We start from the raw sequence: 57,671 nt of genomic DNA, 5'->3' as shown, positions 1-57,671 counted from the left end.
CGCTTGCTCGTACTTACCCAGGTATTCATAAGTATTACCCAAGCTTCCCAAGCAAATGCCTTCCCCAGTGCGATCGCCTATTTTCCTGGTAATACTCAACCACTGGTGATAAAATTCAATCGCTCGCTGATATTTGCCCAGTGATTGGTAAGCGTTACCCAACCCAGATAAAGATTTGGCTTCTTCTAAGCGATCGCCTATTTCTTTAGCTATATCTAACCACTGTTGATAAAACTCAATTGCTAGGTGGTACTCGCCTAGCGACTGGTAAGCATTGCCCAAACTTGCTAAAGAAATGACTTCCCGATTGCGATCGCCTGTTTGTCTGGCTTTTTCTAAGCACCGCTCTTCATACTCAATGGACTCAATATTATTTAGTCCCCCGGATCTTATTACTTCTGTCATTCTCTATAGAAATTTTTGATCGATAAGCTGTCGATTATACAATTTTCTGTGGCTTTAGCACAGGATAAGTGCAACTTATGTCAAAATTGAGAAATTATTTTTCAATATCAAGCTTTCTTATATACTTTTCATACACAGCGATCGCTATGTATAAAAGGCTTTTATTTATCCTTAGTAACAAGCATACAAATATACCATACTGAAAAACTTAGCTTTCTCAAAAGATATAATAAAAACCAAATTAATCAGCAGCAGCATAATCTGGCAATACGTTGAGTTCTAAATTAACAGCACTTAAATAATTTTGATCGTTTAAAACTTGTGATGGTAATTTATTTGCATTCACAGCAGCTTTAACCAAATCTTTCGCAAGAATATTTCTATTCAAAGTTTTAAGTACTAGCGCTTCTCCGCTAGGAATCCCGTGTTGTTGCAGACCTCCTTGATAAGCAAAATTAACTAGATTCAAAGGCTGGAGGTAATTAGCAGAAGTCGAGTTCGTGGATAAATTATTAGAGTTAACAGCTATTGTTTCACTGTTGTTAGTAGTAGCTGTTTGAGCGCCAGCAATTCCAGGTACAAGAGTAAGAGAAGCAAAAATCAGTGCAGAATTTATTAAGGTAGCAAGTTTCATAAGTTATATTTAGGTAAAATGCGATCGGTGTTTCTTAGTAATAGAGTCCTCTTTATTATTAATCTCAACTTCCTTCAGTCAGGTCATCTGATCGGTTGATATATGACTCACCCAAAAGGGTGAGCTAATTGGGTGATACAAACAGCAATAGAGACTCAACTGAGTCTAGACACAACAAGGATGGTTGAAATTTTCAAGTACTTAACTGAGGCGAGTTGAACATTTATGCAATTTTTTAGGTGACTCAAATACGCTCATTCACCTAAGCCTAATCACAAGTATTTCCTCAAATGTCAGAGAAAAACACTGTGTGCTGCTTTGTTAAAGCGTCTCTACATACCTAAAATTCTCTCCTAGAAGGAAAAACTTGACACTTAAATAATTTTTTAGTATAAATGTACTATAAAAGCGCTTGATATTGCATAAAACTTTACCACTCCCGACTACGCCAATAGGAGAGTAGAAAATAAATGAAGCTATCTAAGGTAGACTTGAGCAGTTTAGTAGCGATCGCTCATTCTGATGGATATTTGCAGTTGTTGCTCGACCGAGGCAACGAACTAGAGTTTTTGGAAATTCCGGCACCGATACAAGCTTACGAAGGATTGCAAGAACTCAATGAGGTTATAGCTGAAACTACTGCACTACCCTTTGAAGAAGAACCAATTGCTATGTTACCAGTTAGCTCATCAATGGCGGCGGCTGTAGGCTACGATCCTGACGAACAGATTTTGCAAGTTGAGTTTCAAAGTGGAGCGGTTTATCAGTACTTAGGCGTAGATGAGGATACTTGGGAAGATTTACATTCCTCGGACTCAATTGGCAGCTTTTTCAATCAAGAGATTAAAGGTAGATATGATTGCGATCGTCTAGATTGTGCAGATTAATGATTAATAACTGCATGTAGGGTTTTTAATAATTCTTGCGTTGTATAAGAAACTTCTTGGCATAAGTCGGGAAAAGGGGAAGGTGGGGTTCCCTCTGGGGATAAGGGGCGTAGGGTGGTTTCATACAAACAGAGAAAAACTAAAACTGGGTTTCAAAGCCTCTCCCCCACGGGGGGAGAGGAATGGAAGTGAGGGAAAAAGCCTGGACACAAAACGAGAAATCAAGACTTATGTATTTTTCTTTTTTCGTATGAAACCACCTTGCCCTCTGGGGATAAGGGGCGGGGGAAAGGGACTGATGTTTTTTATCCCTTACCATGAGTCCCTTTAACCTTTACCCAATCTCCACCTAACAATTTTGGGTTGGCAGACCACTAGTAATGCTTTCTTCAGAGACAATAGAAAAAACCCATATAATATCAACGCAGTTATGACAACTACACTTACCTCTGCTGTTAAACCAAGAGCCGAAGATAGTTTTGCCATTACCTTTGCACCATTATCTCTGGAAGAAATCTATGCCAAATCCGACGATCCAGCCAATGGTGCTGTGGTTGTGATGAGTGGTATGGTTCGCAATCAAACCGATGGTAAACCTGTGATTGCTCTAGAGTATCAAGCTTATGAACCGATGGCGTTGCGGATATTTTATCAAATTGCTACTGATATTCGCTTATCTATGTCTGATGTGAATCGAGTCGCGATTTATCATCGTGTTGGACGTTTGCAAGTTGGGGAAATCAGCGTTTTAGTAGCTGTGGGTTCTCCTCATCGGAGTGAGGCGTTTGAAGCTTGCCAATATGCTATTGATACGCTCAAACACAATGCCCCTATATGGAAGAAAGAACATTGGCAAGATGGTTCTAGCACCTGGGTAAGTATTGGTGCGTGTGAAACATCAGGAGAAAATTGTTGATTTGACTCCTGATTCAGAAATCAGAATGGGCTACGCCCCGCTGCGCTAACAGGAGTCAGATTGACAAAATCTTGACAAGCATAGGTAAAATGCTATCCTCTTTTTCCAAATGTATTGAACTCATCGACACCACTCGCCAGAAACTTGAAAAGCGTCATAACTTCTCTACGAGACGCTGCGCGAACGTTGAATGGTGTCGATTGTTTTCACAGTAAGGGTTTCTAGCTAGAAAATCGATTGCTTATTGAGAATTACTTACTGGTTGTTGAAAATTTGAAAAGTGGTGTCGATTTTGTTGCTGTGCAAAAGTACTCTTAACAAACTCTGCAATCTCTATACGATTCCCACCGGGATCTCGGAGAAAAAACCGCACGCATCCTGGAAGTGGTCGTTGATCGGGAATAATTTCTATTCCATGCTCTTTTAGGTGTTCTTCAAAGGCGTTCAAGTTATCGACTTGGAAACAAAAATGCCGTCTAGATGCTTGGTTATTGGCGTTTTTCTCACTACTTACGTGCAGTTCAATGTCTCCCAACTTGTACCACGCTCCTGAATCATTTTTCATGACATCAGGTCTGACAATTTCAGTCAGTCCCAAAACTTTGCTGTAGAAAGATAGCATTGCTTCCTCCACTTCAAGAGGATAGGTTACTTGAATATGATGAACTGCATTAAGCTTCATAAATTTTTCTCCTAATTTGGGTTAAAGTTGGTAGCGCTACAATCACCTTTTGCTGTAATACTGGCGTATTTTTAAAGTTTTTTTGTTCAAACTCACCAAACATCTATATAACAAGCTTTCCCATACTGATGCGTTCTTCAATGAGATAGCCAAGTTTTCTATAAAACTCAACTACTTCTGCGTTGGAGACACGAACTTGGAGATTGATTTTGAGGCATCCCATCGCTATCAATACTCTCTCTGCGTGCTGCACTAGCTTGCTACCAATACCCTGTCGTTGATACTGAGGACTGACCGCAACTGTGTATAGCCAACCGCGATGCCCGTCATATCCTGCCATGATAGTCCCTACAATCACAGAGTTAATCTCAGTAACGAAAAACAACTCAGGTTGTACAGCAAGCTTCTGACTGATTACCAATTTTGGGCTGCTGTGCGACGGATTATTAGGAAACACCTCATGCCACAAAGCACTGACTAATTCAGCATCAGATTCTTGGTATGGTCTTATATTCATCTACATCTCTAAATCAAAGCACTTGCCTTTGCACATTCTTTGTGAAATACTACTCTTAAACTACGATAAATCGATATATTTTAAGTAGTATTATACAAAAATTACCATAAAACATCGCGTCCTGAAAGCAATTACAGGCTAATCCCTAAGATGACAAACACAGAAATTCGCACTGCTCAAGTTAAAGTCCCTAACGGAGATTTGCAAATTGATGCTTACTTAGCTGAACCAGCACAAAAGGGAACCTTCCCAGCCGTTATTGTGATTCAGGAAATTTTTGGGGTTAATATTCACATTCGGGAAGTTGCTGAGAAATTTGCCAAAGAGGGGTATGTGGCGATCGCACCGACTTTATTTCAACGCACCGCTCCCGGTTTTGAGGGTGGATATACTCCTGAAGATGTCCAGCAAGGAAGAGGATATAAGGAGAAGACAACAGCAGAGGAAATATTGAGTGATATTAAGGCTGCGATCGCTTACTTAAGAACTCTACCAAATGTACAAGGAGATGCGATCGGCTCTATTGGTTTCTGTTTTGGTGGTCACGTCGTTTATCTAGCTGCCACCTTACCAGATATTAAAGTTACAGCTTCCTTCTATGGTGGCGGTATTCCCAACTCAACTCCCGGCGGTGGAGAACCAACCATCACCCGCACTCCAGAGATTAAAGGCCCCATTTACGCCTTCTTTGGTCTTGACGATCAGGGAATTCCCTTAGAACATACAGAACAGATTGAGGCTGAATTGAAGAAAAATCAGATTACTCATGCTATCTTCCGTTATCCCGGTGCAGGGCATGGCTTCTTTTGCAATCATCGGGCCAGCTACAATGCCGAAGCTGCTGCTGATGCTTGGAAAAATGTTCAAGAACTATTCCAAAAGAACCTTCAGCTTCAAAAAGTCTAAATTTTTAGGTTAGGAGCAATACAACACTAGAGGCGCACATCTGTGTGCCTCTACAACTGAACATAGGCAAAATAAGTCAAAAGCAAATTAAAAAACAAAGTATCACGTCCATGATTTCCGCCTTCAAACAACCACAAGTTAAGATTTTCCAAGGTTTTTCACTATTCCTTTTACCTGGATTATTAGCAATCTCAACAACCTTAATCAGTTGCTCAGTCCAAACCCCAAATTCAGCAAATCAAACCATTGGCTTGAAAACCAAAGTTGTCCGAATGGGGTATCAAAGTTTTGGGGATATTTTCAGACTTAAAGGATTGATCGAGAAACGTCTCAAGCCTTTAGGTATTTCCGTGGAATGGGCGCAATTTGCCGCCGGGCCACAACTGATGGAAGCGATGAATGTGGGCAGGGTTGATATTGGCTCTGTAGGCGAGACTCCCCCGATATTTGCCCAAGCGGCTGGCACATCTTTAGTTTATATTGCTAGTAATAAACCCAGTACCGGGAAAGGAAGCGGAATTATCGTTCAAAAGAATTCACCGATTCGGACTTTAGCCGATCTCAAAGGTAAAAAAGTAGTTTTTCAAAAGGGTTCTGCTTCCCATTACTTATTAATAAAAGCTTTGGAAGAGGCTGGTTTAAAATATACTGATATTCAAGCTCTTAGCCTCCCTCCTTCAGAAGCCCGTGATGCTTTTATTCAAGGAAAAATTGATGCCTGGGTAACTTGGGACCCTTATTTAGCCGTGGCCCAAAAAAAGGCCAATGCTCGTGTTTTGAGAGATGCTAGTGGCATTTCTACTCAGGGCGGATATTACATGGCAGCGCGAAAATTTGCCACAGAAAACCCGAAATTAGTGCGATTAGTTCTTGAGGAGATAGATAACACAGGTCAATGGGCTGAAAAAAACCGAGCAGAAGTTGTAAAACTGACTATTCCTCACCTCAAAATTGATGAAGATATTTTAACAACAATGGTTGGAAGGCGAACTTACGGTATAAGACCAATTACGCCTGAAATTATGGACAAACAACAGAAGATTGCAGATTTGTTTGCCAAAGAAAAAGTGATACCTAAGCCAATTAATATTAAAGAAGCGATGCTGACTAGCGAACAATATGCAGCCATCACACCGGAAACCATTAGTCAGAAATAGCGCCAGGAGATAAGAAAATGGAAGTTTTTTGGTATTTGCCGACCCAGGGAGACGAGCGTTATTTAGGTACTACAATCGGCAGGCGACCAGCCACTTATCCCTATATGCAGCAAATCGCCCAAGCTGTTGATAAATTGGGCTATGGCGGGATGTTGATTGGTACCGGACAAAAACAAGATACTTGGATTGTAGCTACTTCATTAATTTCAGTTACAGAACGCTTGCGGTTTCTTGTAGCCTTTCGCCCGGCAATTATGTCGCCTTCTTTGGCGGTTAGAATGGCTGCGACTTTTGACCAGATTTCTAATGGTCGAATTATTCTGAATGTTGTCACTGGTGGCGACACCAAAGAACTTGCAAAAGATGGGATTTTCTTAGATCATGACCAGCGTTATGAACTTACAGATGAGTTTTTGACAATTTGGCGATCGCTCATGCAAGGTGAAGAAGTAACCTATAGTGGTCGCCATTTGCAAGTTCAAGGGGCAAAACTCCAATTTCCTCCCGTACAAAAGCCTTATCCCACCTTATATTTTGGCGGTTCTTCAGATGCGGCGCTCCAAGTTGCAGCAAAACATATTGATGTGTATTTAACTTGGGGTGAACCACCAGATCGAGTTGCCGAAAAGATTACAAAAGTACGGCGATTAGCAGCAGAACAAGGTAGAACAGTCCGCTTTGGGATTCGGATGCACGTCATAGTCAGGGAAACTACGCAAAAAGCTTGGGATGCGGCTAATGAACTGATTCAGTATGTCGATGATGAAACCATAGCAGCCGCACATCAGCGGTTTGCTGAGTCGGAATCAGAAGGACAACGCCGCATGGCCCAACTGCATAAAGGTAATCGCCAAAACCTAGAAATTAGCCCCAACTTATGGGCAGGTGTTGGCTTAGTACGTGGCGGCGCTGGGACTGCCTTAGTTGGAGATCCAGACACAGTTGCAGCACGAATGCTGGAATATGCCGATTTAGGAATTGATACCTTTGTTTTCTCAGGTTATCCCCATCTCGAAGAAGCTTATCGAGTTGCAGAATTATTATTTCCCAGGTTGCCATTACAAACTCCAGCGATCGCATTACCGCAGCAGGTTGCAAGTACATTCAGTGAATTTGTTACCAAAACAGATTTACTCAAACCCCAGCCAGTGTAAGCAATTCAAAATCCAAAAACTAACGTGATTTAACTCATAACACCCTAGTACAACATTGCATAAATTCGGCAAAACTCTGCGTTCCTCTGCGCTACGCCAGTTGCTACAACGCGGGGAACCCGCGCAACGCACTGGCTTAACTTTGCGTGCCTCTGCATTTAAAAACACAACGATTTTACAAAAAAAAGCATGAGTACGAAAAAACCTCAACTTAGATTAGGTGCATTCTTGCCCAGCACTGGTCATCACGTAGCGTCATGGCGACACCCCGAAGCCCAAGCTAATGCTGGTTTGAACTTTCAGCATTATAAAAAGCTGGCACAGACGGCAGAACGCGGCAAATTTGACATGATCTTCTTTGCAGATGGTGTGGCTGTGCGCGACCGCAATCAAAGCGCCGACCTTTTGAGCCGGAATGGTAAACTCGTCCACTTTGAACCTCTTACCCTGTTGTCGGCTTTGTCTGTGGTCACGGAAAACATCGGTTTGACGGCCACAGTATCAACCACCTACAACGAGCCTTATCATCTCGCCCGCAAATTTGCATCATTAGATTATCTTAGCGGTGGCCGTGCCGGTTGGAATCTCGTAACTTCTGCTACCGAAGCTGAAGCGTTGAATTTCAATCGGGAAAAGCACATGGAGCATACCCTACGTTATCAACGTGCCAAAGAGTTTGTGGATGTAGTCACGAAACTCTGGGATAGTTGGGAGGACGACGCCTTCTTACATGATAAGGAATCGGGTATTTACTTCGATCCAAATAAACTGCACGTTCCCAACCACAAAGGCGAGCATTTTTCAGTACGCGGCCCGCTGAATGTGGCGCGTCCCATCCAAGGTTATCCGGTGATCATTCAAGCTGGGTCTTCCGAGGATGGTAAGGATCTGGCTGCACAAACGGCGGAGGTAATTTTTACTGCCCAGCAGACCTTGGCAGAAGCTCAGGCATTCTATACAGATGTGAAAGGGAGACTGGCTCAATACGGGCGCTCACCTGACCATCTTAAGATTATGCCAGGTGTATTCCCAGTTATCGGCAAAACCGAGCAAGAAGCTAAAGACAGATTCGATCAGATTCAGGAGTTGATCGATCCGGTAGTCGGCTTAAATTTGCTTGGCTCAATGATCGGTGGATTTGACCTATCCGGCTATCCATTGGACGGGCCGTTGCCGGAGCTACCAGAGACTAACGGGGGTAAAAGCCGTCAGCAACTTCTGATTGACCTAGCTAACAGAGAGAATTTAACGATTCGACAGCTGTATTTGTCGATAGCTGGAGCGCGTGGGCATCGTCAGATTTTAGGCACACCAGAACAAATTGCCGATCAGCTAGAAGATTGGTTTGTCAATGGTGGGGCAGATGGCTTTAATATTATGCCGCCCTGGTTGCCGGGAGGATTGGATGAGTTTGTAGACTTGGTAATTCCTGAATTGCAACGTCGCGGTCTGTTCCGTACAGAGTATGAAGCAGGAACCCTGCGCGAAAATCTTGGTTTACCTCGTCCGGTAAATCAGTTTAGCAAAGTTGCTACTCGTGAAGCGGCGATCGCCTAACTTTTTCTAAAGCAAGTTTTGCAGCAAAAAGGCTCAAGCATTCCTGCCTGAGCCATAACTAAATTCAATTTATAGATTAGCTTCAAGAACTATATCTTTCGATCGGTAGTGGATCAGCTCAGTTAAAATTTATCACCATAGTAATGTAAGATAATTATCTGGATGATGTCTGGTTGATATCTATAACCTCAACAAAGTCTAAATTACTAAAGCTGAGAGTTGGGAAACTCCGGTGAAATTCCGGGACTGTGCCGCAGCTGTGATGGGATGACCCAAGTCAGAATGCCAACTCTCAGGATGTCCTCAAGACACACTCACCGTCTACTCCCTGCGTTGCACGGGGAAGGAGTTCTAAGTTTGGTTTCTAGATTTGCCACTTGTCCTGGCTTGTTTTATGCTACTCCTGCCGCAGATGGTATATTATCTCGCGTTAGAATACCAGGTGGAATTATTAGTAGTCAGCAGTGCCGTGCGATCGCAGATATAGCAGAACAGCACGGTGGCGGCTATCTAGATGTGACTAATCGAGCTAACCTACAAGTTCGTGAAATCCGCACCGGGATAAATGCTGAGGTTCTGAAATATCTACAAAATATGGGATTGGGTTCTGACAATACTGTTGTAGACCAAATCCGCAATATTATGACCAGTCCAACTGCTGGTATCGATCCCCAAGAATTAATCGACACTCGCCCTTTTGTCCAAGGTTGGGATGATTATATTGCTGCACATCCGGCGCTTTCGGGACTGTCGGCCAAATTTAGCGTTTGCTTTGATGGTGGTGGGATAATTCAAGTGTGCGATCGCTTGAATGATATCGCCTTTGCAGCTGTCTTACTTAACGATCAGGTTTATTTTCGTCTCTATCTCAGTGTTGGCGAGAACGGTCAACCCCCCAGCGATACGGGAATTTTGTTATCACCAGAAGACTGTTTGCCCGTCTTAGCAGCTTTAGCGGATGTCTATCTAGCTTATAGTCATCCTACGAGTAAGCGGCGGCTACGTTTGAGAGAGTTATTGAATACTTTGGGTTGTGAAAATTATCTCCAAGAAGTTGAGCAGCGTTTACCTTTTTCTTTTTTGTACAGTGAAATAAGAAAAGACCTACTCTCCGAGCAAGGCAAGCTACGGTGTACACACAAGTCTGAAACAGTTCACTCATCAGAGTTTAAGCGTAAGTTTTACCCCTCCCTAACCCTCCCCTTTCCAAGGGGAGGGAACTGTATTTCTAGTTTCCCCCCTTTCCAAGGGGGGATTAAGGGGGGTAATTCGATGTGTGTGTACACTGTAGAGGAAGGCAAAGGGGAAAAATATCAGCATATTGGCATCCATCCCCAACGTCAGCAAGGCTTATTTTACATTGGTGTTGTCTTGCCCCTTGGCCGATTGGAAAGTAGACAGATACGCGGTTTAGCAGATTTAGCAGCAAAATACGGTAGTGGAACTCTCAGGCTAACCCCTTGGCAAAATTTGCTCCTGACAGATATTCCTCAACGATGGGTTGCTGATGTCCAAAGTGAAATTGCTTTATTAGGATTAGATTGCTCTGCAACCAATATCAAGGGCGGATTAGTTGCCTGTTCAGGAAAAAAAGGTTGCGCCGCTTCTGCCACTGACACTAAAAGTCATGCGTTGGCATTGGCAGAGTATCTTAAAACTCGCGTTACTCTCGATTACCCAGTTAATATCCACTTTACTGGCTGCGAAAAATCTTGTGCCCAGCATAGCAAAAGTGATATTACTCTCCTTGGCGTCAGCATTGAGGCTGAAAATAGAACTGTGGAAGGTTATCACGTTTATGTTGGTGACAGCAATCAGAAATTCGGACGCGAACTATATCAATATGTAAATTTTGCTGAATTACCTACATTAATAGAGCGGATGCTATATGTATATAAAATTCAACGCTTAAATTCTGATAAGTCCTTTGGAGAATTTGCTAATCGATATCCAATAGCACAATTACAGCAGTTATTTAATAAATATTTAGAAAATGGAACCACAGATAAATACAGATGATTGATTCCTCCCTTTCTCTGACTCTGTGTTCTTTGCGGTTAATTAAATTAGGTATTCTTCTATTAAAAAAGAAGTATCTATACTAACTAACAAATCAATCCAAAATTTAAAATCTAAAATCCCAAATTGAATGCCCGACTATATCCGAGATGCCAACGAAATTTACCGTAATTCCTTCGCAATCATTCGGTCAGAAGCGAACCTAGATGTGCTGCCACCAGATGTAGCAAAAGTTGCTGTGCGTCTAATTCATGCCTGTGGAATGACGGATATTGTCACAGACTTGGGATATTCACCAACAGCAGTGCAATCCGCAAGAGCAGCACTGGCCGCAGGAGCGCCAATACTGTGCGATTGCCGAATGGTTGCTGATGGCGTTACCAGACGGCGGTTGTCTGCAAACAATCAAGTTATCTGTACCCTCAACGAGCCAGAAGTGCCAGAACTTTCCCAGCGTATGGGTACTACAAGGTCGGCGGCAGCTATAGAATTATGGCGATCGCACCTGGAAGGCTCAGTAATTGCAATTGGGAATGCGCCCACAGCCCTGTTCCGACTGTTAGAAATACTCGATGCAGGAGTGCCCAAACCTGCGATTATCTTGGGCTTTCCAGTGGGCTTTGTCGGTGCAGCCGAATCAAAAGCCGCACTGGCAGCAGATAGCAGGAATGTACCATTTTTAACCTTACACGGTCGGCGCGGTGGAAGTGCGATCGCGGCAGCAGCAGTTAACGCCCTGGCAACGGAGGAAGAATGAATATGCAACCTAAAGGTCGTCTTTATGGAATTGGTGTCGGCCCGGGCGATCCCGAACTATTGACCCTCAAAGCGCTGCGGTTATTACGTGCGGCTCCTGTAGTAGCTTATCAATCAGCCACAGATAAAGAAAGTATCGCTAGAGCGATCGTGGCGCAGTATCTTCCTGGCAATCAAATCGAGGTACTATTTCACCTCCCCCGCGCTTTGGAACCAGAAAAGGCAAAATCTATTTATGACCAGGAAATTGAACCAATTGCCGAGCATCTAGCAGCAGGTCGAGATGTCGTGGTACTGTGCGAGGGCGATCCATTTTTCTATGGTTCATTTATGTACCTGTTCACGCGGTTATGCGACCAATACGAAACAGAAGTTGTCCCCGGAGTTTCCTCGCTGATGACTTGTCCGGTAGCCTTGGGTGTACCTTTCACCTACTACAATGATATTCTCACAGTCTTACCCGCCCCGTTGCCAGCAGAAGAACTGACTACACATCTGCTAATGACTGATGCCGCCGCAATTATGAAGCTAGGTCGTCACTTTACCAAAGTACGAGATATCCTGCATAAATTAGGGCTAGCGTCACGAGCAAGATATATTGAGCGGGCATCAACATCACAGCAACGTATCATCCCCCTAGATGAAGTCGATCCAGCCGAGGTACCCTATTTCTCAATGATTGTAATTCCCACCAAAAATCGACTATAGACTGATCTTTCCTTTTTAGTTAAGGTATTCTTTAACTGATGATTAAGACTTGACCATAAAGAAATACTTCAATAAAAGTTGATGGCTTCTAATAGCACCTTCACTCCTGATACGATCGCTGCTGGCTTTCATGCCCTGTCTGACCCCCTACGGATTAAGGTATTAGAACTGCTGCGCTCTCAAGAACTATGCGTCTGTGACCTGTGTGAACACCTGGGAACTACTCAATCTAAACTGTCTTTTCACCTCAAAACCTTGAAAGAAGCGGGTTTAGTTCGCGCTCGTCAAGAAGGGCGCTGGATTTACTACAGCCTCAATCTACCGCAGTTTGCTGTCTTAGAGCAGTATTTAGCAGAATTCCGCCGCTTTAGCCCCATATTACCTATTCGTCCCCCCTGCGATCCTTAAATATTCATCAATTTTTTTTGTAATATTTCGTTTAATTTTAGTTTTATAGGCATTGATAAATCAATTTTTTTTGAAATGATGGAGATATACTCTTGATATAACTCACGAATTTTAGATTTTCAATTTTGGATGTTGGATTGAATAATCTGAAATTTCTGCTCGAAGCTCCTGCATTCATGTATGGGGTTAATTGTAATGAACAAAAATACTTCAAAACGCCTCTCTTTTATTGACCGTTTCCTAACCTTGTGGATTTTTTTAGCAATGGCGATCGGTGTTGGTCTAGGCTATTTCTTTCCTGGAGTAGAAGCCTTTATCAATCAGTTCCAGGTGGGAGCAACCAATATAGCGATCGCCATCGGGTTAATTTTGATGATGTATCCGCCCTTAGCCAAGGTGCGGTATGAAGAATTAGGGGATGTATTTCGCAACGGAAAAATTCTTGGTGTTTCACTAATTCAAAATTGGATCGTTGGGCCAATTTTGATGTTTGCTCTGGCAGCTATCTTCTTACATAATTACCCAGAATACATGACAGGATTGATTCTGATTGGATTAGCCCGGTGTATTGCAATGGTAGTTGTGTGGAGTGACTTGGCACGAGGCAATACAGAATATACGGCTGGCTTGGTTGCCTTTAATAGCATCTTTCAAGTCATCTTTTATAGTCCTTATGCCTGGTTTTTCATTACTGTACTGCCGCCACTGTTTGGTTTACAAGGCAGTGTTGTTAATGTCAGCATTGCTGAGATTGCCAAAAGTGTGTTTATCTATCTCGGTATTCCCTTTTTAGCTGGATTTTTCACTCGTTACTTCTTAGTAAAAGTGAAAAGCAAGCAGTGGTATCACGAGGAATTTGTGCCTAAAATCAGCCCCATCACACTGATTGCTTTATTATTTACAATCGTCGTTATGTTCAGCTTGAAAGGGAATTTGATTGTTCAGATCCCCTTCGATGTGGTGAAGATTGCAATTCCCTTGATCGTCTACTTCTTCATCATGTTTTTGGTCAGCTTTTACATGGCTTGGCGCGTTAAAACAGACTATTCTAGAGCCGCAAGTGTCGCCTTTACATCGGCAGGAAATAATTTTGAACTAGCGATCGCAGTGGCGATCGCAGTATTTGGCATTAATTCGGGTGTTGCTTTTGCCGCCGTCGTCGGGCCTCTGGTGGAAGTGCCTGTATTGATTGGTCTGGTTAATGTGGCTTTCTGGTTTGAAAAACGTTATTTTTTGCCATCTGAATCGAGAATCTTTTAAATTTAGCCAAATTATTCAAAGGAGTTGAACCATGAAACGTGTGATGTTTGTCTGCAAAAAGAATTCTGCCCGTTCCCAAATGGCGGAAGGTTTTGCTAAAACTCTTGGTAAAGGAAAGATTGCAGTGATTAGCTCTGGGTTGGAAGCAAGTCAGGTTAGACCAGAAGCGATCGCAACCATGAAAGAAATTGGTATCGACATTACCGATCAACACTCCAAACCCCTGAGTGATTTCCAAGCACAAGACTTTGATATCGTGATTTCTTTGTGTGGCTGTGGCGTAAATTTACCGCCTGAGTGGGTTGTGCGAGAAGTATTTGAAGATTGGCAGTTAGACGATCCAGCAGAACAACCAGAAATTTTTCCGAGAGTCCGCGATGAAATCAAAGAACGGGTCACTCAATTAATTGAGTCTGTAAATCAAGAAATTACACCTGCTTGATAAGCATTACAAGGATGCTTTATTTCTTGGAAATCCCTAACCAATTATCATGACGACATTTGACCATCCCCCCAGAATTTTATTTTTGTATGGCTCCCTGCGCGAGCGTTCCTATAGCCGCCTTTTGGCAGAGGAAGCCGCACGCATCATTGAAGAATTTGGAGCAGAGGTGAAGTTTTTCGATCCCCGTGAACTGCCGATTTACGGTAGCGTACTTGACACCCACACAAAGGTGCAGGAGTTGCGTCAATTAAGCTTGTGGTCAGAAGGGCAAGTTTGGTCTAGCCCAGAGTTGCACGGTCAGATTTCTGGCATTATGAAAAATCAAATTGATTGGATTCCGCTCAGTATTGGAGCCGTTCGCCCGACTCAAGGAAGAACTTTGGCTGTGATGCAAGTGAGTGGAGGATCTCAGTCTTTTAACGCTGTCAACACATTAAGAATTCTTGGACGCTGGATGCGGATGTTCGCGATCCCCAATCAATCGTCAGTCGCTAAAGCATATCAGGAGTTTAACGAAGACGGCACTATGAAAGATTCGCCCTACCGCGATCGCGTTGTCGATGTGATGGAAGAACTTTACAAATTTACCTTGCTATTGCGTGACAAAGTTGATTATCTCACAGACCGCTATAGCGAACGTAAGGAAAAAGCTGCCAAAGAGACAATCAAGATAGCTTCTCAATTTCTTGAAATTAACTTTAAAACAAATTGACTATTGAGCATCCAAAAAAAGATAACCTCCTGGCAGATTGAACCAGGAGATTGAAAAAAATTGATTCATCTTTACAAGCGTTGTAGCAGACTCAAACCGTGGCTATCAGTACCACAGGTATTGAAAAGAAAGTATTCATCAGCCAACTTTTGCACTTGTTCTGATTCCAATACGCTGGGTTTCCAAGGGTTAGGGTTATTGTAGGCGTAGAAAGTTTCCACACCATCAATGCCCTTTTCGGACGCAGCTGGAATTAAGTCAAAAAGCGATCGCTTGTAACGAGCTGGATGAGCCAGAACTGCCAATCCCCCAGCTTCATGAATAGCGGCAATCACGTTACTTGCCTGATATTCTTGCCCTGTAGTCGGCCTTCTTTGCAGATAGGGTTTCATACTAGGATGTTCTGTTGCAAAAGCGTAAGCCAAAATGTGAACTTCTATATTCAAAAGGCTGGCATTGATTTCCACGCCACTCCACAGGTGAGGAGTGGTTACATGAGGATTATTCCACTTCCAATCTTCTAACCAAGCAAGGGCCGCTTGATAGCCGAGAATACCATGATGATCGGTGATGGCTAACCCTTTTAACCCAATAGCGATCGCCTGCTCCATCAATGCACTAGGCTGCAATCTACCATCCGAGTAGACAGTGTGCATGTGAAAGTTGAATAACTTTGGACAACTATGCGCATCAATGTTACGGAATACTTGCTTTAAAAGTTCTGCCGAAGTTGTAGTACGGGTCAAATTTACAGCCATAACCCCCTCTGAAGAAAAATATTTATCCTTAACACACCAAAATGCCACATCTTTGGATGAGAAAGAACCTACACTAAAAATTAGTATCGGCTGCTACTTTCTCAGCTTTCTCAGCAAATTTTTCAATATGTTAAGACTACGTTAGCAAATCTTAATCTCAGCAGTCATGGGTGATTCGCACTACTTTATTATTAGGTAGTAGTAAATGTTACATCCAGTTTTTCATAAATGCACCTATAGCATCTGTGCTAAATGACCTAGAAAAGAAAGGTTTAGTACGGTAATTATTTCTAATAAGCCGGAAATGCAAATTGATTTTGTGTGTAAAAAATATTATTTTTCTCTGTAATTACAGCTTTTTTCTAACCAAAATGACTTTAGCATAAGCGTAGCTCACCGCAGGCATCGCATAAGTGAGCCTAAAATAGCTTCGAGAAAACTAGCGATGTCTACGACTGGCTATGCCTACGCTTGGGTTGCATTATACCCCTCGCGCAATTCCAAAAGAATCTCCCTTCAAGGTGACTCCAAGGGGTTCTATCACTACCTCGCGGGAAAGAGACGCTTCAACTCTTCCAGCGATCGCAGCCGAAAGTTGATGTTCTCTTGCAAGTAGGACAATTCTCTCTGCATCCTGCTTTGATTCTGTATAGAATGCGAATCCTGCACCGTAATTGAACACCGAAAGCATCGTCTCGGCCCCGCCCTCAAGATGACTCTCAACAAATGTAAATATCTCTGGTACTGGGAGCATTGTTTCGATAACGTACCGAAGCGGCTTCACCGACCGCATCAGCTTTTGCCAACCATGACCAGTGATATTCTCCATCGCTGTGGGACGAATTCCTTCGCCCAGCACCGCCTGTACAAGGGACGTGTAAAGATACGAAGCAGCATTCATCGCTTCCCAGAACTCTTGCCCACTCGGAAGTTTTGTTCTGTAGCCATCAGGAAGCGACTCAGCAAGCTTTCGCAGTGGGGTAAAACCGTTCTCATGGGGGCCCGAACTTTCCACCAAAACAATGGTATTTCCGGCATCCAGACGCGAGCTATCAATAGGAGCGACACCAGCCGGCATAACCCCAAAAACCGAGCCAGCGATGTCGAGCCGCCCTGGAATCATCTTGGTTTTTAGTTGAGGAGTTTCCCCTGAGAGATAGACACACCCGACTCGTTTGCAGCCTTCTACTACTCCATCAAGAAACCCATCAAGGAAAGCGGGAGTAAAAATTGTTTCAGGAGTACTCGAAGGCAGATAAAGACCGAGAAGTATAGTCTGCATACCTGAAGTTGCGGCGTCGTTCGTCAGACACGAGATGATCTTAATCCCAATGTTCCACCAGAATCGTCGAAGTTCTTCTTCGGAAAGATCGTCAGGGCGGGTATCGTCTGCGGTGCCCAGTCCTTCCGGCACAAGTGTCATCGAAAGTTCTTTAGCCCCCGCCTGTACAAACGGAGCAAGGTTGAAGCTGAAAGCGTTAGCACTTGCTCCCAAACCTGACGCGGGGACGATGCCATAAGCGCTTGCAAAGCCAAGTGTGCGTTTTGCAGCATCAATGAAGCGTCGTTTTGCAGCATCGAGAGTATCGTAATCGACTTGATCGAGAGCTTGAGCCATCAGGTTGTGTTTTAAGTTAAGAGTTAGGAGTTAGGAGTTAAAAGTTAGCAAAACTCATAACTCATAACTCCTCACTTTAAAATACCTCATCTTCAATACCACGCCACCATTCACCTAATTTCATCAAGTCTTGGTAAATATCTTCTAATTCTTTGGTATAAACATCGTTTGTCAGAGTTGCTCGACGCTCTTGCAATTTTTTGAGACGCAGTTGTACCAATACCCAAGGTTTAGAGATGCTATTCGTTGCTTCGATGTATTGCGCTAGTTCTTTGCTATCCATATATTTTATATTTTGATTTCTCCACCATCCCCCTCAACGCCTAACCAAAAACAGTCACGATATTAGTACAATGTCAAGCTAGTTTTCAGGGTTTGTAGTCAGGACTTTAGTGCTTAGAAAATAAGGACTAAAGTCCTGACTACGAACTCACTTACCCATCAATTTAAACTTGACTGACTACTGTCGTGACTGCTGACAAAGGTGTTAAGTGAATTATTTCTACTTTAAATATCTGGCACAAACTACGTAGCCGCAAATTAGCTGACTAAAAGACATCGCAACCAGTTCAAAACTGGCAAGTAATTAAGCTTTAGCCAAGTTTTCAGCAGCGAAGTCCCAGTTGACCAAGTTTTCTAGGAAATTCTTGATGAACGCTGGACGGGCGTTTTTATAGTCAATGTAGTAGGCGTGTTCCCAAACATCCAAGGTTAAGAGTGCCTTCTTACCATGAGCTAGGGGATTTTCTGCATTTGGTGTTTTGATCACCTTTAGCGTACCACCATCATCGATCAGCCAAGACCACCCACTGCCGAATTGAGTTGCAGCCGCGTTAGAGAACTCTTCCTTGAATTTGTCAAAGCTACCAAAATCTTTATCGATTTTGGCTGCGAGTTCACCTGTGGGTGTGCCACCACCTTGTGGTTTCAAAGAATTCCAGAAGAAGGTGTGGTTCCAAACTTGGGCAGCGTTGTTGAAGATTCCCACTTTAGAGGAGTCTTGGAAAGAAGTTTTAATCACTTCTTCCAGAGACTTATCAGCAAGTTCTGTACCTTCAGTGAGCTTGTTGAGGTTGTCTACATAAGCTTTGTGATGCTTGCCATAGTGATACTCGAAAGTTTCAGCTTTCATACCAAAAGGCTCTAGAGCATCTTTTTCAAAGGGTAGTGGGGGTTGTACAAATGCCATTGTGTCAAATCCTCTCTTTAGCGGTTTCTAGTTTGTAAGCTATTGCAGAAGTTTGGGAAATTAATAGCTTTTATTTTTAGAGGTTTTATGCCTTTGATTAGTGAAACATAAAACTTAACATCGTCATTCTACTACCAAAGTGAAGACGGAAACAAAGTACTTTGTTGATAAGTCAAATCGCTAGCAATTCCTGACTATAAATAAAAATGACTAATGTTTTATAACTAAAGGCTAATAACTAAATAGCATTTAGCAATTAAAACTTTAATACTTCTATCTTTAGTAAGATTAATTACGATTTTAAAAATCAGTCGAAAGCGAGATGATTTATTTTTAAAAAAATGTAGATTAAATTAATAATTGTTTACACTTGACTATAAGTATTAATTTTCAAATTAAAATAGCCAATAGTTAACTTACATCTATTTTATTTTTAAATACAGTTTTAAAGATGGTAAGTGAATAATCACTCACCACCCTTTGAAACTAAAAAACTAACAGCAAATAGTAGTAATTAACACTGAGATAAATGCTGTTGGTAATAGTTAACGATTTGTGCCGTGACTTCAGACACATCCAAACCATCAGTTTGAAGTTCGATCGCATCTGCTGCTTTCTGCAAAGGAGAAACCTTACGTGTACTATCTTTCCAGTCACGTTCGGCGATGTCGTGTTCCAACTGTTCTAAACTCACTTCAGGTTGACCTTGGGTGTTAAAGTCTTGCTGGCGGCGACGGGCGCGTTCGCTTACAGAAGCGGTTAAGAAGATTTTAACTTCGGCATCGGGAAATACGTGAGTACCGATATCTCGACCTTCAGCAACTAAACCACCTTTTTTACCCCAGCTTTGCTGTTGTTTAACCAGTGCTTGACGGACTGCGCTTTGTGCCGCGATCGCAGATACTTGAGATGTTACCTCAATGGTGCGAATTGCCTGGGTAACATCAGTACCATCAATCCAAACCTGCACGGACGATTGTAAATCCTGGGTAGGAGTCAGTTCAATTTTACACTGGTTAGTTAATTCAGCGATCGCACACTCATCGTCAATAGCAATTTTCTTTTGCAGTACTAACCAAGTGACAGCACGGTACATCGCTCCTGTATCTAAATAAACTAAATTCAGGTTTGCTGCCACTTGCCGCGCCACTGTGGATTTTCCAGCGCCGGCTGGGCCATCAATGGCGATAATGGGTTGACGATCGCGCAATATGATATTGTCAATCAAACGTGTAGCACCAAAACGAGCTGCGATCGCCAACATTCCTTCCTCCTCAACTTTTTCTAAAGACATCAACGTAGTCGGTTCAACCAATTCAATATATTCCACACAGGCCGTGCTGACCATTGCCACTTCTTGCTGTACCACTGCTATCAACTTGTTACTATTGCGATCGCCTGCAATGAATGCAGCTTGGGCTTGTCGCAAGCCACGATATAATACCGCTGCTTGCTCTTTTGCCGTTGCCGTCAAATATTGATTGCGAGAACTGAACGCCAGACCCGACGCTTCCCGTACTGTTGGACAAGCAACAATTTCTACTGGCAAATTTAAGTCAGCTACTAAGCGTTTAATAATTGCTAGTTGCTGACCATCCTTTTCACCAAAGTAGGCACGGTCAGGCTGTACCAAATTGAAAAGTTTGGTAACAATCGTAGCGACACCCTGAAAGTGACCTTGCCGAGAACGACCACACAAGCCTGTCATCATAGCAGATGGAGGGATAACTTGTGTAACCTTTGATTCTTGTATACTCTTCTGAGGAACAGCCATTTCTTCCGGAGTCGGTGCAAAAATGGCATCTACCCCAGCTTGTTCGCAAAGTTGTTGGTCTTGCTCTAAAGTGCGAGGATAGCGTTGATAATCCTCGTTAGGAGCAAATTGCAGGGGATTGACGAAAATACTCACAATCACCGTAGAATTTTCGTGCCGCGCCCGTTGGATCAAGCTTAAATGACCTTGATGCAAATTTCCCATCGTTGGCACCAGACCGACTGCCGTCTTATACCAGCCAGTCATTTCATCTAATCTCAGATCCTCAGCAACCGCAATTAGCTTGTTTTCTGAGCAGCGTTTAGTTAAATAGCAGCGTAAAGCTGCGACTGTTGTCAGCAGGCGCACAAAAATACCCCTAGTTCTTATCGATCCCTCCCCCGTTAGTTTATATCCGAAATAGAGGGAAGAGTTGATTGAACTAGGGGAATTAAGTGATACGGAACTGGGATTGGGGATTGAGGATTGGGTATTGGAGATTGGGTATTGGGGATTGAAAATACTTTTTCCTAGTCCCCAGCCCCTAATTCCCAGTCCCCAGTCCCTAGATTATTTCCCCAATACTTCAATATGCACTGGCGCTACGCCACTGCCCATCATTCCCAAAATTCGAGCCGCGCCGGCAGACACGTCAATGACTCGACCCCGAATGAATGGGCCTCGGTCATTAATCCGCAGCACTACGGAACGACCGTTGCGAGTGTTAGTTACACGAACTTGCGTACCAAAGGGTAAACTGCGATGAGCGGCAGTCATTGCTTCTGGATTAAATCTCTGACCGCTAGCAGTGCGATTACCAGAACCATCATAGCCGTAATAAGAAGCCATTCCTCTCAGGGTGGCTCGCACTACTCCGACGGCAATCTGTTGAGGCAGCTTTGGTATTGATATTTGTTGACGGACTGGTAAATTTGCAATCTCTTTTAGGGGAGATGCATTGCCTAGTAGTCTCCGCAAGCGATTGGTTGCTTGCAATGCATCTTGCGCTAGATCGTTGGTACTACCTGCTAATCGCGTACCTTCGCTGATTTCAACCAACTCTTCGCCATTAATTTTAATTACATAGCGATCGCCATCTTGTTGGAGGGGGACGCTTTTGTTTTGCGCTTGATTGGCAGTAGATTTTTCCCCTGCTTTCCAACTGACGGTAATCTTACTCCCGTCCACGTTTTCCCGATTCAACTGGTTGATCTTAGCTGCTATTACACCAGCTATCTGAACCGGGTCATTGTCAGTGGAGCTAATCTGGTTACTCGCATCTGTTACGTTCCCAGTATTCAATGCATTTGATGAATTGCTAGCAATAAGGGCGTACCCTTGTACGCCCCCAGTATTGCCAATTGCACCAACTTTTTTAGTCTCAAGATTCGTATTTGATACAGAACTCAAAAAAGTGAGAACAGGTATATTTTTGATAAAAAGGGTTGCCGCCTTACGTCCTTTAATGTTGTGAGGATGAATTTCTGTAATCACAGCATCCAAGGTTTGTTTCCCTGCTGTTGATTGGTACTCTCCCACCTTAACCACATCAGGAGCGGGTGATTTTTGGGATGCTAGCGCATTTCCTTTGGTGGTTTGAGTGCAACCGACTGAGGGTACTCCCAAAACAGCCATAAACAGGGCAACAATAGTCCACAAATGTCTTTGATTCATGCGTCCGTTTTTGAAAGCGACTGTAGAACTTAAAGTTTTATAACTTGCGGGATCGATCGCTAATGAAAGTGATTTCCCTTTTGAAAAACTCGAACTCGTTCCGTTTTCACTTTGTTCTTTATAACTGCAACAGACTAACACGAACCTTTTAGCTTGGGGATCAGGGTTTTAGCGTAACTATGGGCCACTTTCTCAAATTCCCATTCCAATTTGAAGGTCGAAACCTTTCTCAAAAGCGGACTTTGGCTATGTAACGCTTTTCTGTGTAAGTCAAAAATTTCTTAAAAAAACTTTACGCTTATTTCACACTAAAGTAGCGATACCCTATTCACATCACTTCTAAAGGCTCACAACTACTCGTGTATTCTAGATCACATTGTTTTTGGCTATTTCCTATAAGAAGGTAATATAACTTTAATTAAATGGCATCGGCATAAATACTTAAAATCATTTATTTAAGGAAATATTTAGATTTAACTATGAATAAGTCGCGATCTGAGTTGCATCTTAAAAAATTATGCAAATTAGTTGGAGTCTGATATCTTTTTTCAAGGTTTTTTCTACTTACATCAATCATTACTTTTATTCTCCATAACTAGACTGATGTCGGTGATAAATATAACTTTAAGTAACCGTATTGCTGAGTATAAAAAAAAGGACGATACCCAAAGGAATATTTTTCAGGATTAATGACTTAAAAATTAATAAAACTTTGCGATCGCTTAAACAACAAATATTGGTTGTAACAAAAAATACATACTGTTTTGTTTAATTTCAGTAATTGCTCAAGTATGATTTTTTAGAGCAAGCTGTTTTTGACAAAATCTTTGTAACTGTAGGGATGTACAGCTGTACCTCTTCTATATATAGTAGGTATTTTGGGAAATGCCATCAGCCTAATGACAAACCAAGCACATCCAGGAGATATAGAAATAGAAGCATCGCCATTAAAAGCTGTTCTCAACGAGTTACATTCCCAGTACAAGTCTCTGCAAGAGGGTGCAGTAGCGAAATACATTCCCGAACTGGCAAAGGCAAACCCGGATTTGTTCAGCATTTGCATTGTGACAGTAGATGGTCAGGTTTATAAAGTTGGGGACTACGAGCAACTTTTTACCATTCAGTCAATTTCTAAGGTGTTTGCTTATGGACTTGCCTTAGAAGATCATGGACTGGATTATGTTTTAACTAGAGTTGGCGTTGAACCGACGGGAGATGCATTCAACGCGATTGTTTTGGATGAGCAATCGAAGCGACCTTATAATCCAATGGTAAATGCAGGTGCGATCGCCACCACTAGCTTAATCAAAGGTTCCGGCCCTACCGAACGCCTGAATCGGATGCTGGATATGTTTCACCGATATATTAGCCGCGACGTATTCGTTGACATTTCAGTTTTTACCTCAGAACGGAGTACAGGACATCGCAACCGTGCAATGGCACATTTGATGCTCAACTTTGGCATGATTGATCGGAATATTGAAGAGGCGCTGGATCTTTATTTCCAGCAGTGTGCTGTGATGGTGAATTGTCAAGACTTAGCAGTGATGGCGGCTACTCTGGCTAACAGAGGTATTAACCCGATTAACAAAGAACAGGCGGTAGATAAGCGTTATATTAAAGATATTCTGAGTGTGATGTATACCTGCGGGATGTACAACTTTGCAGGTGAGTGGGCTTATAAAATTGGGATTCCGGCGAAAAGCGGTATTTCTGGTGGGATTATTGCCGTTGTGCCCAATAAGATGGGCATTGGAGTTTTTTCACCACTGCTAGATGTGCGTGGTAATAGTGTGCGGGGGGTAAAGGTGTGTGAAGAACTTTCCCAACGGTTAGGTTTACATCTATTTGATTGTTCAGGCCAAGAGGCGAAATTTGGTTGAAAGAAGCAAAGGGTAGAGGAATTTTATTTTATAGTTCTTTTAAGACGAGAGTCGGGATTAATATTATGCATGAAGTTTCAAAGCAAACTATAAAGACAGCACAAAAACATGCTCAAAAAGCAATTGAGCATAGCAAAGAGATACAAGAGTTGGGTAAGAGTTTAGAAACAGATGACCAAATCGATCCCGAACAAAAAGAACGTATTGAAGCCTATGGAAAAACCATGCACGAACACGCGCAGAAATTTCAAGATTTGGCGCACAGACTAATAGAAGATCCTTCAACAGATGTATATTCTGAAGCAGTAGAGGAGCATACGAAGGTAAATCAAGCCCATATCGAAGCAATTAAAGAACTTCAAAAGATACAACCGCCAGCTTAAATGAGATATCAACTGATGCAGTTGAGGAAAATTAAATTCTTGGTGATTGATAAAGAACTTCAGATTAGTATAAATGTACTATTAATCTGCGGCTTCTCTGCCTACTGCCCTGCTCCCTACTCCTCTTGCACTAGTTAATTACCTTTTAGCAAAGTCCAGAAGTAGCCATCTGGTGCAACAAAGGAAAAACTCGGCTCGCCAAACTCATTACTAATAATATCTGTAACTTTTTGTACAGTACTTGCCTTGATGCGATCGTAATACTCCTGTATTCCCTTAACCCGATAGGTATATAAAGACATACCCAAGCTACCTGGTTGGGCTGCCTCAAAGTGCGATTCTAAATTAATATTTTCTGGGAATCGAATGATGTAAAGCCTACCACTGCGTACAGCCATCAAGTCAGACTTAGAAGAACGAGGATCATCAAAGGTAGTGAGAATAAACTTTTCACCAGGATTAAGGTCAAAAATATCTCGACCGGCTGGCGAAGATTCATAGCTAGTTTCGACACCATCACGCACACGCAGCAAACCTAAAACTTCTTCATAAAACTTCAGGGTTTCTTTGCTATCATCTTGAACGATGATCCCCATATGGGTAAACTGACTAGCCTTGAGAGCAGCATTGTGGTTAACTTGTCCGTAATCCGGTAGTGTATAGCCAAACCGTTGAAATAGAAGCTGGCGAGCTAAGGGTTGCAGTAGCAGCATTTCTCGTACACCAACTGCTGGCTCAATAAATGGACGGCTTTTCCTCTCTTTGTTGTAGATGACTTCCCAATAAGGGTTAGTGTGCCTAATAGGCAAACCTGCGGCTTTTGCATTTTCTATATGATTTAAGATACTTAACACATCTGCTGTTAAGCTTGCCGCCCAGCGATTTCCCTTAATTTTCATCGACGCTGTTCCTAAACCTTGATGGGTGGGGTTTTGCCAAACCATCAGCCGAATCAAACCATGATCTGTATTTTGGTGGTAGAGGCGGATTGAGCGTAAAGATGAATTCACACCATATAATTGATTGGCTACATCTGCGGTTAATTGACCCACTTGACCAATGCGATAGCCAAATTGCTCCCAATACTGAATTACAGAAATTGGCTCTGTGATGCCGATACAGATTTCATAGATACCTTCTATTGCAGTTTGTTGTTCGTGAGTCATACCAATTTGGGATTTTAGATTTTAGATTGGGTCAAAATAGACTTTTAAAAGATTCTCTCAAGGGGGAGCAGGGTGATTTCATATAACGAGAGAAAAATCCCATACTCTTATTTCTTTGTCGGTTAACTATGGAAACTAAATCACAACTGAATCGAAATTTAGGGCTTACATATTTTTCTACCATCAAATGAAACCACCCTGCACTTTTCTCAAGAGGGGAGGATGTCAAAATTCTTCTGCTTGAGGAAGCGGGAAGACTTCACCAGCCAAGTAAGCTTGAAAGTGCTTTTGGAAGTACAACCAGGAAGTCATATCTTCGCCATCTGTCAATGCTTTTGGGGCTTGCTTATATAGAGGAATACGGTTATTAATTTCGTCTTGCAGCACTGGGGGCAGTTCTGTTAAACCATTGACTTTGCTGCCAACAGCACTGTAGATTAGCTGACCGGGGCGATCGCCCATTTTCATCCAGGGAAGCCATTGACCAATTCGATCCCAACTCAATTTGAGTTCAGAAACAGATTTCAGTGCTGGGTTGAATAAATCTGCGGTTGGCACAGTTAATTTAAACAATTCCGCTGCCTGATAAATTGGATTTGGGCTGTATTCGGCAAATTTGCGATCGTCTGCTAAGGGATTGGGGTAATAAGGAAATATATCAAAAACGAAGGTTGTGCTGTCACCATCGACCTGTGCGGGGAAGTTTCCTTCAAACTTTCCCTGCACAGGATTATTGGCAACGTGAATCACCGGAACTGTCTCGCCTGTCCAGGGGTTTTCCCATTTGGATAAAACCTCATCTGTTTTTGGGTTGAGGTAGTAAGTTAGTTCCCTAGAAGTAAAATCCCAGCTACCCTCTGCTGTGGGAATACATCGGCTAACGCTTAATCCCAGCATCTTAAACAGGAGTTGTCTTTTCTCACCGGGGATAAAAGCGTAAATTTTACCTTTCCAAATCAGGAAAGTGGATTCGCTAGGGTCGAGGGAAGAACGAGTTTTAACCCAATGCTGCGCTTCAAGTTCTTGGATTTGGGCAACCATTTAAAGCATCCTTAGTATTTGAATAACAACAAAAGAATAAGCTATCAGCATTCAAGTTGCATTTTTAAAAGTTGGGAGTGGGCAAGGGAGACAAGGTGACAAAAGCTTAGAACTTACAACAAGTCTTTCCCCTTGTCCCCAATTCTCTAAGTGACCTTGTCCTCTTTCCCATACTCCATGCCCCATTCCTAATGCCTTTATCAATTAAACTGGTTCAGAAAGTTGCTTATCCAGACGGCGAAACAAAAACAGCCAAAGCGGTAGAGAACTATTAATCGCAATTAGTCGCACTAAATGACCAGTTGTGACAATTTCAACATTATGATTCAATGCCAGGGAAACTAAGATCATTTCTGCCGATCCTCCTGGCGCTGTGACTAAAAGACACGTTAACCAATCCCAAGAGGTTAATTGCATTGCAAGTATAGCAGCGATCGCTCCAGCTACGAGAGTCATCCCCACAGACATCAAGGCATAGGCGACAGTCCGCTTTCTAAAGTTGGGTTTGTCTCCCCAATATTCACCAATAGTAATTCCCAACAGCATTTGGCCCAATAAGTTTATTATTGGTGGCGGACTAAAGCTAATATCACCTACAAAAGGCAGCCAATGTAGCAAAGGATTAAACCCGATACCAATCAGCAATGCACCAAAGAAATCGCCGGCGGGAATTTTAAATAATATAGCTGGATAAACTACTAATCCAGTAATTACCAGTACTAACAAAAGTAATTCTAGTTGAGATGGATCGAGATTGAGCCAAGCAGCTTTGATTGGGAGTGTTTGCGGATAATCATTACCAGCTGATGTCCTAGCGATGAAGGGAATTAGAATAACTACACAGGTAACGCGAATCGCCTGTACTAGGGCAACCAAGCTAACATTTTTATTGTAATCGGCAGCGATCGCTGCCATAATTCCTACACCACCAGGAACTGTAGCCAGCATTGCTGTAAATAGGTTGGTTTTGCTGATGCGAGAGTAAATGTAACCGATACAGCCTCCACTCAGCAGCAGAAATAAGGTAAGAAAAATAAATATAGGAATACCGGAAGCAATACTAGCTAGATTAGCGTGGGAATTGGAAGCGCCGACAGTTAAGCCGACAAGTGCCATTCCCACTTTTCTAGCAGTGCGGTTAGGTTGGGGAGAATATTGATAAAAAATTCGACACCCTTGAAGAACCACTGTACCAGCCGCAATGCCGCCAAATATCCAGGCAATCCTGCCAATTTGGAACTTTGCAAGGAGTAAACCCAGAGGTAATGCCAGAAGCATTTCCAAGACAAGGACAATTAGTTGCTTGCCAAATAGCTGCTGTTTGGTAATAACAGGATTTTGATGAGTGTGTTTTTCCAGGCTGGGAGTACCACTTAGACTTTGATTCATCGATACTAAGCTTTTATTTAAGTCTAAGCTATAGGTGCAAAAGTGGATCTTCTGGGATGCGATCGGACATTACCAGCAACAAGCAAAATGATACAGGTGAAGGGTTTTAATTCTATTGGTGGGTTTATTTTAGATTTAGATTTAGTCAGGTTTGGTAGCTCACCTCTTGCAGCAGACAATTAAAATAGTGCCAGAGATATTCCACATCCACGGACAACATTAAATATATGAACACAACTCCCACTAAAAGAGAAACAGATGAAATGTTCAAGTGGTTAAATCGGAACCGCCAGATGTTATTAGATTTATATAAAAATCAATACATCGCTTACAATGCAAATGGAATAATTGCTCACAGCGAAAATTTGCGCGAAGTTTTAGCATTAGGTAATGTTTCAAAACAGCCTTTTTTAATTTACCTAGTTCCCCGTCGCACTGCCTCTATAGAAATGAATTTTACCAATTCGCTTCCGCCCAATAATGCGGTTGAAGAATTGAATAACCCTAAGACACCGTGCGGTGAAACTTTACTACCTGGATTGGTTTTAGATTTAAGTTAGGTTTTGTAAAATTAAATCAAAATTTTAAGGTTGATGTTAATAAACAGGCTTAGAGCTTAGAGTTATGGATGGAGAAGAATTACTCAGACGCTACGCCATAGGTGAAAGAAATTTTTCTAGTGTCAATTTTAGTCGTCTACACTTGGAAGAAGTTGATCTGTGTAGGGTAAACTTAACTAGTGCTGAGTTGACTGGTACTCATCTTAATGATGTGAATCTGAGTTACGCAAATTTGAGTAATGCCAGTCTACAAAGGGTTACGCTGCTTGGAGCTAATTTTGAAGGTGCTAATTTCAGTAATGCTCGTCTTGACGGAGCTGAAGCAGAGTACGCTAACTTCAAAGCAGCTAATCTGAGTCACGCCAACTTGTCTGGCCGTTTTCAAGGAGTGGACTTTAGCTATGCAGATTTGAGTAACATTTATATGGATCATGGCTGGATAGAAGGTGCGGATTTAGAAGGAGCAAATTTGACAGGTGCTGACTTGGAAGGTGCAAATTTAAACAATGCTTATCTTTATAACGCTATATTTGACAGTACCGTTATGCCAGATGGAAGCATAAAGGATGATGAGTGCTAGTAAACAGGCTCAAGAATCTCTCTCTAACCTTCACTTAATGTTCCAATTTTCTTAAAAAGTCTGTCAACAAATTCTTGTTTTGAAAAGTAGCTCGAATGGTATCGCTATTATTATAATCAACGATAACTTCAAATTTTTCAAATTCTCCAACTGGACTGTCAATCTTAAGTGTATCCAGTCCACTAATTGCATCATCAATACTATCAAATTCGTATCTCTTTCCGAAAAGCGGAATTAAAACTATATTACTAATGTAACGCTCAAGACAATTTCTAAGCGTTTCCATAAACCTATCTACTTCTTCTTGACAAACTCGTATCAAAGCCTGTCGCAGTTTTTCTTTATCTGAACTAGTAAGACTATCAAGTTGTCTAAAGGCTGTAGTATAGCTTTCATCAGGAGTATCCTCATCAAAAGCAACATCAAAATCAATTACTTTAAATGCTGATACTACACCTTTATAGGGGATATAAATAACTGCAAAGCCATTATTTTTTAGTTGTTCTAACGCTGGCTTTGTGAAATCTCCAGCTAATACTACCCCATAAAAGGGTGCAGATAGATGATGAAGCTCAATAATTGGTAATATCGCCCCTTGAATTTCCTGAGCTTTATTCTTTGAGTGCTTCGTATATCTACGCCATGCAGATTCAATAAATGCAACAGGTCTGCCAAGCTTCTTATCCGTGCCATCGACTTCAATCACAAAATCTAGATCGTGCTTATTTCCGTACTTATCCTCCCAAGTAACCTTTTTACCACTTCTAGCTGGACGCGATCGCTGCCAGTCAAGATAGTAGTTTTTGACTTGAGCAAATTGCTCTAGTCGAGGTTTCAGAATATCATAAAGTACGATATCTTCAAGAAGTTTGCCTAGTTGCTGACCAAACTTATGTGATGGTGACTGCGCCATAATCTAACTTTCTATCCAAAGCCTTCCTTCATGTAAAGGAATATTATGTTTTCTGTTTTTCCACTTGACATTACGTTCTCTAATTTTCTCAAAAGACCATAAACAAAACCCTGCCTCATTTGCTAATTTTCCCAACCACTGCTCAACTGGAACATACACCCCATAAGGGGCCGAATCTCCAACTACAAAGCAAATCTTGCAATCAGATGTTGTAACTCGACGAAGGGCATGGAATACAGACCCCATATCAATAAAGTATGCGGCGATCATTGTGTGATAAGCTTTGTTGCCGGCTTTAGTCTCTCGGACTTTTTCTAGCTCTTTACAAACAGGAATTAGCTCATCTCGAATTGGCTCAAGGAGAGGATCAGTTATTAAAGCATCCAATTGCAATCGATCCTTTGACACATGTTGCGAACTTGAACGAATCAGAAACTTGCGAACTGTATCATGTAAATCCCCCCAAGAGTTAACCTCACCCCAAAAGGTCATTTCGAGACGCATGGCATCAGCATAATCATAGTTATTTGCATACGGTGGAGAGGTTATTACTAAATCTATTGACTTATCGGGAATACTTTCTAAAATCCTTGCATCTTCTCTAATAAAAGTAGCTTGGCTTGCTGTTCTAACAGACTGCATACAACGCATATCTTCTAACATCAAAGCGACTTGAGTATCTAGTGCATTAAGTGGTTTAGAAATCTTGGCTTTTCGTTTGTTTGGAAGAATATATTGCCACTGCGCCGTGCCTACATAGCTTGACAATCGTAAAGTAGCAGAGATTGCTAGAAAAGTGAGATCCTGTAACTCTTCTGATAGGGCTGGGGCTAGCTCTAAATAGGCTTGCTTGATTTTGAAGAGATATATTAATATATCCTCGGTGTAACATTTATTTAGTAACGCTGGCATTTGGTCTGGAAGCTTTGGCTGAAGACTAGCAGCAAGATTTTTAATTTCAGCGATCGCTTCCAAAAACTCATCGGTATTTATCTCCCATGAGAGCTTCCCTTGTGCAAGCCGATAAACAAAAGGGTGCGCTTCAATGCCGTAGGAATTCACACCAAGTTTATCAGCAGCAATACAAACAGTGCCCGATCCTGCAAATGGATCGAGGACAATTTTCGGTTTCAGTTCTGCGATTACTCCTTCAACCCAAGTTGCTGAAAATCCAGCAGAATACCTAAACCATCTATGAATAGGTAATTTCATATTGTCAGTAAATGTGCCTGTTCTTTCTGTAATAGCTCTTGATTGAAAATCATTGCGAAGTTCAGGCATCAAATTTAAAAGCTGAAGTTAATAGGGCTTACTAATTTTAAATTAGTATTGACTAAACTCATAAAAAATCAGGACTGAGAAATATATCTCAGTCCCGATAAAAAAGCGGGCTAACCGCTATTTATATGGTTAACCCGTGCAGCTTTGGGAACGCGCAGAGAAATTGTTATTGCAATACCAACTTCACATTGGCGTTTTGCAAACCGCGCTGTTTTACTTCAGCCAAAGTTTTGTTAACGGCATACTTTTGGTTGATTGAGTTGATCAACTCGGTTTGGTTGTGCTTCTTAGCAACGCCCCACAGGTCAGCGATTAGGTCAAAAGAACCATCGCCATTGCGAGACCAGCCGAGGTCATATTCGCCTTCCAACACGGCAACGATGTCAGAACGGACACGCTGACCGTTATAACCACGGACATCAGCTTCAGTCTTTACGCTGATACCGAGGTCGCGCAAGGAAGCCTTGAGGATTTCGGCATCGGTGATTTTGGTACGCAGGGTGCTAAAGTGAGACATTTGGGTTTCCTCCAATGAGAAGATTGAGAAAAACGACAACGGTTTGTTTTGGGCGAAGCCGCGCTTAACAAGATGCGGCTTTTCTTATAACTGCTAGCATTTTCAGCTAGCCTTTCCCCCTGGGATGGCAGAGGAAAGCTTTTAAAACTCCATTCGCTGATATTCAGCTACGGAGGATGCTGCGGGGCGTGCGCGCTGTCTGGCCCAATCTCTCAGAGCCGTTACTTGTTCTTGCATCGTTCGAGACAGCGGCAATGTTGCCTTCAGTGCAGCAATAATATCTAGTTGGGTGAACTCCCGATCTTGGGCAAAAGCTTCATACATTGCCGCAACGATCGCTTGTTCAATTTCTGCCCCAGAAAAGCCATCAGACATCTTGGCTAGTTGCTCAAGATCGAATCGAGAGATGTCTTCACGGCGCTTGGTCAGATGAATGTTGAAAATTTGCTGCCGTTCTTCCGGTGTTGGCAAATCGACAAAGAAAATTTCATCAAATCGTCCTTTCCTCAAGAACTCGCCAGGTAAGCGTTCTACTCTGTTGGCTGTTGCCATCACAAACACTGGTGATTTCTTATCTTGCATCCAGGTGAGGAAGGAGCCGAAGATTCTACTTGAAGTCCCCCCATCAGAATCGGAAGAACCTCCACTACCAGCAAATGATTTATCCAATTCATCGATAAACAAAATCGCTGGGGAAATAGATTCTGCTGTTTTCAGGGCGTTTCGCAGATTTGCCTCACTTCGTCCCACCATTGAGCCGTCGTAGACTCGCCCCATATCTAACCGCAACAGTGGTAAACCCCACAGTCGGGAAGTAGTTTTGGCAATCAATGACTTACCGCAACCGGGAACTCCTAAAATTAACATCCCCTTTGGTTGAGGCAAACCGTACTCTCTCGCTCTTTCTGTGAAAGCGTTAGAGCGTTGCTTGAGCCATCTTTTTAACTCTTCTAAGCCACCTACAGCATCAATAGTTTCATCTTCTTCAATATATTCTAAGATGCCATTACGCCGAATTAGTTGCTTTTTCTCAGATAAAACGATGTCTACTTCATCTTCCGTTAAACGCTCTTTAGTTACCTGTGCCTTACGGTAGACTTTCTCCGCTTCATCTTTAGTTAGACCCAAAGCAGCTCTGAGAAGTTTTTCTCTGGCTTCTGTTGTCAGTCGCCGACCGCGATTTTGCTCTATATGGTGAGTTAATACTTTATTCAACTCAGCCATATCTGGCAATGTAAAGTCGAGAACGACAACTTCTTTTTCCAGTTCTATAGGTACTTGTTGCATCGGAGACATCAAAACGATGTTCTTTTGCATACCTTTGAAACTAGCGATCGCATCACGTAGCGATCGGTTAGTTGCAGGCGCATCTATAAAGGGATGTAAATCTTTAAGAATAAATATACTTGCTTCTTTCTGCCGGATAATCCACTCAATCGCCGCTTCTGGAGACACGGTATTATGTTGGGTAACATTCCGGGGTTGACCGTACTCAACAATCCCGTGTGTTACTGTCCAAACAAATACCCGACGCTGGGGCTTTAACAACTGGGCGATAGTGGAAATTGCTTGCTCGGCCCGCTCTTCCTCGGAGGTAACAAGGTAGATTAAAGGGTATTGAGCTTGAATTAGGATCTTGAGCTCTTCGTTCATACTTCGACCTACTTGAGACCTTATAGAGACAGTAGAGACATTGCTTCTGGTAAAGACAACCGAATCATGAATATCTATCTAGCAAGGAACTAACTCTTCCTCACCCTTGGGATTGGTTTTATCTTCATCCATCTCATCGAGAGAAAGATGCTCTTGACCAACTACTCCTGGTTGATTGCCTAAAGTAACCAGTTCCCCATCACGTAAGACTAGTGAGCTATCACAAGTTGGGCATGAATAAACTCTATGAGTCCGCCCATAAGAAGAGTCTTCTAACTCGTCAACCAATTCTTGATTGGATAGGTAAAAACCAAGGGCACGTTCGGCAAGTTCTGACATTGGCTCGGAATCAACTGCTGAACGAATCTTCAGTTTTCTGTGCAACTCTGGCGATAAATACAAAGTGACCTTTTGCTTAGTTTGCGTTTGCATATAACTCTTTAACGGTCTTACCCGGGTATGTATATCAAGTTATCGGTTCTTTTATTGGTTGTCAAGACAGTAAAACGTTTTAACGTCTATTTCGTTACATTTATTTATATTTTTGGTTGCTGGCATCATCATTAGTGGCTCTAGCCCTTGAAATTGAGCGATAAATCGCTCACTACGAATCTCTTAAAATTGATGTGGCAGATTACTAGTTAGCTGATTGAGAATAGTGCAAGATCAGAGTTTCTGGTATTTCCTGGTATTTCTATGAAATCAGTGACTTTGGCAAAATGTGTGATGTAAATGACTACTGCTAATAAAACCTGTAGTTTGGAGCGAAGAATTTATCGGTTTGCCGTCAGCGTTAGCGGAGTTATTGCCGTGTTAATAATTTTGTGGGGTTGTACTGCAAATAATTTTAACGCTGGAGCGATCGCCTGGAAAACTTATAGCAACTCCCGTTATGGCTTTGAATTTCCGTATCCGAGTAACTGGATTTCTTTAGCAGCATCAGAAAATGGTGATGGAATTGCGTTGATTTCACCCCAGAATAAAACGGTGGAAATTCGAGGGTGGGCAAGTCAGCAACTACCGAATTCGATTGTTACAAACCAAGAATCAGAGAAAAAGCTCAAACCCAACTTTCAAACCGCCCAAGGAGTATCTGGGGTGCTGGTTGTAGAAGTTGATCGACGATTAGGTTCAATGACACTGACACTAACTCAGAGTCAAGTGAAATACTACTGGCAGGGACGAAGCAAGAGCCAAGAATTTCAAAATTACTATCGTTTCTTTTATTACATTGCCCAGGAGTATCGCATTCCGAAGTCCTGAGTTATGGGGTATGGGGCATGGGGCAGAGGAAGAATAAGAACTTTTAACTCCTCACTCCTCACTCCCAATCCCCAATCCCCAATCCCCAATCCCCAATCCCGAAAATCCACATCTCCCCCAGAATGATGATTGAGAGGGTACAGAAACCTGATAGATTTAGCTATCAGCGAGTAAAAACTGGTGAAGATGAAAGTCCTGGTTATTGGTGGTGATGGATATTGCGGTTGGGCAACTGCTCTTTACCTTTCCAATCGAGGTTATGAAGTTGGAATTTTAGATAGTTTGGTGCGGCGGCACTGGGATAATGAACTTGGTGTCGAAACTCTCACTCCGATCGCACTAATTCAACAACGTCTCCAGCGCTGGCAAGATTTGACGGGTAAATCGATCGACTTGTTCATCGGCGATATTACGAATTACGAATTTCTCCATAAAACATTACAGCAATTTCAGCCAAATGCTCTGGTGCATTTTGGCGAACAGCGTTCGGCCCCATTTTCCATGATTGACCGAGAACATGCAGTTGTTACCCAGGTTAATAATGTCGTTGGGACGTTGAACTTGCTGTACGCTATGCGGGAAGATTTCCCCGATTGTCATTTGGTGAAGCTGGGGACGATGGGCGAATACGGTACACCCAATATTGATATCGAGGAAGGGTATATCACCATTGAACACAATGGACGCAAGGATACCCTACCTTATCCCAAGCAGCCCGGTTCAATGTACCACTTAAGCAAAGTCCATGATAGTCATAACATCCACTTTGCTTGCCGGATTTGGGGATTGCGGGCAACTGATTTAAATCAGGGTGTAGTTTATGGCGTCTTAACCGAAGAAACGGGGATGGACGAACTATTGATTAATCGGCTGGATTACGATGGTGTGTTTGGTACTGCACTAAACCGCTTTTGTATTCAAGCAGCAATTGGACATCCGTTAACTGTCTACGGTAAAGGTGGACAAACTCGCGGATTTTTGGATATTCGGGATACAGTCAGATGTGTGGAATTAGCGATCGCTAACCCTGCCGAGGCTGGTGAATTCCGCGTATTTAACCAATTTACCGAACAATTCAGCGTCGGCGACTTGGCATTGATGGTGAAAAAAGCTGGTAACGCTATGGGATTGAACGTAGAAATCAATCACTTAGATAATCCCAGAGTCGAGAAAGAAGAACATTACTTCAACGCTAAAAACACTAAATTGCTCGATTTAGGTTTACAGCCTCACTTGCTCTCTGATTCTCTCCTCGATTCTCTGTTAAACTTTGCTATCAAGTATCAGACGCGAGTCGATCATAAGCAAATTCTGCCCAAAGTCTCTTGGCACAGAAATTAGGATCAACTCTGCGTGCGGCTGATAACAGAACCTTATTTCACTCAAGTGAGTAATTGGCCTGAAAATGGTCGTCATATTTTAGCGCAATATGACGACCATTCAATTGTTGTTTATCAAGCGTATCGTCCAGCTATTGGTAACTTCGCCGCCACCTACGGTTATTTTGGTGGTGAGTTCAGTTTTGAACGTATGAGTTGGATAAAACCTAACTTCCTCTGGATGATGTATCGTTCTGGATGGGGTACAAAAAATGGGCAAGAGGTAGTGTTAGCTATTTGGATTAAGCGTTCGGCTTTTGAAGAAATTTTAGCGGCGGCTGTTCATTCCAGCTACGTTCCAGAACTTTATCCCGATAAAAGTGCATGGCAAAGAGCATTGAGGAAATCACAAGTCCGCCTACAATGGGACCCAGACCATCACCCATCTGGAACAAGGTTAGGACGGCGCGCTATTCAGTTAGGGTTACGTGGTGAAGTACTAGCTGCTTACGCCAAAGATTGGATTGTCAACATTGAGGATATCTCAGACTTTGTACAAAAACAGAGGCAAAACATTAAATCTGACTGTGCAGAGTTGATTACACCACAGGAGAGGGTCTATTCTGTGTTTGATACCGAAACGCAAGCAAAGCTGAGATTATCTGCCTGGACTGAATAGTTTTTTATGAGAATTGCCCTGTTTACCGAAACCTTTTTACCCAAGGTTGACGGCATCGTAACGCGCCTGCGCCATACTGTCGATCATCTCCAGCGCAGTGGTAATCAAGTGCTGGTGATTGCCCCTGATGGAGGCATCACAGAACACAAAGGCGCTAAAGTTTACGGCGTTACTGGCTTTCCTCTGCCATTGTATCCAGAATTAAAGATGGCACTTCCCCGCCCAGCCATTGGGTACGCTTTGGAAGAGTTTAAGCCAGATATTATTCATGTCGTGAATCCAGCAGTTTTAGGTTTGTCTGGGATATTTTATAGCAAAATTCTAAAAATACCTTTAGTGGCGTCTTACCATACGCATTTACCCCAATATCTCCAGCATTACGGCTTGGGGATGCTTGAGGGTTTTCTTTGGGAACTGCTCAAAGGCGCTCATAATCAAGCTGCTTTGAATCTGTGTACCTCCACAGCAATGGTGGAGGAATTGACAGCACATGGTATTGAACGTGTAGATTTATGGCAGCGTGGGGTAGATACAGAATTATTTCATCCCGATTTAGCTAGTGTAGAGATGCGATCGCGTCTATCACAAAATCATCCAGAAAGTCCATTATTACTTTACGTTGGGCGGCTTTCCGCTGAAAAAGAAATTGAGCGCATCAAACCAATTTTAGAAGCAATTCCCGAAGCGCGGTTAGCATTAGTTGGAGACGGGCCGCACCGTCAAGCTTTGCAAAAACACTTTGCTGGCACAAACACTTATTTTGTTGGCTATCTCATGGGGCAAGAGTTAGGTTCTGCCTTTGCGAGTGCTGATGCCTTCATCTTTCCTTCCCGTACAGAAACACTAGGCTTAGTGCTACTAGAAGCGATGGCTGCTGGCTGTCCCGTGGTAGCAGCCCGTTCCGGGGGAATTCCTGATATTGTGACAGATGAGGTAAATGGATATCTTTTTGAGCCAACAGCAGATGTTCAAGGAGCCATCGCTGCTACTGTTCGACTTTTAGAACAAAAACAACAACGAGATATCATCCGTAAAAATGCTCGTCAGGAAGCAGAAACTTGGGGTTGGGCAGCTGCTACCAGGCAGCTACAAGATTACTATCAAAAAGTGATATTTTCTGAACAGTTGGCAAAATAAGGAAGTGGGGAGCAGGGGAGGCAGGGGAGGCAGGGGAGCAGGGGAGCAGGGGAGGATAATTAATGACAAATGACAAATGCCCCATGCCCTATGCCCAATGCCCCATGCCCTATGCCCAATGCCCTATGCCCAAAATCTAAAATTCTTATGACCGAAACAGACTCATGATACAAGCCCATTTATTTATGGGGATTATTAATTTTGAATTTTGAATTTTTAATTCGGAGCGAAGCGACGTGACACTCCCCAACTCTGGCAGCGTCTTGGCTACATTAACTGAACTGACTCAAGTTAATCGCGCTCATGCCCTACTGCGTCGCGTCAAAGACTTATCTGTTAATGAATTTGTTTGCTTACTCGACTTTATAACTGCTGAGTTCCAGCAATTTCTGAGAGCTATTGAATTGATCAATAATGAAGCTCTAGAAACTATGTTGGAGAAAGTACTAGAAGCTATCACACTCAAAATTGGTCAAATTCTCCAAGCAGAACATACAGCCATTTTTTTAGTTGATTATGACAAAGGTCAACTGTGGTCAAAAGTTCCTCAAGATAATACCCAAAAATTCTTAGAAATTCGTACTCCCATTACAGTGGGTATTCCTGGCCATGTTGCTAGTACAGGTCAATATCTAAATATATCTGAAACTTATACTCATCCTCTATTTAGCCCAGAACTTGAAAAACAAATGGGCTACAAAATCCGTAATATTTTATGTATGCCCGTTATCAGTAGCAAAAACCAGACTGTAGCGGTAGTGCAACTAGCTAATAAAACCGGGAATGTTCCGTTTAATCATGATGATGAAGAACGTTTTCGAGACTTTGCGGCTTCGATTGGTATTATCCTGGAAAGCTGCCAATCTTTTTATGTAGCGGCTCGGAATCAAAGAGGCGCAACGGCTTTGTTGCGGGCAACTCAGACACTGGGGCAAAGTTTAGATTTAGAAGCGACTTTGCAGATAGTCATGGAACAAGCTCGAATTTTAATGCAAGCAGACCGCAGCACACTGTTTTTATATCGTAAAGAGCTAAACGAACTCTGGACGAAAGTTGCAGCAGCAGCAGATGGCACAAACTTGATAGAAATTCGCATTCCCGCTAACCGTGGCATTGCTGGATATGTAGCTTCCACTGGTGAAGCCTTAAATATTTCCGATGCTTATAAAGACCCCCGTTTTGACCCGACTACAGATAAAAAAACTGGTTATATAACTCGCAATATCTTATGTTTACCAGTGTTTAATTCTGCAAATGAATTGATTGGCGTTACACAATTAATTAATAAGCAACAAAGCAGTTTTACTGCTTCTGATGAAGAGTTTATGCGGGCTTTTAATAATCAGGCAGGAATTGCCTTAGAAAATGCTCGGCTGTTTGAAAATGTACTGTTAGAAAAACAATATCAAAAAGATATTTTACAAAGTCTGTCAGATGCCGTGATTTCTACAGATATGGCAGGACAGATTGTCACGATTAATGATGCGGCTCTAGAGTTACTGGGTTGTCCGATAGGAGACGCTAATAGTAAAAACAACAAGCTTTTGTGGGAACAAAATTTGATTGGTCGCCTAGTTTGGGAAGTTGTCCCAATTGAAAATCTCCAAATGCGACTAGAAGATAGTCTAAAAACTGGAGCTAAACATTATGTGCCAGAGCAAAGTTTGATGCTGGGAGTGCATCAAGTTATAAGTGAGGAGTTAGGAGTTAAAAGTGAAACTCAATACTTAGCATTCAGTACTCAGCACTCAATTTTAGCAGTGCGCGATCGCACCAACCCTGATATTTTTATTCCTTGGAATCAACCTCTGACTCCCCAATCTGAGTTTCTCACTTCTAATGAGGTACAAACATTAGAGCGCAATATCAATCTTACTGTTAATCCCCTGACTAACCCAGAAGGCGGTGTACGTGGTGGTTTGGTGGTCTTAGAAGACATTACTCAGGAGAAACGAATGAAAACTACCATGTCCCGCTACCTAACGCCCCATGTCGCTGAACAAGTTATGGCACTAGGGGAAGATGCTTTAATGGTAGGCGAACGGAAGGAAGTAACTATCTTGTTTTCTGATATCCGTGGCTACACAACACTTACAGAAAATCTCGGTGCAGCTGAAGTGGTGTTGCTGCTCAATCAGTATTTTGAAACGATGGTGGAAGCGGTTTTTAACCACGAAGGCACTCTCGATAAATTTATTGGTGATGCCTTGATGGCGGTATTTGGTGCGCCGCTACCATTGACAGAAAATCATGCTTGGAGGGCTGTACAGTCAGCGTTAGATATGAGACACCGCTTAGAGGAATTTAACCAACGGCGAATTATCCAGGCGCAGCCGCAAATTCGTATTGGCATTGGGATTAGTTCTGGGGATGTGGTTTCGGGTAATATTGGTTCCCGCAAACGGATGGATTACACCGTCATTGGAGATGGTGTAAATTTAAGTTCGCGCTTGGAAGCAGTAACTAAAGATTACGGTTGTGATATTCTTTTGAGCGAATTTACTTACCAATTGTGCAGCGATCGCATTTGGGTGCGCCAGTTAGATAAAATCCGAGTCAAAGGGAAACACCAGGCTGTTAATATTTACGAGTTAATTGGCGATCGGACTACCCCTCTAGATGCCAACACTCAAGAGTTTTTATTTCACTATCATACTGGACGCGCTGCTTATTTATCGCGCAACTTCTCACAAGCGATCGCCTGTTTTGAAGCCGCCAAATGCATTCAACCCCAAGATCAAGCTGTTGATATCCACCTAGAGCGTGCGCATAATTATCAACAAACCCCGCCTCCAGAGTCCTGGGATGGTGTCTGGACAATGCTTACTAAGTAGTCATTTGTCATTAGTCGTTTGTCATTTATCAGTTCCCAATGCCCCATGCCCAATGCCCAATGCCCAATGCCTAATTCCCCATTTAATCTTTAGTCTCTCCCTGGTTATCTTGAAAGGGGTCTTCGCCAATTCCTAGCTCTTTTTTTGAGCGTTTCAACTGTTTCCATAGATCCTTTATTTGTTCGTAAGCTGCACCTGGAGGTAGTTTTCCACCTGTCTCTAAGTTGCAAATGTAACTTACCCGTTGAGCAAATTCCTGGAGATTTGCATTAAAAACCAAGTTTTCTGGCTTCACCTGACCGTAGTAGCGACCGCGAGGGAAGAGAAAATCATCCTTGTTCACTATTTTTTTCTCCATTTATTCAATTCACCTTGTGTTTGGGTTTCTGAAGCTGAATTACCAGCTAACCTAATCTTTACTTTTGTCAGATTGGGGTAAATCAGATCGTCCGACTCCTTTTCCAATTGTCGATCGGGAATTGGTTAATTCAGATTTTGATACTAGAGGATAAAGCTTAAGATACTTTATGTTGTAAATATTACAAAAAAAGTTTGCGCCAAAGTAACTAGAGAGAATATTTTATTTTCCTCCTGGTTATCAATTTATCTCATCTTCATTTATGAAGTTGAAATTGTAATTAGCTTCAGTCGAAATTTTTAGGTACAAATTATTATGACATACTAGTATGCCTAAGTAACTTATTTTATCAAAACTCATTTAAATTCTGAGCGTAAAACTACTTAAGTGAAAATACTAGATACGAAAGCAAATTGTCCTCTGTTAAAAGTTAGAGATTTAGTTATAAGTATTTGGCAACTGGCTATTAAACAGCGATCCACAAGAGAAAATTGATCTGGGTATTAGTTATTACTTATTTTTACCTGCCTCTGCTTCCTCTTAAATAATCACCAATGGTTAATAGTTAATAACTAAAGATAAAATGGTGAAGCCTCAAAGGACAATTTTTGTCCATCGCCTAAAACACTACCTGCCACCATGTCTGTTAATTCCAAGTTATACGAAGGCAAAGCAAAAATTCTTTATACAACGGACGATCCAGAAGTCTTGTTGGCTGATTTTAAAGATGATGCCACAGCGTTTAACGCCCAAAAGCGTGGCAACATCGAAGGAAAAGGAAAAATTAATTGTAGCATTTCTAGCCAGCTTTTTAAACAGTTGGAGGATTATGGTATAAAGACTCACTTTATCGATAGTCCTGCCCCGAATCAAATGCGGGTGAGAGCAGTAAAGATTTTACCCTTAGAAGTGGTGATCAGAAATATTGCTGCTGGCAGTTTGTGTCAGCAAACTGGTTTACCAGTGGGTACAATTCTGAAACAGCCTTTGGTTGAGTTCTATTATAAAAACGATTCATTAGGAGATCCTTTGTTGACACGCGATCGCCTGTACCTGCTAGAACTGGCGACTGCGGAACAAGTAGACGCAATTACACATCTTGCATTGCAAATCAATGAATTTCTTAATAACTTTTGGCAACGGTGTGGCATTACCCTAGTAGACTTCAAATTAGAGTTTGGTTTGGACTCACAACAGCAGTTACTCTTGGCAGATGAAATTAGCCCCGACACCTGTCGTTTATGGGATACCGCAGAAAAGGACTCAAACCGCCGGGTAATGGACAAAGATCGCTTTCGCCGAGACTTAGGAAATGTAGAGGATGCCTACCAGGAGGTTTTACAAAGAGTGCTAAAAGCAGTAGAAACTACAAATTAACCAGGTAAAAACCAAAAGGTGAGAAGGTAATTATATTTAACTTTTGCCTTTTGCCTTTTGCCTTGTAAAGTAAAAAAGCAAAAGAAAAAAATTATGTTTTGAGTTTTACCTGTGAGATAAGGGCATTATTGCCTTGTGATGGTGTGTGTGTGGTCGTGAAGAGGAATATAAGTAAAATGCGTTTATCTCCCGTATTGCTGGCAGCAGTAGCAATTGCAGCCCCTTTGGGTGGCTCATTGAGTGCGAATGCAGAAACCGCCAACAATTCCAAACAGTCAACAGAAGTTTTGACACTAGAAAAAAATCAACACTCAGAAAAGGACACTGGTCAGGTTAACTCTAGTAAAAGTCTAGAATCTCAACCTAAATCTACAGCAACTATAGAGGCAGAGCGTCCCCAATCCCGCGTCGTCGCAATTTACCCTGCCAACCCAGCAGCAAGCGCGGCCCCAAAGGTAATTGTGCCAACCTCCACAACGCCAAGAACTGCACAAACCCCTGAAATTAATAATCCCAGTCCTACTCAACAGCCGTCTCCGGCTCCAGACATTCCACCGCCAGAAATTCAACAACCAACGCTTTCCCCAACTCCTGAGACCACTCCAGTCCCAGAAAATGTAAATCCACCGACAACAGAACCTTTATTACCCACAACTCCAGAACCATCAGCTACTCCAGATATTCCCCCCCCAGCTAGCCAACAAAGAACACCTACGTTATTCCCAGGCGCTACTCCCAGTCCCCAGAATGTTAACCCACCGACAACTCCGGGCAATACTCCATTCCCAGGCACTACTCCCAGTCCGCAGAATGTTAATCCACCGACAACTCCGGGCAATACTCCATTCCCAGGCACTACTCCCAGTCCGCAGAATGTTAATCCACCGACAACTCCGGACAATACCCAACCCAACACAGCCCCAGAAGCCAATGACCCCCGCGTACTGGTATCGGAAGTAGTAGTTAGATCCCAAGCTGGGCAACTATCACCAGAACTGGAAAGCCAAGTTTACAGAGTAATTCGTACCCAACCAGGACAAACAACTACCCGCAGCCAACTGCAAGAAGATATTAACGCTATCTTTGGTACTGGCTTCTTCTCCAACGTCCAAGCAGCGCCAGAAGATACCCCCTTGGGAGTGCGGGTAAGCTTTGTTGTCCAGCCTAACCCCGTCCTCAGTAAAGTAGAAGTGCAAGCCAATCCTGGCACTGGTGTCCCTTCTGTACTACCAGCAAACACTGTGGATGAAGTCTTTCGGGAGCAGTATGGCAAAATTCTCAATTTGCGTGACTTGCAAGAAGGCATCAAGCAGTTAAACAAGCGGTATCAAGACCAAGGTTACGTCCTAGCTAACGTGATTGGAGCGCCACAAGTCTCTGAAAGCGGAGTTGTTACCTTACAAGTAGCAGAAGGGGTAGTAGAAAATATTAGAGTCCGGTTCCGCAACAAAGATGGACAGGAAACAGACGAAAAAGGACAACCAATTCGCGGACGGACACAAGAGTACATCATTACCCGAGAAGTGGAGTTGAAGCCAGGACAAGTATTCAATCGCAACACAGTGCAAAAAGACCTACAGCGCGTGTATGGATTGGGACTGTTTGAAGATGTGAATGTGTCTCTTGACCCTGGTACAGACCCCAGCAAGGTGGATGTAGTAGTGAATGTAGCCGAACGCAGCAGCGGTTCTATTGCGGCTGGGGCAGGGATTAGTTCTGCTAGCGGACTTTTTGGAACAGTTAGCTATCAACAACAAAACCTGAACGGTAGGAACCAAAAACTGGGGACAGAAATACAGGTGGGAGAACGGGAACTGTTGTTTGACGTGCGGTTTACCGACCCTTGGATCGCAGGAGATCCTTACCGGACTTCCTACACAACCAATATTTTCCGTCGCAGTTCTATTTCGTTGATTTTCGATGGTAAAGATGAAGATATTAGGACGTTTGATCCGGGTAATCCCACCGATGTAGATTCTCAGGATCGCCCCCGGATTCTCCGTGTAGGTGGTGGTGTTACCTTTACCCGTCCCCTCTCTGCAAATCCCTATAAAACTTCTGTCTGGACTGCCTCAGCGGGTTTACAGTATCAACGAGTTTCTGCTCGTGATGCTGACGGCAATCTGAGAAAAACAGGAGCGGTATTTGATGATGATACTGGAAACCGCCTCAGTGATGAAATTCCACTGACCCTCTCTAGCGGCGGTCAAGACGATTTACTACTGTTGCAAGTAGGGGCACAGCGCGATCTCCGTAATAACCCCCTGCAACCCACTAGTGGTTCTTATCTCCGCTTTGGAGTCGATCAGTCAGTCCCTGTGGGGCTAGGCAACATCTTCCTGACCAGATTCCGGGGTAGCTACAGCCAATATTTACCCATTAAGCTGATTAGCCTCAGCAAAGGGGCACAAACCTTAGCATTTAACCTGCAAGCAGGAACCATCATTGGAGACTTACCTCCCTACGAAGCTTTTACCCTTGGGGGTAGTAACTCCGTCCGGGGTTATGAAGAAGGAGCATTAGGTAGTGGACGCTCTTATGTGCAAGCATCAGTTGAGTATCGGTTTCCAGTTTTTTCAGTAGTTAGTGGGGCACTATTTTTTGATCTCGGTAGTGACCTGGGAACTAGTACTAGGGCTGCTGAAGTGTTGAACAAAAATGGCAGTGGCTTCGGCTATGGTCTTGGCGTTCGCGTCCAATCTCCACTGGGGCCGATTCGGATTGACTACGGTATCAACGATGATGGTGACAGTCGGATTAATTTCGGTATTGGCGAAAGGTTTTAATTAGTCATTTGTCATTGGTCATTAGTGAATCACAAAAGACAACTGACAAAGGACAAAGGACAATTAACTTTTTTGGATTAGCTTGCTAATTGTTACATTTACCTCAATACTGTTCCGATAAAGGGATTAATGACATTTTTCAGGGAATATCAGGGATTTTACCAAAACAGACGATGAACAATACTAAAGGAAATATATTAACTTTTCGGCTATGCGACAGCACACTCTAGCAGCCCAAATCACCCAAATAGGGGTGGGACTGCATAGCGGTGTGAATACCCAGGTGCGAATATTACCAGCCGAAGCGGGAAGTGGACGCTACTTTGTGCGGGTGGATTTACCGGATTTGCCAATAATTCCAGCCCAAGTTGCAGCAGTTAGTCACACTGTTCTCTCAACTCAGTTGGGTAAAGGTGAGGTATATGTTCGCACGGTAGAGCATTTGTTGGCAGCACTTTCGAGTATGGGTGTGGATAATGCCCGAATTGAAATTGATGGCCCAGAAGTCCCACTTTTAGATGGTTCAGCAAGTGTGTGGACAGCTAATATTGCCCAAGTTGGCTTAGTCTCACAACTCGTTAACAACCAAGTTCCCTGGGCTATTACAGAACCAATATGGGTCTATCAAGGGGATGCCTTTGTATCTGCCCTTCCAGCAGCAGAAACCCGCTTTAGTTACGGTATTGATTTTGACCTGCCCGCTATTGGTAATCAATGGCATAGTTGGTCGCTAACTCCTGAACTAGAAAAAACTTCTGCTAGCTTTGCTGCGGAAATCGCTCCTGCTCGTACTTTTGGGTTACTGCATCAAATTGAACACTTACAAAAAACAGGGTTAATTAAAGGTGGCAGTTTGGATAATGCACTCGTTTGTGGCCCAGAAGGCTGGCTAAATCCACCGTTGAGATTTGCAAATGAGCCAGTCCGTCATAAAATCTTGGATTTAGTAGGAGATTTGAGTTTACTAGGAACTTTTCCTCGTGCTCATTTTTTAGCGTATAAAGCCAGTCATAATTTACACATTCAACTGGCTCAGAAAATTTTAGATTTTGGACTTCGGCTGCGCTCACTCGAACGATTTTAGATTTTAGATTCGATCTAAAGTTTACATCCAGGATTATTAAGGCTTTGGATATACGCTTGCCTACTCAACTTTTAGATAAAAAATCAACTACACGGCCAATGTCAATCCTCACTGAAGTGAATACCATCGATACGACTACACCTACATCTACCGAACCACAGGGTATAAATGAGATTACAATCAGTTCTGAGATTAAAACAACTTTCACATCTGAAGAAATTCAGAAATTACTACCCCATCGCTACCCATTTTTACTTGTAGACAAAATCATTGACTACGTGCCAGGTAAAAAAGCTGTTGGAGTTAAAAATGTCACTATCAACGAACCCCATTTTCAAGGACATTTCCCTGAACGTCCACTGATGCCAGGGGTGCTAATTGTTGAAGCAATGGCACAAGTTGGAGGCATTGTCCTAACTCAAATGTCTTCGGTAGAAGGCGGGTTGTTCGTCTTCGCTGGTATCGATAAAGTTCGCTTTCGTCGCCAGGTCGTGCCGGGGGATCAACTACTAATGACGGTGGAACTGTTATGGGTAAAACAACGTCGTTTCGGTAAGATGCAAGGTCGTGCCGAAGTTGATGGTCAACTTGCTTGTGAAGGGGAATTAATGTTCTCTTTAGTTAGCTAAAAGTTTGCTTTCGTGGTATGGGTATAGCCGTGAAATGCCCCTACTGAATCCTGTTTCAGGATAACAGTTAAAAAATCCACAATAGCATCTGAGTAATTTCTTGATTTTCGCCGCCCTCTCTACGAGACGCACTCACAAACACACTTAACTTGCTTTGCCCGACACTTTCGTTCACTGAAATATTTCACGCTCAACAACGCCAGTCGCCTCAATGGGGCGGTAGTCGGTACAACTCTCTTAAGCAGAGTAACGCGCTGCCTCAGAAACCCCGCCTGGCGCTGGATTATTAAGACAGTTCTGGAGATTCACCCTTGAAAACGCTAATTCATCCAACTGCTGTAATTCATCCGAAATCGGAACTCCACCATACAGTGCAAGTCGGTGCCTATGCTGTGATTGGAGCGCATGTTAAAGTGGGCCCTGAAACAATAATCGGCGCTCATGCAGTGCTAGAGGGGCCTTGTGAAATTGGGGCGCAAAATCAGATTTTTACTGGTGCAGCCATCGGTATGGAACCCCAGGATTTGAAGTTTGTAGGAGAACCAACCTGGGTGAAAATTGGTGATAATAACTTGATTCGTGAGTACGTTACCATTAACCGCGCTACCGGTGCTGGTGAAGCTACGGTAATTGGCGATGGTAATCTTTTGATGGCTTATGTCCATGTGGCTCATAACTGCGTCATAGAAGACCAAGTAGTGATTGCTAACTCTGTGGCGTTGGCGGGTCATGTCCATATAGAATCACGCGCTAGGCTAAGTGGGGTTTTAGGTGTCCACCAATTTGTGCATATTGGTAGACAAGCAATGGTGGGAGGTATGGCACGTATTGACCGGGATGTGGCCCCATATATGCTGGTGGAGGGAAATCCAGCGCGGGTGCGAACCCTCAATCTTGTCGGACTCAAACGGTCTGGTATGGACTCAGCAGATTTGCTTTTGCTGAAAAAAGCCTTCCGCATTCTCTACCGTTCTGATTTGTCTTTTAAGGATGCTTTGGAACAGTTGGAATTGTTAGGGGATAGCGAAGAATTGCAGCATCTGCGACGCTTCCTTCTACTTTCTCAGATGCCTGGAAGACGTGGCTTGATTCCCAGTAAAGGGAAAAAAGGCGCAAGTGATGAATCGTGAGATGTAAGATATATCATGTCTGTCGAATTACCCATAATCACCCCTCCCCGCAAGCGAGGAGGGGAGCAAAAGCGTAGCTGATGAGGTGGGATTATGAGGAATTGTGGTTAATTTTCCAGACATCATAATTTATGAGTTATGAGTTGATAAATTGAATTTTTAACTCCTAACTCCTCATTTTTAGTAATTACCAATTATCAAATGCGGATATTTATCAGCACTGGCGAAGTATCTGGCGATTTACAAGGGTCGCTACTAATTTCAGCGCTGAAGCGTCAAGCTGCGGCGATTGGGTTGGAATTAGAGATTGTGGCGCTGGGTGGCGAAAAAATGGTAGAGGCTGGGGCAATTTTGCTGGGAAATACCAGTAGTATTGGCTCAGTGGGTATTCAAGAAGGGCTGCCTTATATTTTACCAACTCTCCAGGTGCAACGACGGGCGATCGCTTCCCTAAAGCAAAATCCCCCTGACTTGGTAGTGCTGATCGATTATATGACTCCCAATCTGGAAATTGGGACTTATATGAAACAACATCTGCCAGATGTGCCTGTGGTGTATTACATTGCTCCCCAAGAGTGGGCTTGGTCAATAAGTTTGCGAAGAACTAACCGGATTGTTGGTTTTACAGATAAGCTGTTGGCAATCTTTCCACAAGAAGCCCGTTACTTTCGCGAGAAAGGCGCAAAAGTTAGTTGGGTGGGACATCCTTTGGTTGACCGAATGCAAGATGCTCCTAGTAGGGAAGCAGCTCGTGCAACATTGGGGATTGCACCAGAAGAAATTGCGATCGCACTCCTCCCCGCCTCTCGCCGTCAAGAACTAAAATATCTTTTACCAATTATTTTTCAAGCTGCCCAAACTATTCAAGCGAAATTACCTGAAGTTCGTTTCTGGATTCCCCTATCGCTAGAAGTTTATAGACAGCCAATCGAAGAGGCTATTGAGCGTTACGGTTTACGGGCGACAGTTATATCAGGTCAACAAATGGAAGTTTTTGCAGCTGCTGATTTAGCCATTAGCAAATCTGGTACTGTCAATCTAGAACTGGCTCTGTTAAATGTGCCACAGGTTGTAGTTTATCGCCTCAGTCGTCTGACTGCGTGGATCGCTCGGAAAATTCTCAAAGGTTCTATAACCTTCGCATCACCACCTAATTTAGTCGTGATGAAGCCGATTGTGCCAGAATTTTTACAAGAGCAAGCCACAGCAGAAAATATTACCCAAGCAGCGATGGAACTGCTACTCAATCCCAGTCGCAGAGAGCAAACTTTGCTAAATTATGAAGAAATGCGGCAAAGTTTAGGAGAAGTTGGGGTTTGCGATCGCGCTGCTCAAGAAATTTTGCAAATGCTATGAGGGACTGGGGACTGGGGACTGGGGACTGGGGACTAGGAACTGGGAAAATTTTGTATATTTAATACTCTATACTTAATACCCAATTCCCAATCTCTAATACCTAATACCCAATCCCCAGTCCCTAATCCCTTTAGAGGTGTCATGGCTTATGAGATGAAAAAACAACGAGCGATCGCAGTTGATTTATTCGCTGGTGCGGGCGGTATGACTCTTGGCTTTGAGCAAGCTGGTTTTGATGTGCTGGCGTCTGTGGAAATCGACCCGATCCATTGTGCAACACATGAGTTTAACTTCCCTTATGCGAGAGTGTTATGTAAAAGTGTTGTGGATACTACCGGGGAAGAAATTAGGAATCAGTCTGAAATTGGCGATCGCGAAATTGATGTGGTTATTTGTGGCTCACCATGTCAAGGATTTTCCCTAATTGGTAAACGGGCTGTTGACGATCCTCGAAACTCTTTGGTATTTCACTTTCATCGACTGGTTATTGAACTAAAACCGAAATTCTTTGTGATGGAAAATGTCCGGGGGATAACGGTTGGCGAACATAAACAAATCCTCCAAACATTAATTAGCGATTTTAGAATTCATGGCTATAAAGTAGAAGAAAATTATCAAATTCTCAACGCTGCAAATTACGGAGTACCACAATCCCGTGAGAGATTATTTCTTATAGGTGCAAGGGAGGATGTAGAGTTAGCGAAATATCCTCAGCCGATTACTAAACAAGCTTTACTAAATAATTTAAATTCTCAAAAAATATCTGACATTCCATTGAGTCCTACAGTATGGGATGCAATTGGAGATTTACCTGAAATAGAACAATATCCAGAGTTACTAACAAGAGATTGGGTTGTTGCAGACTATGAAAAGCCTAGTAACTATGCTCTTGTACTTCGCGGGATCAAATGCCTAGATGATGATTATTCTTACAAACGAGAATATGATTTGCGAATACTTTCTTCAAGTTTAAGAACAAAACATTCTGCGGAAACCGTTAAACGTTTTCAGGAGACTCAACAAGGCGAAAGAGAAAAAATTAGTCGTTTTCATAAGCTACATCCTGGTGGTGTCTGTAATACTTTAAGAGCCGGAACAGATAAGTATAGGGGTTCTTTCACATCTCCTAGACCGATTCATCCATCTACGCCGCGCTGTATCACCGTCAGGGAAGCGGCGAGATTGCATTCTTACCCCGATTGGTTTAGATTTCATGTAACCAAATGGCACGGATTTCGACAAGTTGGTAACTCTGTACCACCGTTACTAGCAAAGGCTGTGGCGTCAGAAATTATTCGCAGTTTGAATATTTCGCCTTTTAAGCCGAGTTTGGGATACAAGTTGCCAGAGGAGAAGCTATTACAATTTAATATGTCGCAAGCGGCACAATATTATCAGCGGGACTGATAAGAATACACTTTGTAATATGTGCAAGGTTAGGCTAAGTCCAAGCACGGAAGAATGTACTATCTTCCCAGACATTAGCAGCCCGCCCTGCGATGGCTGTTAATTCTTCTTTTTTAAGAGGCACAAAAGCTCTCGCTATCTTGACATTATTCTCTAATTGTGTAACCGTCTCTGCTGCAATTACACAACAATTAACTCCAGGCTGAGACATTGTGTAACCTAAAGCTTGCTCCATACCTGCCAACCCACCTGATTTAAACAGCCGACCATAAGCCGGGACTTTCATCGCAATCACACCGACATTTTTTTCTTGAGCAACTGGTAAAACTACTGGGATAAATGGATGTGGGTGGTGTTTGTCGGCAGCATTTACAGGAATCAGTGTAGTGTGAAAAGGATAGCGACGTAACCCTTCAGCAATTACTTGAGGGTCGTGATGTCCGGTGATCCCAGCAAAGCGCACCAATTTTTGTTCTATGGCTTCTTCTAAAGCTTTAATTGCACCAGATGCACTAAAGATGGTGTCGAGTTCTTCAGAAAAAGAGACGTGATGCAACTGCCACAAATCGAGATAATCTGTATTGAGACGTTTCAGCGATCGCTCCAATTCTCGCCATGCACCATCACGATCTCTTCGATCGGTCTTGCTTGTGAGAAACACCTTTGAGCGATGGGGTGGTAGCACTTTCCCTAAATAATCTTCACTCGGCCCATAACTAGCTGCTGTATCAAAATAGCGGATACCAAGTTCCAGCGCTCTTTGAATAATTGCTGTAGCATCACCCTCTTTTCCTTCCCAGGATAGTGGCGTTTGTCCTGCTCCTCCTAACCCGAAGATCGGGAGTTTTACTTCTGTGCGTCCCAGTACCCGCTCTGGCATAGTTGCTGACGGTGTTGCGGTGTTGGTAGTATTTTGCTGTAAAGCATTAGTTGCCACAATACCTCCAGTCACAGCAATGCTGGTAATTAGGAAATTACGCCGCGTTTTTCCTTCTGTCATGATTGGGTTCGGGGGCGAATTACTTTTATTATAAATTCTAATTACGTGCGATCGCGCTACTTGCCAGCGATCGCATTTTTATCAGCGTAGTTAAGATTTTTCTGATATTCTATGATTTTTTGCTGGGCTACTACATAATTGGGGCTAGAAGATGGCACGTTTTTCATAAGTGCGATCGCACCTTTCCAATGACTCACAACTGTCTTCCACTCATCTGGAGATTTTGCTGATTGAGTCAATTTAGCTGCATTAATTGCTTGATTTACTGCCTCTCGAAATGTATCAGTTTCAAGTAACACTATCGGCGAGTCTGAAGTCACTGGTGAGGGTGTAACTAATACAGGCTTTGATGGTATTTGTGTTGGAATCTTAGAGGTTAAGGGAAGTATTTCTACGAATTTTGAAGAAAAGTATATTCCTAGAGAAATTGAAAATATTATAAAAACGAACAAAAACTTTTTATTTAAATTACGATCCTTCCGTCGAGACTCCATTATTAAATTTTGCCCATTGTTCGATAAAATATTTGATTTTGTTGTGTGTAATCCCATTTCTCCACGCAATTTATCGAGTTCTTTTTCTGTACTTTTTTCTGTCTCTAAATTAATATTTAATTTACTGGTATCTTCTTTTTTGTTACCAGGATAAGCAGATATTATTCGGTATTTTACCAAATATTCAATTTGATAAATCAATGCCCCAGCATAAATATAGAATAGCCCAAATATTAAGATGATATTATTGATATTTTCTAGTTGTGTATAGTATTCAAGTTGTCTGTCGTAGTTAGGATTAAATAATGGTAGAAGTATCGTAGAAAACAAAGCTGCTATCAATGTAGAAATTACAATTACAAGCCAAGCGTACAATCCTTCCCACCAACTCATTAATCCTGGTAATAATCCCTGTGTTGTACCTATTTCCGGTGCCTGAATTTCTGAAATAAATCGACTAATGAGCAAGTGTAAGCAGTGATGAGTTAAAGAAATTATCGGAATTGGAGATAAAATTAACAATATTGTAAATATTAAAAATAATTCCGGGCTACGTACGAAATATACGATGTCATAACCTAGCTTTCCAGTATTTTGAACTATAAATATAATAACTCTCAAAAATAGAGTCAAAATCAATGCTTTGAACCAAGAACTAGGATAAGGAAACCATAAAGGCCAGTAAAACGTTTGAAGCTTTTGCTTAGTAACTTCCTGAGTATTCGGCTGTTTCATAACCAATAACTAAATTCAAACATCTAAGATAATATCTTCCATCTCAGGATTCCCTATTTACAGGTAAAAGCAACATTTTCAAAATTTTTCCAATCCTATATTTAAAATTCATATAAATTTATTAAAATTATTATAAAACCTCGTATTTTAGGTTCTATCTCTGCACCTATGCGTGAGATAAATTAAATATTATCGTTCCTTGGTAATCACAGAGCTACCATTACTAATACTTACTTTTTGAATAAAAACGTTAGTAGAAGATAATAAAATATCAGTACTAATTTGATTAGCAATAAATTCAAAATCTTGGTTTGTTAATCCCTGCGCAGTATCGCCACTTAAGTTAATATAAATAGTTAGATTTTGAGGATTACTAGAAGAGTGTTCATCATCTACTGGTTCTAAATCAGCTTCTACCATGCCCAAATCAAACTCTTTACTCCAAGTCGGAAACTCCTTACCTGTTTGTTGTCCATAAATTTTGACTCTTTCAACAGATGCAGCCCCTAAAGCTGTTAACCCTTTGCGGATAAATGCAACTAAAATTTGCTGATTTAGTACTTGGGCAGATTCTAGCGTTACCTCTAAGCAAGCATCTTGGAAAGCAACTTTTGCGTTGATCCCTTTGGGGTATAAGTGGCGGTTCATCAGAGATGCGATCGCTTCTGCATCTCCCTGTTTTGCAAGTTTTAGAATATTTGGCTGTGTCATAACCAGTAAAAAAGAAAATCTAGAAAAATAAACTTATATTCTCAGGATTCCCTCTTGACAGCCTTAAGTAACACTGTAATGTAAGATATCAGCTAACCTGGGCTAAAATATTTAGTATAAAGATAGTCATTCACAGACTTTTACAAAAATATATTTTCCCTGTATCAACATCAAAAACTCTTGTTTTTGTGCTTGCCAAATTAACAGGATTAATATTAATCAGTTAATTCCAATTTTCAATATGAAGTTTTACCGAGATCGTGTTTGGCCTTCGACGCTAGAAGAAGCCATAGTTATCCAAGAAACGCTGCAAAATCAAGTAATTACTGAAGATCAACTACAAGAACCTATTCAGTACGTTGCTGGTGTAGATATGGGTTTTGAAGCTGATGGAACAATTAGCCGTGCTGCTGTTGCAGTGCTGAGTTTTCCTGATTTGCAAGTAATCGAGACAAGCCTAGCACATCGTCCTACAACCTTTCCTTATGTTCCTGGGTTCCTCTCATTTCGGGAAATTCCAGCTGTACTCGATGCCCTGGAGAAAATTAACACAACACCAGATATCATTCTGTGTGATGGTCAAGGAATTGCTCATCCCCGCAGATTAGGTATAGCTAGCCATTTAGGGTTACTTATAGATATGCCGACAATTGGTGTAGCTAAGTCGAGGTTGATAGGTAAGCATGAAGAATTGGCACAAACCAAAGGCAGCACGCAACCACTAATATATAACGGTGAAACCATTGGGGCAGTTTTGCGATCGCGCACAGGAGTAAAACCTCTGTATATTTCCAGTGGTCATCGAATTAGTTTACCGACTGCGATTGACTATGTATTGCGCTGTACGCCCAAATATCGACTGCCAGAAACTACACGTGTTGCTGATAAATTAGCGTCGAATAGATAAAGCTTGTTGAAGTTTCTTCTAAATGCTTGCTTCCACCGACTCAATCGTGTTAGGAATCGCACAGAAAGAAGTTGAAGTAGCTAAATACCACTTACGAAGTTAGAACAATGAACGCACTAACTTTACATTGGCACGATGCAGGCCAAGATAAAACTCAGAATATTTACGAACAACAGCCAAGTCAAAATCATGGCACTGTCCGCATCGGTCGCGATCCCCTCCGGTGCGATATTGTTCTGAGTCATCCTACTGTATCTGGACTCCACGTTGAAATATTTTTTCATCACCAGCAACAGCGCTTTTATATCAGGAATTTGCGATCGCAAAATCCCCCCGTTGTCGATGGACGGCAATTAGTCCAAGGTGAAATGCTTTTAACTGAGGGCAGTAGTATCACTTTAGGACAAATAAAACTCAACGTTACAAGCGTTTCTACGGGTAGCATTCCAGCAACAATTTTGCTACCACCCAATCCAGCAGTAAATCTCGGACATCACCATCACCCACAAACACCCCCCGCACCACCGCCAGGAGTTTATGGCTTAGAATGCCCCAAATGTCATAAAGTTTCCCCAGCAGAGAATCTACAAATTGGCTGTCATTGGTGTGGGACATCTTTAGCTGCGGCTGTGAGTGTGTTGGTAGCAAGGAATTAGGGGGCAGAGGAGCAGGGGAGCAGAGGAGCAGAGGAGCAGGGGAGCAGAGGAGCAGAGGAAGAATTCCTAACTCTTGACTTAATGACCAATGACCAATGACAAATGACAAATGACAAATGACAAATGACCAATGACAAATGACCAATGACATACAAATCCAATTAAGTTGGGAAGAACCAGCGACGGGCGAACGGCGAGAACCACTGTTAAATGTGCCGATCGCTTTTGGTCGAGAATTCACTCGCTTACCTGCTGAACATAGAGGAATGCGGGTTTCTCGGATGCTGCTTAACAGTAACGAAGTTTCTCGCTACCATGCCTTAATTGACTGGGAACAAGACCATTTAGTAGTGATTGACCAAGGTAGCGTTAACGGTGTCTATGTCAACGGTCAACCACAAACGCGCAGTGTTCTAGTTAATGGCGATACGCTGCAAATTGGCCCCTATCTAATCGCAGTGACATTTGGTGCTAGCGCTGCTGCACCAGATACTAGCCCCCCTTCAACGATTCACTTCAACGCAAATACCAATCGCCCAGACCCCAGCTTACCTGTACAGCCGCTAACGCCTGTGGCAAGTAATTTCCCGCCATTGGCGTTTCAGGCACAAAAAGTCTCTGTGCAAGCACTTCATGCTACAGGATTACCAGTAGATGAATCTGATTATCTAGCGATCGGGGCGGGATTGGGTAGCTTTTTATGGACTGATTTGCTGAGAATTAGTGGTGTACGTGCTGACAAAATTGTAGCTTTAGGATTAGAGGCGGAACCTTATGCCCGTTACAAACGCCTCTGTCTGAATTCGCAAATTCCTTTATATGAAAGACTGCGTTCTAATTCTGATTCTTGTCCCGATAATATTTGGGGTTGGCCTAGTTATGCCTTGCGGGAAGCTTGGGGAGACTTAGCCAAAGGAGAGATCAAGTCAGCATTCAAGTATTTATGGCAAGTGTTTGCTGAACCAACATTTGCAGAAACTTATACTCCCCGTGCGGGTAATGTCTTTGATTCCATAGATAGGGAGACGAAGCGCATAGGCTGGAATCAAATTTATCGCTATGGGCGAGTTAGGGTAATTCGCAAAACTGATGATGGCAGATATTGCGTAGCCTATTCTCGCGGCCCGGGAAATTATGCTTTTTTAGTTAGTCGTTATTTACATTTAGCTACTGGATATCCAGCAATTCAGTTTCTCCCAGATTTGCAAGCTTATAGGGAAAAATATCAAGATTTTACATCTGTCGTCAATGCTTATGAAGCTCACGATCGCGTTTATGAACAACTAGAGCAACATGGTGGTACGGTATTGATTCGGGGGCGGGGAATTGTGGCTTCGCGGATTGTGCAGCGGATTTATGAAGCCAGAAAACGAAATCGGAATATTGCAGTTTTGCATTTAATGCGATCGCCTAAACCTCAAGGTAACAAATTTCAAAAAACCCAGCGCCTAGTCAAAAATCATTACGAATTTCAACCCTTTAACTGGCCGAAAGCCTGTTGGGGCGGCGAACTCCGGGCAATGTTAGAAAAAGCCACCCCCGATGAACGCAAGCGTCTACTAGCAGACTGGGGTGGAACTACTACCGCCGACCGCCGAGATTGGCAGCAAATTACTGCTCAAGGGTTAAGCGAAGGCTGGTATCAAATTACCTTTGGTGAGGTTTTGGATGTAGAACGAGATGCCCAAAACCGGACTATTACCCGTATCCGAGAGCAAAGCTTTGGGGTAAAGAAATTGTTCGCTGACTTTATTGTTGATGCTACTGGACTGGATGCCAAAGTAGATGCCAATCCCCTCTTGGCAGATTTGGTGAAACATTATAATCTTCCAGTAAATCATCTGGGGCGATTAACTGTAGCGAACAATTTTGAATTAGTAGAAATGCGTAGCGATCGAGGTCAAATGTATGCTGCTGGGGCGATTACTTTAGGTGGCCCTTATGCCGCAGTTGATAGTTTCTTGGGCTTGCAATACGCTGCATTAGTCGCCGTTGATGGACTCGCCGCCGCTCGTGCGCCTGGAGTTCAAAGGTTGAATGTTTTAAGTTCCTTTAGTCAGTGGTTAAAGTGGGTGTTAAATCAATCACCTTAGTATTAGGAGGCAGGGAGCAGGGGGGATGGAGTATTTATCTGGTTGTTTTGAATAGCAAATCCCAACTTCGAGGGTAAAAGGTGCAACTTCGAGGATAAAAGGTGCAACGTTGAGGATAAAAGGTGCAACGTTGAGGATAAAAGGCGCAACGTTGAGGATAAAAGGTGCAACGTCGAGGATAAAAGGTGCAACGGCGAGGATAAAAGGTGCAACGGCGAGGATAAAAGGTGCAACG

The 57,671-nt window shown here is 42.6% G+C and carries 54 protein-coding genes, 1 pseudogene and 1 riboswitch (1 of these 56 only partly in view); of the genes and pseudogenes, 32 read left to right on the top strand and 23 right to left on the bottom strand.

Annotated features, from left to right (window positions below; all coding sequences use genetic code 11):
* Positions 1 to 405, bottom strand: the 5' portion of a protein-coding gene (locus tag RMY64_RS13425; RefSeq protein ID WP_322671447.1) for a tetratricopeptide repeat protein. Its footprint begins 540 nt before the window's first position; 405 of the gene's 945 nt are visible here — the first part of the coding sequence; its start codon is at positions 403 to 405; its stop codon lies off the left edge, out of view.
* Positions 406 to 646: 241 nt separating this feature from the next.
* A complete protein-coding gene (locus tag RMY64_RS13420) occupies positions 647 to 1,039 on the bottom strand; it encodes a hypothetical protein (protein WP_322671448.1) in 393 nt (130 codons plus the stop codon).
* Positions 1,040 to 1,509: 470 nt separating this feature from the next.
* On the opposite strand from RMY64_RS13420, the gene RMY64_RS13415 reads away from it, so the two are divergent.
* Positions 1,510 to 1,926, top strand: coding sequence for a KTSC domain-containing protein (locus tag RMY64_RS13415; RefSeq protein WP_322671449.1), 417 nt, complete (start codon positions 1,510 to 1,512; stop codon positions 1,924 to 1,926).
* Between the two features lie 430 nt (positions 1,927 to 2,356).
* Positions 2,357 to 2,842: a molybdenum cofactor biosynthesis protein MoaE gene (locus RMY64_RS13410; protein WP_322671450.1), complete on the top strand. Its 486-nt coding sequence runs from the start codon at positions 2,357 to 2,359 to the stop codon at positions 2,840 to 2,842.
* Between the two features lie 241 nt (positions 2,843 to 3,083).
* Here RMY64_RS13410 and RMY64_RS13405 read toward each other — a convergent pair whose 3' ends face one another.
* Positions 3,084 to 3,524, bottom strand: a complete 441-nt coding sequence (locus tag RMY64_RS13405) for a VOC family protein (protein WP_322671451.1) — start codon at positions 3,522 to 3,524, stop codon at positions 3,084 to 3,086.
* Between the two features lie 103 nt (positions 3,525 to 3,627).
* The gene (locus RMY64_RS13400; RefSeq protein WP_322671452.1) at positions 3,628 to 4,041 is read right to left on the bottom strand and encodes a GNAT family acetyltransferase; all 414 of its coding nucleotides are present in this window, start codon (positions 4,039 to 4,041) and stop codon (positions 3,628 to 3,630) included.
* 150 nt (positions 4,042 to 4,191) lie between these two features.
* On the opposite strand from RMY64_RS13400, the gene RMY64_RS13395 reads away from it, so the two are divergent.
* The 11 genes from RMY64_RS13395 (at position 4,192) to arsH (ending at position 15,123) form a co-directional block, all read left to right on the top strand.
* Complete coding sequence (locus RMY64_RS13395; RefSeq protein WP_322700266.1) at positions 4,192 to 4,947, top strand: dienelactone hydrolase family protein; 756 nt, start codon at positions 4,192 to 4,194, stop codon at positions 4,945 to 4,947.
* Positions 4,948 to 5,057: 110 nt separating this feature from the next.
* Positions 5,058 to 6,104: a sulfonate ABC transporter substrate-binding protein gene (locus tag RMY64_RS13390; protein ID WP_322691484.1), complete on the top strand. Its 1,047-nt coding sequence runs from the start codon at positions 5,058 to 5,060 to the stop codon at positions 6,102 to 6,104.
* Between the two features lie 17 nt (positions 6,105 to 6,121).
* Positions 6,122 to 7,258, top strand: coding sequence for an FMNH2-dependent alkanesulfonate monooxygenase (gene ssuD, locus RMY64_RS13385; RefSeq protein WP_322700265.1), 1,137 nt, complete (start codon positions 6,122 to 6,124; stop codon positions 7,256 to 7,258).
* 189 nt (positions 7,259 to 7,447) lie between these two features.
* On the top strand, positions 7,448 to 8,815 hold the full coding sequence (locus RMY64_RS13380) for an LLM class flavin-dependent oxidoreductase (protein ID WP_322671456.1): 1,368 nt from the start codon (positions 7,448 to 7,450) through the stop codon (positions 8,813 to 8,815).
* A gap of 177 nt (positions 8,816 to 8,992) precedes the next feature.
* Positions 8,993 to 9,124, top strand: a riboswitch (cobalamin riboswitch).
* Positions 9,098 to 10,834, top strand: a complete 1,737-nt coding sequence (gene cobG / locus RMY64_RS13375) for a precorrin-3B synthase (protein ID WP_322700288.1) — start codon at positions 9,098 to 9,100, stop codon at positions 10,832 to 10,834. Its footprint overlaps the riboswitch before it by 27 nt.
* A gap of 130 nt (positions 10,835 to 10,964) precedes the next feature.
* Positions 10,965 to 11,591 carry a precorrin-8X methylmutase gene (locus RMY64_RS13370; RefSeq protein WP_322691487.1) on the top strand — a complete coding sequence of 209 codons (627 nt, stop codon included), beginning with the start codon at positions 10,965 to 10,967 and terminating at the stop codon, positions 11,589 to 11,591.
* Between the two features lie 2 nt (positions 11,592 to 11,593).
* Positions 11,594 to 12,298, top strand: coding sequence for a precorrin-2 C(20)-methyltransferase (locus RMY64_RS13365; RefSeq protein ID WP_322671557.1), 705 nt, complete (start codon positions 11,594 to 11,596; stop codon positions 12,296 to 12,298).
* 81 nt (positions 12,299 to 12,379) lie between these two features.
* Positions 12,380 to 12,706 (top strand): metalloregulator ArsR/SmtB family transcription factor, encoded by a 327-nt coding sequence (locus RMY64_RS13360; RefSeq protein WP_322671458.1) that lies wholly within the window; start codon positions 12,380 to 12,382, stop codon positions 12,704 to 12,706.
* A 195-nt stretch (positions 12,707 to 12,901) separates the two neighbouring features.
* Complete coding sequence (arsB, locus tag RMY64_RS13355; protein ID WP_322700264.1) at positions 12,902 to 13,966, top strand: ACR3 family arsenite efflux transporter; 1,065 nt, start codon at positions 12,902 to 12,904, stop codon at positions 13,964 to 13,966.
* A 31-nt stretch (positions 13,967 to 13,997) separates the two neighbouring features.
* Positions 13,998 to 14,408: an arsenate reductase, glutathione/glutaredoxin type gene (arsC, locus tag RMY64_RS13350; RefSeq protein WP_322671460.1), complete on the top strand. Its 411-nt coding sequence runs from the start codon at positions 13,998 to 14,000 to the stop codon at positions 14,406 to 14,408.
* A gap of 49 nt (positions 14,409 to 14,457) precedes the next feature.
* On the top strand, positions 14,458 to 15,123 hold the full coding sequence (gene arsH / locus RMY64_RS13345) for an arsenical resistance protein ArsH (RefSeq protein ID WP_322700263.1): 666 nt from the start codon (positions 14,458 to 14,460) through the stop codon (positions 15,121 to 15,123).
* Positions 15,124 to 15,194: 71 nt separating this feature from the next.
* Here arsH and RMY64_RS13340 read toward each other — a convergent pair whose 3' ends face one another.
* The 6 genes from RMY64_RS13340 to RMY64_RS13315 all read right to left on the bottom strand — a co-directional run bounded on the left by RMY64_RS13340 (position 15,195) and on the right by RMY64_RS13315 (position 22,115).
* Positions 15,195 to 15,881: a PHP domain-containing protein gene (locus RMY64_RS13340; protein ID WP_322671462.1), complete on the bottom strand. Its 687-nt coding sequence runs from the start codon at positions 15,879 to 15,881 to the stop codon at positions 15,195 to 15,197.
* Positions 15,882 to 16,362: 481 nt separating this feature from the next.
* Positions 16,363 to 17,304, bottom strand: coding sequence for an AIR synthase related protein (locus RMY64_RS13335; protein WP_416212144.1), 942 nt, complete (start codon positions 17,302 to 17,304; stop codon positions 16,363 to 16,365).
* Between the two features lie 271 nt (positions 17,305 to 17,575).
* Positions 17,576 to 17,782: a hypothetical protein gene (locus RMY64_RS13330; RefSeq protein WP_099099470.1), complete on the bottom strand. Its 207-nt coding sequence runs from the start codon at positions 17,780 to 17,782 to the stop codon at positions 17,576 to 17,578.
* A gap of 303 nt (positions 17,783 to 18,085) precedes the next feature.
* The gene (locus RMY64_RS13325; RefSeq protein ID WP_322671464.1) at positions 18,086 to 18,688 is read right to left on the bottom strand and encodes a superoxide dismutase; all 603 of its coding nucleotides are present in this window, start codon (positions 18,686 to 18,688) and stop codon (positions 18,086 to 18,088) included.
* 514 nt (positions 18,689 to 19,202) lie between these two features.
* Positions 19,203 to 20,810, bottom strand: coding sequence for a bifunctional pantoate--beta-alanine ligase/(d)CMP kinase (locus tag RMY64_RS13320; protein ID WP_322700262.1), 1,608 nt, complete (start codon positions 20,808 to 20,810; stop codon positions 19,203 to 19,205).
* Between the two features lie 201 nt (positions 20,811 to 21,011).
* Entirely contained in the window at positions 21,012 to 22,115 is a 1,104-nt protein-coding gene (locus tag RMY64_RS13315) for a septal ring lytic transglycosylase RlpA family protein (RefSeq protein WP_322700261.1), read from the bottom strand.
* A gap of 899 nt (positions 22,116 to 23,014) precedes the next feature.
* Between RMY64_RS13315 and glsA the strand changes: the two genes are divergently transcribed.
* Together glsA and RMY64_RS13305 are read left to right on the top strand one after the other, a co-directional pair.
* Complete coding sequence (gene glsA, locus RMY64_RS13310) at positions 23,015 to 23,998, top strand: glutaminase A (protein ID WP_322671467.1); 984 nt, start codon at positions 23,015 to 23,017, stop codon at positions 23,996 to 23,998.
* On the top strand, positions 23,995 to 24,381 hold the full coding sequence (locus RMY64_RS13305) for a hypothetical protein (protein ID WP_322685962.1): 387 nt from the start codon (positions 23,995 to 23,997) through the stop codon (positions 24,379 to 24,381). Before glsA ends, RMY64_RS13305 begins: the two co-directional genes overlap by 4 nt.
* 134 nt (positions 24,382 to 24,515) lie before the next feature.
* Here RMY64_RS13305 and RMY64_RS13300 read toward each other — a convergent pair whose 3' ends face one another.
* The 3 genes from RMY64_RS13300 to RMY64_RS13290 form a co-directional block, all read right to left on the bottom strand.
* Entirely contained in the window at positions 24,516 to 25,547 is a 1,032-nt protein-coding gene (locus RMY64_RS13300) for a VOC family protein (RefSeq protein WP_322700260.1), read from the bottom strand.
* Positions 25,548 to 25,772: 225 nt separating this feature from the next.
* Positions 25,773 to 26,588 (bottom strand): DUF1838 domain-containing protein, encoded by an 816-nt coding sequence (locus RMY64_RS13295; RefSeq protein ID WP_322671471.1) that lies wholly within the window; start codon positions 26,586 to 26,588, stop codon positions 25,773 to 25,775.
* Positions 26,589 to 26,792: 204 nt separating this feature from the next.
* A complete protein-coding gene (locus RMY64_RS13290) occupies positions 26,793 to 27,977 on the bottom strand; it encodes an AbrB family transcriptional regulator (protein WP_322671472.1) in 1,185 nt (394 codons plus the stop codon).
* Between the two features lie 227 nt (positions 27,978 to 28,204).
* Here RMY64_RS13290 and RMY64_RS13285 point away from each other — a divergent pair, with 227 nt between their 5' ends.
* The gene (locus RMY64_RS13285; RefSeq protein WP_322685960.1) at positions 28,205 to 28,537 is read left to right on the top strand and encodes a DUF5678 domain-containing protein; all 333 of its coding nucleotides are present in this window, start codon (positions 28,205 to 28,207) and stop codon (positions 28,535 to 28,537) included.
* A 64-nt stretch (positions 28,538 to 28,601) separates the two neighbouring features.
* The gene (locus RMY64_RS13280) at positions 28,602 to 29,117 is read left to right on the top strand and encodes a pentapeptide repeat-containing protein (RefSeq protein ID WP_322700259.1); all 516 of its coding nucleotides are present in this window, start codon (positions 28,602 to 28,604) and stop codon (positions 29,115 to 29,117) included.
* 34 nt (positions 29,118 to 29,151) lie between these two features.
* On the opposite strand, the gene RMY64_RS13275 is transcribed toward RMY64_RS13280, so the two are convergent.
* From RMY64_RS13275 to RMY64_RS13255, 5 genes are all read right to left on the bottom strand, one after another.
* The gene (locus tag RMY64_RS13275) at positions 29,152 to 30,030 is read right to left on the bottom strand and encodes a hypothetical protein (RefSeq protein ID WP_322685958.1); all 879 of its coding nucleotides are present in this window, start codon (positions 30,028 to 30,030) and stop codon (positions 29,152 to 29,154) included.
* 3 nt (positions 30,031 to 30,033) lie between these two features.
* Entirely contained in the window at positions 30,034 to 31,311 is a 1,278-nt protein-coding gene (locus RMY64_RS13270; protein ID WP_322685957.1) for a DNA methyltransferase, read from the bottom strand.
* Positions 31,312 to 31,477: 166 nt separating this feature from the next.
* Entirely contained in the window at positions 31,478 to 31,828 is a 351-nt protein-coding gene (locus RMY64_RS13265; protein WP_094350625.1) for a DUF1257 domain-containing protein, read from the bottom strand.
* Positions 31,829 to 31,969: 141 nt separating this feature from the next.
* Positions 31,970 to 33,481: an AAA family ATPase gene (locus tag RMY64_RS13260; RefSeq protein ID WP_322671475.1), complete on the bottom strand. Its 1,512-nt coding sequence runs from the start codon at positions 33,479 to 33,481 to the stop codon at positions 31,970 to 31,972.
* Positions 33,482 to 33,559: 78 nt separating this feature from the next.
* Positions 33,560 to 33,913: a hypothetical protein gene (locus RMY64_RS13255; RefSeq protein ID WP_322690719.1), complete on the bottom strand. Its 354-nt coding sequence runs from the start codon at positions 33,911 to 33,913 to the stop codon at positions 33,560 to 33,562.
* 300 nt (positions 33,914 to 34,213) lie between these two features.
* On the opposite strand from RMY64_RS13255, the gene RMY64_RS13250 reads away from it, so the two are divergent.
* From RMY64_RS13250 to RMY64_RS13230, 5 genes are all read left to right on the top strand, one after another.
* Positions 34,214 to 34,744, top strand: a complete 531-nt coding sequence (locus RMY64_RS13250) for a hypothetical protein (RefSeq protein WP_322700258.1) — start codon at positions 34,214 to 34,216, stop codon at positions 34,742 to 34,744.
* 186 nt (positions 34,745 to 34,930) lie between these two features.
* Positions 34,931 to 36,085 carry an NAD-dependent epimerase/dehydratase family protein gene (locus RMY64_RS13245; RefSeq protein WP_100899423.1) on the top strand — a complete coding sequence of 385 codons (1,155 nt, stop codon included), beginning with the start codon at positions 34,931 to 34,933 and terminating at the stop codon, positions 36,083 to 36,085.
* Between the two features lie 12 nt (positions 36,086 to 36,097).
* Positions 36,098 to 36,742, top strand: coding sequence for a DUF4291 domain-containing protein (locus RMY64_RS13240; RefSeq protein ID WP_322700257.1), 645 nt, complete (start codon positions 36,098 to 36,100; stop codon positions 36,740 to 36,742).
* A 6-nt stretch (positions 36,743 to 36,748) separates the two neighbouring features.
* On the top strand, positions 36,749 to 37,879 hold the full coding sequence (locus RMY64_RS13235) for a glycosyltransferase family 1 protein (RefSeq protein WP_322700256.1): 1,131 nt from the start codon (positions 36,749 to 36,751) through the stop codon (positions 37,877 to 37,879).
* 236 nt (positions 37,880 to 38,115) lie between these two features.
* Positions 38,116 to 40,713 (top strand): GAF domain-containing protein, encoded by a 2,598-nt coding sequence (locus RMY64_RS13230; RefSeq protein WP_322700255.1) that lies wholly within the window; start codon positions 38,116 to 38,118, stop codon positions 40,711 to 40,713.
* A gap of 82 nt (positions 40,714 to 40,795) precedes the next feature.
* Here the strand turns inward: RMY64_RS13230 and RMY64_RS13225 are convergent, their stop codons facing one another.
* Complete coding sequence (locus RMY64_RS13225; protein ID WP_322700254.1) at positions 40,796 to 41,071, bottom strand: hypothetical protein; 276 nt, start codon at positions 41,069 to 41,071, stop codon at positions 40,796 to 40,798.
* A 639-nt stretch (positions 41,072 to 41,710) separates the two neighbouring features.
* On the opposite strand from RMY64_RS13225, the gene purC reads away from it, so the two are divergent.
* From purC to RMY64_RS13190, 7 genes are all read left to right on the top strand, one after another.
* The gene (purC, locus tag RMY64_RS13220; RefSeq protein WP_322700253.1) at positions 41,711 to 42,448 is read left to right on the top strand and encodes a phosphoribosylaminoimidazolesuccinocarboxamide synthase; all 738 of its coding nucleotides are present in this window, start codon (positions 41,711 to 41,713) and stop codon (positions 42,446 to 42,448) included.
* A 176-nt stretch (positions 42,449 to 42,624) separates the two neighbouring features.
* Positions 42,625 to 45,234: a BamA/TamA family outer membrane protein gene (locus tag RMY64_RS13215; RefSeq protein WP_322690715.1), complete on the top strand. Its 2,610-nt coding sequence runs from the start codon at positions 42,625 to 42,627 to the stop codon at positions 45,232 to 45,234.
* 211 nt (positions 45,235 to 45,445) lie between these two features.
* On the top strand, positions 45,446 to 46,318 hold the full coding sequence (lpxC, locus tag RMY64_RS13210; RefSeq protein WP_322700252.1) for a UDP-3-O-acyl-N-acetylglucosamine deacetylase: 873 nt from the start codon (positions 45,446 to 45,448) through the stop codon (positions 46,316 to 46,318).
* A 98-nt stretch (positions 46,319 to 46,416) separates the two neighbouring features.
* The gene (fabZ, locus tag RMY64_RS13205; protein ID WP_322671485.1) at positions 46,417 to 46,947 is read left to right on the top strand and encodes a 3-hydroxyacyl-ACP dehydratase FabZ; all 531 of its coding nucleotides are present in this window, start codon (positions 46,417 to 46,419) and stop codon (positions 46,945 to 46,947) included.
* 311 nt (positions 46,948 to 47,258) lie between these two features.
* Positions 47,259 to 48,077, top strand: coding sequence for an acyl-ACP--UDP-N-acetylglucosamine O-acyltransferase (lpxA, locus tag RMY64_RS13200; RefSeq protein ID WP_322671486.1), 819 nt, complete (start codon positions 47,259 to 47,261; stop codon positions 48,075 to 48,077).
* 201 nt (positions 48,078 to 48,278) lie between these two features.
* Positions 48,279 to 49,433, top strand: coding sequence for a lipid-A-disaccharide synthase (gene lpxB, locus RMY64_RS13195; RefSeq protein ID WP_322700251.1), 1,155 nt, complete (start codon positions 48,279 to 48,281; stop codon positions 49,431 to 49,433).
* Between the two features lie 141 nt (positions 49,434 to 49,574).
* The gene (locus RMY64_RS13190) at positions 49,575 to 50,840 is read left to right on the top strand and encodes a DNA cytosine methyltransferase (protein WP_322700250.1); all 1,266 of its coding nucleotides are present in this window, start codon (positions 49,575 to 49,577) and stop codon (positions 50,838 to 50,840) included.
* Positions 50,841 to 50,874: 34 nt separating this feature from the next.
* On the opposite strand, the gene RMY64_RS13185 is transcribed toward RMY64_RS13190, so the two are convergent.
* From RMY64_RS13185 to RMY64_RS13175, 3 genes are all read right to left on the bottom strand, one after another.
* Positions 50,875 to 51,840 (bottom strand): aldo/keto reductase, encoded by a 966-nt coding sequence (locus tag RMY64_RS13185; protein ID WP_322685946.1) that lies wholly within the window; start codon positions 51,838 to 51,840, stop codon positions 50,875 to 50,877.
* Between the two features lie 56 nt (positions 51,841 to 51,896).
* Entirely contained in the window at positions 51,897 to 53,069 is a 1,173-nt protein-coding gene (locus tag RMY64_RS13180; RefSeq protein WP_322671490.1) for a hypothetical protein, read from the bottom strand.
* A gap of 189 nt (positions 53,070 to 53,258) precedes the next feature.
* Positions 53,259 to 53,780, bottom strand: a complete 522-nt coding sequence (locus RMY64_RS13175) for a hypothetical protein (RefSeq protein WP_322700249.1) — start codon at positions 53,778 to 53,780, stop codon at positions 53,259 to 53,261.
* 241 nt (positions 53,781 to 54,021) lie between these two features.
* On the opposite strand from RMY64_RS13175, the gene nfi reads away from it, so the two are divergent.
* The 3 genes from nfi to RMY64_RS13160 all read left to right on the top strand — a co-directional run bounded on the left by nfi (position 54,022) and on the right by RMY64_RS13160 (position 57,436).
* Positions 54,022 to 54,687, top strand: coding sequence for a deoxyribonuclease V (gene nfi, locus RMY64_RS13170; protein WP_322700248.1), 666 nt, complete (start codon positions 54,022 to 54,024; stop codon positions 54,685 to 54,687).
* Between the two features lie 107 nt (positions 54,688 to 54,794).
* Positions 54,795 to 55,343 carry an FHA domain-containing protein gene (locus tag RMY64_RS13165; RefSeq protein WP_322700247.1) on the top strand — a complete coding sequence of 183 codons (549 nt, stop codon included), beginning with the start codon at positions 54,795 to 54,797 and terminating at the stop codon, positions 55,341 to 55,343.
* 137 nt (positions 55,344 to 55,480) lie between these two features.
* Positions 55,481 to 57,436 carry an FHA domain-containing protein gene (locus RMY64_RS13160; RefSeq protein ID WP_322700246.1) on the top strand — a complete coding sequence of 652 codons (1,956 nt, stop codon included), beginning with the start codon at positions 55,481 to 55,483 and terminating at the stop codon, positions 57,434 to 57,436.
* Here RMY64_RS13160 and RMY64_RS13155 read toward each other — a convergent pair.
* Positions 57,428 to 57,671: pseudogene (locus tag RMY64_RS13155) on the bottom strand (hypothetical protein); the annotation flags it as partial. The gene RMY64_RS13160 and the pseudogene RMY64_RS13155 overlap by 9 nt on opposite strands.

Origin of the sequence: Nostoc sp. DedQUE08, from assembly GCF_034530895.1 — a bacterium.
Taxonomy (GTDB): domain Bacteria; phylum Cyanobacteriota; class Cyanobacteriia; order Cyanobacteriales; family Nostocaceae; genus Nostoc.
This window is presented reverse-complemented; position numbering and strand designations above follow the sequence as displayed.

Excerpts from the sequence above, each read along its gene's own strand:
- RMY64_RS13420 (WP_322671448.1), bottom strand. The coding sequence starts at position 1,039 with ATGAAACTTGCTACCTTAATAAATTCTGCACTGATTTTTGCTTCTCTT.
- RMY64_RS13415 (WP_322671449.1), top strand. The coding sequence starts at position 1,510 with ATGAAGCTATCTAAGGTAGACTTGAGCAGTTTAGTAGCGATCGCTCAT.
- RMY64_RS13410 (WP_322671450.1), top strand. The coding sequence starts at position 2,357 with ATGACAACTACACTTACCTCTGCTGTTAAACCAAGAGCCGAAGATAGT.
- RMY64_RS13405 (WP_322671451.1), bottom strand. The coding sequence starts at position 3,524 with ATGAAGCTTAATGCAGTTCATCATATTCAAGTAACCTATCCTCTTGAA.
- RMY64_RS13400 (WP_322671452.1), bottom strand. The coding sequence starts at position 4,041 with ATGAATATAAGACCATACCAAGAATCTGATGCTGAATTAGTCAGTGCT.
- RMY64_RS13395 (WP_322700266.1), top strand. The coding sequence starts at position 4,192 with ATGACAAACACAGAAATTCGCACTGCTCAAGTTAAAGTCCCTAACGGA.
- RMY64_RS13390 (WP_322691484.1), top strand. The coding sequence starts at position 5,058 with ATGATTTCCGCCTTCAAACAACCACAAGTTAAGATTTTCCAAGGTTTT.
- ssuD (WP_322700265.1), top strand. The coding sequence starts at position 6,122 with ATGGAAGTTTTTTGGTATTTGCCGACCCAGGGAGACGAGCGTTATTTA.
- RMY64_RS13380 (WP_322671456.1), top strand. The coding sequence starts at position 7,448 with ATGAGTACGAAAAAACCTCAACTTAGATTAGGTGCATTCTTGCCCAGC.
- cobG (WP_322700288.1), top strand. The coding sequence starts at position 9,098 with ATGCCAACTCTCAGGATGTCCTCAAGACACACTCACCGTCTACTCCCT.
- RMY64_RS13370 (WP_322691487.1), top strand. The coding sequence starts at position 10,965 with ATGCCCGACTATATCCGAGATGCCAACGAAATTTACCGTAATTCCTTC.
- RMY64_RS13365 (WP_322671557.1), top strand. The coding sequence starts at position 11,594 with ATGCAACCTAAAGGTCGTCTTTATGGAATTGGTGTCGGCCCGGGCGAT.
- RMY64_RS13360 (WP_322671458.1), top strand. The coding sequence starts at position 12,380 with ATGGCTTCTAATAGCACCTTCACTCCTGATACGATCGCTGCTGGCTTT.
- arsB (WP_322700264.1), top strand. The coding sequence starts at position 12,902 with ATGAACAAAAATACTTCAAAACGCCTCTCTTTTATTGACCGTTTCCTA.
- arsC (WP_322671460.1), top strand. The coding sequence starts at position 13,998 with ATGAAACGTGTGATGTTTGTCTGCAAAAAGAATTCTGCCCGTTCCCAA.
- arsH (WP_322700263.1), top strand. The coding sequence starts at position 14,458 with ATGACGACATTTGACCATCCCCCCAGAATTTTATTTTTGTATGGCTCC.
- RMY64_RS13340 (WP_322671462.1), bottom strand. The coding sequence starts at position 15,881 with ATGGCTGTAAATTTGACCCGTACTACAACTTCGGCAGAACTTTTAAAG.
- RMY64_RS13335 (WP_416212144.1), bottom strand. The coding sequence starts at position 17,304 with ATGACACTTGTGCCGGAAGGACTGGGCACCGCAGACGATACCCGCCCT.
- RMY64_RS13330 (WP_099099470.1), bottom strand. The coding sequence starts at position 17,782 with ATGGATAGCAAAGAACTAGCGCAATACATCGAAGCAACGAATAGCATC.
- RMY64_RS13325 (WP_322671464.1), bottom strand. The coding sequence starts at position 18,688 with ATGGCATTTGTACAACCCCCACTACCCTTTGAAAAAGATGCTCTAGAG.
- RMY64_RS13315 (WP_322700261.1), bottom strand. The coding sequence starts at position 22,115 with ATGAATCAAAGACATTTGTGGACTATTGTTGCCCTGTTTATGGCTGTT.
- glsA (WP_322671467.1), top strand. The coding sequence starts at position 23,015 with ATGACAAACCAAGCACATCCAGGAGATATAGAAATAGAAGCATCGCCA.
- RMY64_RS13300 (WP_322700260.1), bottom strand. The coding sequence starts at position 25,547 with ATGACTCACGAACAACAAACTGCAATAGAAGGTATCTATGAAATCTGT.
- RMY64_RS13295 (WP_322671471.1), bottom strand. The coding sequence starts at position 26,588 with ATGGTTGCCCAAATCCAAGAACTTGAAGCGCAGCATTGGGTTAAAACT.
- RMY64_RS13290 (WP_322671472.1), bottom strand. The coding sequence starts at position 27,977 with ATGAATCAAAGTCTAAGTGGTACTCCCAGCCTGGAAAAACACACTCAT.
- RMY64_RS13285 (WP_322685960.1), top strand. The coding sequence starts at position 28,205 with ATGAACACAACTCCCACTAAAAGAGAAACAGATGAAATGTTCAAGTGG.
- RMY64_RS13280 (WP_322700259.1), top strand. The coding sequence starts at position 28,602 with ATGGATGGAGAAGAATTACTCAGACGCTACGCCATAGGTGAAAGAAAT.
- RMY64_RS13275 (WP_322685958.1), bottom strand. The coding sequence starts at position 30,030 with ATGGCGCAGTCACCATCACATAAGTTTGGTCAGCAACTAGGCAAACTT.
- RMY64_RS13270 (WP_322685957.1), bottom strand. The coding sequence starts at position 31,311 with ATGCCTGAACTTCGCAATGATTTTCAATCAAGAGCTATTACAGAAAGA.
- RMY64_RS13265 (WP_094350625.1), bottom strand. The coding sequence starts at position 31,828 with ATGTCTCACTTTAGCACCCTGCGTACCAAAATCACCGATGCCGAAATC.
- RMY64_RS13260 (WP_322671475.1), bottom strand. The coding sequence starts at position 33,481 with ATGAACGAAGAGCTCAAGATCCTAATTCAAGCTCAATACCCTTTAATC.
- RMY64_RS13255 (WP_322690719.1), bottom strand. The coding sequence starts at position 33,913 with ATGCAAACGCAAACTAAGCAAAAGGTCACTTTGTATTTATCGCCAGAG.
- RMY64_RS13250 (WP_322700258.1), top strand. The coding sequence starts at position 34,214 with ATGACTACTGCTAATAAAACCTGTAGTTTGGAGCGAAGAATTTATCGG.
- RMY64_RS13245 (WP_100899423.1), top strand. The coding sequence starts at position 34,931 with ATGAAAGTCCTGGTTATTGGTGGTGATGGATATTGCGGTTGGGCAACT.
- RMY64_RS13235 (WP_322700256.1), top strand. The coding sequence starts at position 36,749 with ATGAGAATTGCCCTGTTTACCGAAACCTTTTTACCCAAGGTTGACGGC.
- RMY64_RS13225 (WP_322700254.1), bottom strand. The coding sequence starts at position 41,071 with ATGGAGAAAAAAATAGTGAACAAGGATGATTTTCTCTTCCCTCGCGGT.
- purC (WP_322700253.1), top strand. The coding sequence starts at position 41,711 with ATGTCTGTTAATTCCAAGTTATACGAAGGCAAAGCAAAAATTCTTTAT.
- RMY64_RS13215 (WP_322690715.1), top strand. The coding sequence starts at position 42,625 with ATGCGTTTATCTCCCGTATTGCTGGCAGCAGTAGCAATTGCAGCCCCT.
- lpxC (WP_322700252.1), top strand. The coding sequence starts at position 45,446 with ATGCGACAGCACACTCTAGCAGCCCAAATCACCCAAATAGGGGTGGGA.
- fabZ (WP_322671485.1), top strand. The coding sequence starts at position 46,417 with ATGTCAATCCTCACTGAAGTGAATACCATCGATACGACTACACCTACA.
- lpxB (WP_322700251.1), top strand. The coding sequence starts at position 48,279 with ATGCGGATATTTATCAGCACTGGCGAAGTATCTGGCGATTTACAAGGG.
- RMY64_RS13190 (WP_322700250.1), top strand. The coding sequence starts at position 49,575 with ATGGCTTATGAGATGAAAAAACAACGAGCGATCGCAGTTGATTTATTC.
- RMY64_RS13185 (WP_322685946.1), bottom strand. The coding sequence starts at position 51,840 with ATGACAGAAGGAAAAACGCGGCGTAATTTCCTAATTACCAGCATTGCT.
- RMY64_RS13180 (WP_322671490.1), bottom strand. The coding sequence starts at position 53,069 with ATGAAACAGCCGAATACTCAGGAAGTTACTAAGCAAAAGCTTCAAACG.
- RMY64_RS13175 (WP_322700249.1), bottom strand. The coding sequence starts at position 53,780 with ATGACACAGCCAAATATTCTAAAACTTGCAAAACAGGGAGATGCAGAA.
- nfi (WP_322700248.1), top strand. The coding sequence starts at position 54,022 with ATGAAGTTTTACCGAGATCGTGTTTGGCCTTCGACGCTAGAAGAAGCC.
- RMY64_RS13165 (WP_322700247.1), top strand. The coding sequence starts at position 54,795 with ATGAACGCACTAACTTTACATTGGCACGATGCAGGCCAAGATAAAACT.
- RMY64_RS13160 (WP_322700246.1), top strand. The coding sequence starts at position 55,481 with ATGACCAATGACATACAAATCCAATTAAGTTGGGAAGAACCAGCGACG.